We start from the raw sequence: 57,671 nt of genomic DNA, 5'->3' as shown, positions 1-57,671 counted from the left end.
TAAATTCTAGATTACAAGGTCACCCGTCCAGAAAGGATTTACCTGGTTTAGAAACCTCTTCAGGACCATTAGGCCAAGGTCTTTCAATTGCAAATGGTATGGCGCTTGCAAATCGATTAAAAAATAATGATGCAAAAGTTTATTGCTTTGTAGGTGACGGTGAAATTCAAGAAGGTCAGATATGGGAAGCTGCAATGACATCTGCACATTATCGATTGGACCAGCTTGCACTTATTATTAGCTGGAATGATATTCAAATTGAAGGACATGTCAAAGATGTGATGAACATCGAGCCGATAACTGATAAATTTAAATCATTTGGTTGGAAGACGATTGAAATTGATGGACACAATATTGAGGAAATTAAGTCAGCCTTTGATGCTTTTGAACAACATAAAGGTGCACCAACAGCAATAATTGCGAGAACAATCATTGGCAAAGGTGTATCCTACATGGAAAACGAACCAATCTGGCATGGCAAAGCCCCGTCCAAAGAAGAAGCTAGGCAAGCACTTGATGAAATTGGTGATAGCAGCTTTGGAAATGATTTAGTGTTTTATTAAAAATCGTAAATAAAGAGGAGGAATTAAAATGTCAAAGGAAATAAGCGGACGTGATGGTTTTGGTAAAGCATTACTTGAATTGGGGCACGAAAATCCAAAAGTTATAGCACTTGGAGCAGATTTAGCTGAGTCGGTGCGTGCTAATTTTTTTGCTGATAAGTTTCCAGAGCGATATTTTGAAATTGGTATAGCGGAGCAAGATATGATTGGAACTGCAGCAGGCTTAGCTTTAGCTGGTTATGTACCGTTTGCTACAACCTATGCGGTATTTGCTGCCCAACGTGCAAATGAGCAAATCCGTCTTGCTGCTTGCTATAACAACGCAAATGTCAAAATCGCCGTTAGTCATGCAGGTTTAACCTGTGGCGAAGACGGTGCTACTCACCAGGCTCTTGAAGATATTGCATCCATGCGAGTCATGCCCGGTATGACTGTCATTGTGCCTGCTGATGCAAATGAAGCCTATGAAGCAACAAAGGCAAGCGCTGAAATAGAAGGCCCCGTTTATTTACGTTTAGGAAGAACACCTGTACCAATTGTAACAGATGGAACTGGAGACTTTTCAATAGGGAAAGCTCGTAAATTACGTGATGGCAAAGACGTTACCATTATAGCTTGTGGAATAATGGTTGAGATGGCACTTATTGCAAGTGAACGGTTAGCCAAAGAGGGAATTAATGCCGCGGTGATTAATATGCATACAATCAAACCGATAGATAAGCAAATCATACTTGAGCATGCAGAACAAACCGGATGCATTGTTACAGCAGAGGAACATTCAATTATAGGAGGGCTTGGTAGTGCTGTTGCAGAGGTTTTAGCTGAACATTGCCCTGTTCCATTAGTAAGAATTGGTACTAATGATACATTTGGTGAGTCTGGTCCTCCACAACAATTACTAGAGAAATATGGACTTACATCACATAATATTGTAGAATCCGCAAAAAAATCTATATTGAGAAAAAAAGTAAACGTATAATAGATCGTTTTGTCGAATGAACAAGTTTATCAAAGAATTATTTGAATCTATAAAATTGAGTACTAGCATAATGACTATTATATCTACTTCATAATCGTACCTACTATATCATTCTACTACAAATTTTAAGCTCTTCTATATTTACTCATTTTCGTTATGAAACTAAACATCGACCAACCATTTCACTTAGCGGTACTTCCTCTAATAAGAAGATAGGGAATCATCTATATAGCGCTGGAACGAAAGGTCTAAAAGGGGGAATTTTAGTTTATGAAAAAATTGTATACATCCTTTCTGATTTTATTTCTATGCACAGGATTACTCGGGTGCAGCTTACTATCATCAAATAGTGGAGAAAGTAGCGGGGAGCAAGGCCAGGAGCAAGGCACAAACGATGGAGAAGGGACTACAATAAAATATTGGTATTGGGCTGACAATAGTGAGTATTCCAATGTTATGCAGGAAATTATTAAAGAATTTAATAAAACAAATGGAAAAGGGATTACCGTTGTTGGTGAAGAGTACCCATGGGATGGGGGAGCATATAGTGAAACATTATTTACAGCTGCCATGGGTGGTGGTGGGCCAGATGTAGCATCATTTAAGCTTACTTCAACTCCACTTTTTACGGCGAATGAGTTACTCGCTAATTTAGATGAATTTATAAATAATTGGGAAGATAAAGCTGACATCGACGAAAATATTTATAACATCATGAAAGAAGCTAGTAATACAGAAAGTATTTATGTGATGCCATGGAATACGCAAATTTTATATGTGTACTACAGACCTTCTATTTTTGAAAAAGCAGGAATTGATGTACCACAAACATATGAGGAATTTTTAACAGCCATTGAAAAAACAACGATGGATACGAATGGTGATGGGAAAACCGATGTATATGGCTTTGGCATGAGAGGGGCAAAAGGTGGGCAAGAGCCATGGGGAAGCTTTATTTACGGTCGTGGCGGAAGCTTCGAAAAGCTTGATAGTGAAGCATCGATAAAAGGGATGGAGGATTTCATCAATTTATATGAAAAGGGCTATGTTCCACCGACTGCAACAACTGATGGGTTTAATGAAATTATTTCTAATTTCAAATCAGGAAGAACAGCGATGACTATTCATCATACCGGTTCTTCATCTGGAATGATTGAAGCATTAGGGGAAGACGTATCTGCCTTTCCATTTCCAGCAGGTGAAGGACAATGGACGTCAATGGGAGATACAGAAAATGTTATCTTCGAATCTAGTAAAAATAAGGAAGCAGCATTTGAGTGGGTTTCCTATTTAGCAACCGGAAAGGGACAGGAAATGTGGACAAAAGCGACAGGAAATGTACCTGTCAGTAAGACAGTCCAATCGATGGATTATTTTCAAGAAAATAAGTTCATGAAAGCTTCAATTGATAGTCAGTCCTATGCTGGAATTCTACCAATATTAGATTCAACAACTGAATGGATAAACTCTACATGGCCTAATACGATTGCTTCGGCGTTAATGGGAGAAAAATCAGCTGAGGAAACGATGAAACTATTAAATGATGAATTATATAAATAGCAGATAGTAGTTATGAATATAAATGACAACGTTTACAATCATTAAGGCTCATGACAGCTTGTTGGGGTAATATATGGCTGTCATGAGGTTCTTGAAAGGGGTGTTTAGTATTAAACTGCAATCAAATACAAATCAGATAACGGAAATAAAAGGTAACCGAAGAAAATTGAATTTCTTGCCTTATATACTCGTTGCTCCAGCACTATCGATTATAACCTTTGTTGTCTTTATCCCGATTCTAGAGGCTCTTGTTATGAGTTTGCGCAGCCATGATCTAAGAAGACCTAATGAGATTGAGTTTATAGGATTAGGTAATTTTATAAAGGCATTTCACGATCCACAATTTTGGCAGGCTTTTCAAAATACACTAATTTGGGTTATAGCAGGAGTTGGTTTACAGTTTTTCTTTGGATTCGTTTTAGCACTATTGTTAAACAAACAGTTTAAAGGTCGTGGAGTTGTTCGTGCTGTAAGCTTAATTCCATGGGCAACTCCTGGTGTGTTAATTGGACTCATGTGGAAGTGGATTTATGATGGAAACTACGGAGTATTAAATGACGTATTAATGAAGCTTAATCTTATTGAGCAAAACATTCCATTTCTCTCACAAACATCGTCAGCATTTGCATCAGTCATTGTTACGATTATTTGGCAGGGGATCCCTTTTTTTGCAATTATGATTTTAGCGGGACTACAAGGTGTTTCCCAAGAAATGTATGAAGCAGCGGATATTGATGGTGCGAGTAAACTTCAAAAGCTTTTCTGGATTACCATCCCTTCGTTAAAAAATGTCATCATGGTTACGATTTTATTAAGAATTATTTGGGTTTCCAACTCAGTAGATATTATTTACAGTATGACAGGTGGAGGACCATCTTACTCTACCCAAACATTAAGTGTTTATATCTTTAATAAAGCAACAGTGTTAGACCTTGGTTATGCTTCTGCAATGGCATTAATTTTGATGCTATTATTAGCGATTGTTGCAATTCCATATTTGAAAAATACCTTTAAGGAGGGATAAGTGTTGATGAAAAAGAATACAACCTGGATGAAACTAATAACATTTTATATTCCAACCTTTACGATTCTACTATTTCTACTTTTCCCTTTTTATTGGACATTTGTAACATCACTTAAACCAGAGCTTGAATTGTACGGGACTACGGTGACATATTGGCCAAATGATTTAACGTTTTTATCCTATCAAAAGCTATTTAATGAATTTAACTTTTTAAAACCTATGTTTAATAGCTTTTCGTCGCAGCAGTAACAACATTTGTTACATTGTTTGTATCTACATTAGCAGCCTATTCGTTTACAAGATTCACTTTTAAAGGAAAGAAATTTTTAATGGTGTTATTTTTAACAAATAATATGTTTCCAACAGTGCTATTGTTAATTCCGTTATATTCAATTATGCGGAATGCAAATCTGTTATACAATCCATTATCACTCGTTATTGCTTATGCTACTTTTACAATTCCTTTTTCTGTATGGATGTTAACTGGATACTTAAAGGATTTGCCTTCATCGTTAGAGGAAGCTGCAATGATTGATGGTGCAAACAGGGCAACGGCATTTATTAAAATCATTCTCCCTGTTTTATCTCCTTCAATTATCGCTACAGGAATCTATATTTTCATCCAATCATGGAATGAATACACTTTTGCTGTTCTTTTTACAAATGAAGCAAGCCGGACCATTCCTGTGACATTAAAAAATTTAGTTGGACAATTAGGTGTTCAATGGGATTTGCTAACAGCAGGTGGAATTATCACAATTATTCCTGTATGCATTTTGTTCTTCTTTGCTCAAAAGAGACTTATTGAAGGGATGACTGCTGGCTCTGTAAAAGGCTAAAAAAACAAAATATTAAAAGTATAAAGGAGGAGTCAGGAAATGGATATCCAAGCATTTGAATACAGTGCAGAAGGAATGAATCGGGTTTACGAAAATGAAAAATGGCTTGTTGGGATAAAAAATTGGAAGCCAGCAAATGACATTACAAGTATCGATTGTTTAGAAAGACACAATGAAACGGACGAACTTTTTGTTTTAATAGCAGGTAAATGTGAATTAGTTTATGCTAATGAAACATCAAATGAATTGCATTTTGAAGTAGTTAAGATGGAGCCGTTTAAAGTTTATAACATACCTGCTACACTTTGGCATAATACAATAACAGAAAAGGATACTAAACTAGTTTTAATAGAAGATTCATCAACAAGTTTGAAAAATACGGATTTCTTCAAACTATCTAACCAGCAAATTGAACAAATAAGAAAGTGTGTAAATATTGAATATTGATATTAGAAGAACAAGTGATCATGAAATCTACTTAACAAATGGTTCATTGATTTCAGCACTTGTTCTTTTATATCCATTTTTTACTCTTCAACTTCCTTCAATTCAGAAGCATCTCCTAATGTTTTTAAAGAATTTTTAAACGTCCGCGCTCTTGATACGAGATCATGATCCAACTGAACCTCACTAGTACGTGTATCCCATATGCTATACTCTAAAGAATTTTGCTGGTTTTCATCTTTATTAGTCATTAGCGCATCACTCCAATTAATAATTATATGTTTTAGCTTCCTACGAGTATAAAAACTTATACATATAACTAAGAAAATAGCCGCGAAATGGTAAGGAATTTGCAAATATATGTCTGTTTTTGCGCTTGCCCAGGAAATGAAATAAATAATGGGTAATATTGTTATTATTAACTGAATTTTTTGTCTTTTCGTTTTTCCTGCCAACTTTGCATACAGTTATCGATCAGTTTTTTGTTAAAATGTAAAAAAAGCAATAAATGATGTCAAAAAAATATTATTAAACAGCATCAGGAGTGTGAAATAATGTAAGCGTTACCAATTTGAGAGGGAAGGAGGACTTTCTGAAAAAATACGTGTAAGTGAGTTTGTCCTATTCGATTTTACAAAAGGGAAGGGATGATCGATGTTGGTGAGTAAAAGGGTGAGAATAAAAAAGATTGTCGGGTTATTTTGTGTTACAAGCATGATCATTAGTTCAGCCGTCTTTATTGATAGTAATAAAAATACTACGAAGGCGGAGGCTGTGACAAAGGAGCTTACGATTGACGGTAACAATGTTGACAAATATGACAGATTTAAAGGCTTTGGAACAGTGACTGCTAATAATACGTCTCGTTTATTACTAGATTACAAAGAAGAGCATCCTGATAAATATTGGGAAATAATGAATCAATTATTTAACAAAGAGACTGGTGCAGGGCTTGCCCATGTCAAGGTTGAGCTTGGTGCAGATGTAAATTCATCCTCTGGTACTGAGCCTGCGACAATGAGGTATGCAGATGAACCGGCAAATGTGCTAAGAGGTGCAGGGTTCCAATTTGCCGCAGATGCAAAATCAATTAATCCTGAGATTACGACGGAAATTTTGCGTTGGGGAGAACCTCGCTGGTCATGGAGTAGTGCAGCAAACACCGATTATGAAAATCGTTATCAATGGTACAAGCAGACAATCGATGCTGTTTATAAAGAGTATGGCTTTATGCTTGACTATATTGGAATTTCACAAAATGAACGGGCACAAAACAATAATGGTCGAATCGAAGTGGAATGGCTTAAATATTTTACATCTAAAATCAAGCAAGAGCCTAATTATGAATCAGACTATAAGAAAATCAAACTAGTTGCAGCAGATGGCTATCGTGATACTGCATCCATTAGCCGAATACTTCTTAATCATCCCGATTTGATCGATGAAATTGATGTAATTAGCTCACATTATGGAATTACTGGTTCAAACGAATTAACGCAATTGCAAAACAAATTGATAGCAGAAGGAAAAAAGCCGAAAGAAGTGTGGGTTTCAGAAGGGATTTCACCTATGATCAATGCACGTTACCGAGAAAATATGGAGCCGAATTACAAAGGTCTTGGCGGGAAAGCAGGGATCATCGATGTGACATCACGGATAATTTCTGTTTATACGTGGACAGGTGCTGGTAGTAATCCACTTAAAGCTGTTTCATTCGATTTTCAGCCGTCGGTTGCTGCGTTCTATGAGGGCTCTTCCTATAATCCGAAGCATTTAATTAGTGCATATGATCCTTGGTCAGGCTTTTATGAAGCTGACGGTGGCTTGCAAGGGGTTCGTCATGTCATGAACTTTGTTGGATATGATGATCCTTCAACACCTGCAAATGAGCGTTGGATGTATGTGAAGGACGCTACCTACAGTGATGGAAGCTTCTTCGATGGTGGTGTCGATGTTGATACAAGTACTCATAATTATTTAACATTAAAGGACCCAAAAACCGATGATTATACTACTATTTATGCCAATAATACGAAGGAGACTCGTAAATACAAAATAAAGGCGAAAAATTTGCGTGGGAAAGAAAATTCTCCGGTCTTTGTTTGGGAAACACGCGGTCCTGATGAAGGGGAAAATTACGATGCGAATTGGTTTAAACAAATTAAAAAAATAAATCCAAAAGCTGGCGAATATGAGGTAGAAGTGAAACCATATTCAATCGTCACAGTTTCAACATTGGATAAGAAAGCTGAAATAGAAGGCTTTGAATATGAATCAAAACCAGTTGATGTTTCGAAAGACACAATCCTTCCTTTACCATATACGGATGATTTTGAATACAAAAGCTATCCTGTTGATGAAAAAGGACGAGATTACATTGAACGTCGTGGGGGAACACCACGGTATACAACGGATCAAAACGCGGCCTTTGAGGTTGTCGAAAAGGCAACAAAGCCGAAAAAGAGTGGTAGTGCAGAACGGATTGATTTAAAAATTCCTGATGCGAAAAAGCATGGAAATATGCTTCAACAAAAAATAACGCCGGATATCATTGGTGCGGATTGGGCAGTATGGGGTGGAGTAGATGGCTCTGAATCTAACAGTAATCCGAATACGACTATTGGAGATCATCGTTGGGTCAATTATAAAGCATCATATGACTTTTTACTCGATACACATACACCTGAAGTGAAGGACAGAAGCAACTATGCCTTAATCGGGGTTAGACAAGTGAAAGCGGGTGGAGCGGATTCTTATGCGCCGTACAATGGACGAGTCTATTCCGACGGAAGATACGAAATACTTAAGCTTGGCAATGTTGTCAAAAGTGGAATGGTAAAGGGTTTTGATAATAAAAAATGGCATAATCTAGCATTTGAAGCAAAGGAAAATATCTTTACACTTTATCTAGACGGAAAGAAAATTGATTCGTATACAGATGAATCTTCCACAGTGATGGCTGGAAGAGTAGCTATAGGCTCAGGTTACTATGAAACCCTTTTTGATAACTTCCGAGTTGACCCAATAAAAGGGTATACGTATCAATCAGAAAAAATAGATAGTGCTCAAGGAAAAGTATATGAGTCTGAGAATGAAGCTCAAAGCAATAACGATGATTTAAACCCTATAAGCTATGTTGGAAAATGGGACTATACACAAGCAGGCTATGCACACTTTAACCGAACTCAAATGACGGCAAAAACCGATATTCCTGTTTGGAATGGAGTGACCGTTGGCTTTCAAGATACTACAACGAAGCAAGGAACATTAAATAAAGTGTTCTATACAGGCAATTGGTCGTCAAATAGTTCGAATACATGGGGAACAAATGGAGCCTCATTTGAAATTGCCTTTAAAGGAACAGAAATTCGTTTGTATGGAATAACAAATCCATCAAACGGAAAAGCAGATGTGTACTTAGATGGAAAGCTAGTAGGTGAGGCGAATTACCTTAACAACAGTGAGATTCATCAGCAAGTTTGGTCTGCTGAAAATCTTGAAGATAAGGAACACACCCTTAAAGTTGTCGCAAAAGACAAATATACGAGCTTTACGAAGGCTGAAATCGAGACAAATGACCCTATATTAGCCGTTACAAAGCTTGGACCTACTAATATTGTCAAAATATCTGACGAATCTCTAATCGATAATAAAGAAAATACAGTTTATGCTTTTAGGAAAAATACAGCATGGGGTTCAAATACGACGAATGCATGGGCGAATTTTGATGATGATCCGTATATTTTCATTAACTTTACAGGATCAGGAATTGATTACCTTGCAGGAACTGGTGAAAAATCACTTTATAATTTTGAGCTTGATGGAGTGGATATCGGAAACTTTGCCGTTGATCCAAACACTGGTATTCGATATTCTATACGTGGGCTTGAAGAAAAGCCACATACACTAAAGGTGTCTTTGAAGGAAAATGAACGAAAAGATACGTATATGGATTATCGTGGTATCAATATATACAGCACACCGAAACAAAAGGAAACGAATAGCAGTATGATTTTCAACTTTACAGGCTCAGGATTCAATTTATTTGGCGCAACACCTGATGCACTAATCGACGTCTACATTGATGAACAGCTTGTTGAAGAGAACGTAAGGATTTTTGCAAAAAGTGACAGACAAACATCATACAACATCCGTGGTTTAAAAGACTCTGAACATACAGCAAAAATCGTCATAAAAGGTGGCACTTATGTTTTAGACGGAATTGATATAATTAAAGGGAAAAATAAAGTCGAAGTACCAAAAGAAAACCTGCAGAAGCTATATGATGAACATAAAAACAAGAATCATAAAAACTACACGAAGGAAAGCTGGAAACCGTTCCATTCTGCCCTGCAAAATGCAAAATCTGTATTGAAAAATTCGCAATCAACTTTGGAAAAGGTCGTTGCAGCAGAGAAAGCTTTGATAGAGGCTGTGAAGGGGTTAGAGGAAAAGTAAATTAGAGTGGAGTTTTAACTTGTAGAATCTGTATTTGTGGGATTCTACAAGTTTTTTAATGTTTTATTAGAAAAGATTTAACATTACTAACTTAGATAGAATAGGGAGGACGATTATTCTAATGATGAAAATAAAAATGTTTAAATGGAAAACGAATTTTCAATTAGTAATGATTATTTCAGGATAATGAGCCTATTTACAAAATATTACCATCTTAATACGATTAAACATGTTAACTGAAATTTAATGGAGGAAATAATGATGAAAATAAGAATGAATCCACCAAAGTATAAGCTTCAACCACTAAGAATACCTTCTGGTTGGGAGGTTAGTTATAACACTTTAATAGAATTAGATCCATCGACATTAAGTATAGAGGATGAAGATAAATGGGGGAAATTCACAGAGGATTTGCTGCAAATAACGCATAGTCGGTATCATCTATTGCTAGATGTTGGTTGGTATCCTGAAGGTGATCCAGAAGGTTGTTATGGTCTTGAATTAATTAAAGATTTCGATTGGGGGAACCCGTTAGTAGATTTTGAAACGAAGCAAAAAGATGAATTAGTTAAGAAGATAGAATTGTTATTATGGCAAGCAGGTTCAGGTGAATTTAATTAAATCATTGAGGTATACAATTTATTCTCCTCAAAGTTTGATGTTTCGTAAAAGGAGTAAATGTATTGAGGCATCTTTAAATATCATATTGATGGATTATGGATAAATACGAGTTTGCCCTACGAAAACATGGAGAAAAACGAATTTTTTTTATTAATCCTTGATGCTCAAAATGATTTTAAATATAAAAATGAAATGTTAGACGATAGCAATATGTTTATTTTAGATGATGAAAACAGAAAAAGGAATATATACCTTAAAAAGACGAATTTTAAGTAAAGAAAAGGACACTTCAAATTATAAGTGCCCGTTCTAATGAAACTACTATATAAATTATTTCTCTAAAAAGCTAAGTCAACCCATTATTCTGTAATAATTACCGGTCCTTCCTTTGTTACGATAACGGTATGCTCGATTTGCGCCACATAGCTTCTCTCTTCAGTTTTAAATGTCCAGCCGTCGCTTTCCTGGTAAATTTCTTCTGCTCCTGTTGAAATAAATGGTTCAAAGGCAAGAACCATTCCTTCTTTTAAAAGGATCGGATCCATCGGGTCATAATAATTTAAAATATGGTCTGGTTCCTCATGTAAAGCGTGTCCGACGCCATGTCCTGTAAGGTTTTTAATAACGGTAAAGCCATTGGAACGTGCAGTTTGATAAACGACTTTTCCGATTCTATTTAATCGTGAACCTGGCTTCATTTTTGTTAGTCCTGCATCAAATGCCTTTTTGGCAACCTCACATATTTGATACAATACAGGCTCTCCTTCTCCGACGACAAATGACAATCCTGTATCAGCAAAATATCCATTTTTCGAACCAGATACATCGATATTTACTAGGTCACCTTCTTGGATGACACGTTTTCCAGGAATTCCATGTGCGACCTCATCGTTTACACTAATACACGTAAATCCAGGGAAATCATATTCTTCCTTTGGACCAGATACAGCTCCATATTTTTCAAAAAGCTCACCAGCAAAATCATCGAGCTCCTTCGTTGTAACACCAGGTTTAGTCATTTTAATCATTTCGTCCCGAATCGTTGCACAGATTTTCCCTATTTCCTTTAATGCTTCAAGTTCTTCATTTGTTTTGACAATCATTGTATTCCTCTTTCTAGAGGGAATGTATTCCCTCATTTTTAAAAATTTATTTCTATCCTATTATTTTAACAAATTCTTAAAGATTCGTTAAATTTATATATGACGATTATAACTTTATCAAATTTACCTAGCTCTAGCCACTTTTTAATCAATACGGATTTCGTTATCATATAAGTATTAGTATCCGAAAAAAGGAGCAATCATTATGCCTTTAGAAATTGTTCGAAACGATATAACAAAAATGGATGTTGATGCGATTGTCAATGCTGCGAATCCGGAGTTGAAAATGGGTGGGGGAGTATGTGGTGCTATATTTCAAGCTGCAGGCGCAATTGATCTACAGAAGGCTTGTGAGAAAATTGGTAGCTGTGCGGTTGGACAAGCGGTTATGACAGAAGGATTTGATTTACCTGCAAGCTTTATCATTCATACACCAGGGCCAATCTGGCAAAGTGGCTCAAATGAGGAAGCAGAATTATTAAAGGCATCTTACCTAAACTCTTTGAAGCTAGCAAAAAACCATGGTGTCGAATCAATTGCATTTCCATTGATTTCAACGGGGATATTTGGATATCCAAAGGAAGAAGCATTACAAATCGCTGTTTCAACGATTAGTTCATTTTTATTTGAGCATGATATGCACGTATACATTGTTGTCTTTGATAAAAATTCATTTCGTTTAAGTAAAAAGCTATTTTCTTCAATAAATGAGTATATTGATGAGCATTATGTAGATGAAGTCGAAACGATGTTTAGCCGTTCGAGAAGAGCTGTTCAGTATGCAATGAAGCCACCCGCAGAACAAAGTATTTTTAAAGAAGAAGAAATAGAAGGGGAATATGTTCATAAAGAAAATAGCTTAGTAGACTTAGTTAATACTCTTGACGAATCATTTTCCGAAAGGCTGCTTCGTTTTATAGACGAAAGAGGAATGACTGATGTTGAAACATATACTCGAGCGAACTTGAATCGACGGTTATTTTCAAAAATTCGTACGAATCCCGATTATCATCCAAAAAAGAAAACCGCGATAGCCTTTGCGATAGCTTTAAAGCTAAATATTGCTGAAACGAATGAATTATTGGCGGCAGCCGGTTATATGCTATCTCATAGCAATAAGTTTGATGTGATCGTTGAATATTTCATCCATGAAGGAAACTACAATATTCATGAATTGAATGAAGCTTTGTTTGCTTTTGACCAGCCATTGGTAGGTGGATAAAATGTCGCTTTAAAAGCGACCCATTGGTTCCACCATCTTGTTATCCTTAACGTAACATGAAATGGAGGATGACAAAAATGAAAAACAAAAAATTAGAATTAGTGTTTATTCTTGATAAAAGCGGTTCAATGGCAGGACTTGAAGCAGATACAATAGGTGGCTACAATTCAATGCTTAAAAAACAACAAAAGGAAGAAGGAGAAGCCTTTGTCACAACGGTATTATTCAACCATGACTATGAATTGCTTCATGACAGAATCAATGTCAAAGGGATTTCTCCCATTACGGAAGATGATTATCAAGTAGGGGGAACAACAGCACTTCTTGATGCGATTGGCTCGACTATCCAGAAAATTAGCAATGTCCAAAAAAGAACAAACGAGGAAAATCGTGCCGATAAAGTCCTTTTCGTCATTACTACCGATGGGATGGAAAATGCGAGTAGGGAGTATACAGCAAACAAAATCAAACAAATGGTGACACGGCAAAAGGAGCAATTTGGTTGGGAATTCATGTTTTTAGGTGCAAATATTGACTCGATTTCAACAGCAGAAAAATATGGGATTGATGAGGAATTCGCCGTTAATTACCATGCGGATAACAAGGGAACTCAATTAAATTATCAAGCGGTGAATGAGGCTGTGACGATGATGCGAAGTGGAAAGGAAATCGACAGAAGCTGGAAGGAGAAAATTGAACGGGATTTTAGCCAACGAAATAAGCGTTAATGATAATGATAAGTGACGGTTATATAGCCTTATGCTAAAAAAGAGAAAAGCTCATTGTAAACTGAGCTTTTCTCAATTTGTATCCGATTTTTACCCCCAAATTTCTTTAGAGATATCAACAATATATTTTAACTTCGCCCATTGCTCGTTCTCAGTTAAAATGTTTCCGTGGTGAGTTGAAGCAAATCCGCATTGCGGGCTGATGCATAGTTGCTCTAAAGGAACATATTTTGTTGCTTCTTCAACACGGGCTTTAATTGTTTCCTTGTCCTCTAGTTTACCGTGCTTTGAAGTGAAGAGACCGAGTACTACTTGTGGCCCACCGTTTGGAATATGTTGCAATGGCTCGAAATCACCAGAGCGATCATCATCATATTCAAGGAAAAATCCAGTTACTTGCTCTTTAGCAAATAACGTTGGGGCGATTTTCGCATAGCTTCCTTCAAATGCCCATGTTGAACGGTAGTTCCCACGGCAAAGGTGAGTCGTTACTACTAAATCTTCAGGTTTATCCTCTAAAACGCCATTTACAACACGTAACGCTAAGTCGATTAATTCCTCACGAGAATATCCACTATCATTAAATGGAATTTCTGGTGCATTAAGACCAGCTATGTACACATCATCTAGCTGTAAGTAACGGCAGCCTGCATCATAAAATGCTTTGATCGCATCACGGTACGTTTGAATAATATCCTTTGTATATTCTTCAATATCTGGATAAATGTCTGGATTGCGGATACCAGCATTAAATAATTGGTTTGGACTAGGAATTGTTTGTTTTGCAACAGCACGGTCGCCAACGATTTCTTTAAATTCTATAAATTCCTTTACATGTGGATGGTCTTGGTTAAATGAAATTTTTCCAATAACACGAACATCATATCTTTCCGTTTCCTTCCCATTGAATTTAAATCCATGGCTTGGAACATACCCTTCAACTCCATTTAAATGCTCAAGGAAATCGGTATGCCAAAATCTACGGCGGAATTCTCCATCTGTCACTGCTTTTAAACCAACTTCGATTTGCTTAACAACAATTTTTTTAATTTCTTCTGTTTCAATTTCGTGTAGGGCTTGTGCAGTAATTACTCCTTCTTGAAAATCCTTTCTCGCCTGATGGATTCTTTCTGGTCGTAACAAACTTCCAACATGATCTGCTCTAAATGGTGCTTTTACTAATGTTTTTGTCATTAATATCCTCTCCTTAACGAATCTTTGTTTTTTGTTTTTCTATCCGATAAAATCAAAAACCCCTCTTTTAAAAATAAAAGAGGGGTAGATAGAAAGTTTCATCTTCTCCTCTTATCTTCTAGCAAATTGCTACTGGAATTGGCACAGTTCTATAAATAGTCCGCTGCCGAGGTGTCAAAGGGCCAGTCCCTCTACCTCTCTTGATAAGAAAAAATATCAATATATTAAGTTATGACATTCAGAATATACTTAAAAACACTAATTGTCAATATTGAAAAAATATTCTGTACAAATAATTTTTTAATTCTATTTTCTAAATTTATTAAATAATGCTTGCTAAATATTATTGTAGCAGGGGATGAAGGGCATGCAAAAAATGAGTACATGGAGGTGAAATTAGCAATTAAATTTTTTAGTTTTCCATCAAAAAATAGTAGTAAAACAAATGAGTAAATAGTAAAATCAATTCACAGGAATTAGATATTTTTCACTTCAACACACTTGATTTTAGGAGGGGAAGAAACAACAATAAAACATCATCTTGTGATTAAACGTTTACATGCTTTCGTTATAAGAAACATTTTTTGTGAAAAATTCATTATTGAAGGTCGAGGAAGATTACGATGGAAACGAAAGAATTAGCTTTGAAAGAACAAACGATTTTTAATCACTTTGGTAATAAAATCCATATTATTGCTAGATTTGATGAACCATTAATTGTTATCTTAGGCAATTTTTTAAGTGATGATGAATGTGATGTACTAATTCAATTATCAAAGGATAGGCTGCAGCGCTCAAGAATAGGCGATTCTCGCGAAGTACATGAACTGAGAACAAGCAGCAGTATGTTCATTGAAGACGGACAACACGAAGTAATTACAAAAATTGAAAAAAGAATTTCCCAAATCATGAATATCCCAGTTGAACATGGCGAAGGAATTCAAGTGCTAAATTATAAGGTAGGTCAGGAGTTTAAAGCACATCTAGATTATTTTTCAGCAGCGGAAAACCCAAGAATAAGCACACTTGTCATGTATTTAAGTGATGTAGAGCAGGGAGGAGAAACATACTTTCCTAAGCTAAACCTATCTGTAAGTCCGCAAAAAGGGATGGCTGTTTACTTCGAATATTTTTATAATAACCAAATGCTTAATGAATCAACATTCCACGGAGGAGCACCTGTTATTGTTGGTGACAAATGGGCTGCTACACAATGGATGAGAAGGAAAGCGGTTAAATAAGAAGTGCATGTGATAATGTTAAGCTTTTTAACTCGAAAGTGACCGTTTTATTAAGTTAATTGTAAAATAGTATATTTAATGTTTAATGAAATTATTTGTCCTCATGAATGTTGAAAAAACAACGTTTGTGGGGATGTTTTTGTTTATAGGGAAATTAGTATATATCAATAAAATAAAAGTTTCGCGTTCGCAATACAAATTGACAAAAGAGATTAAAGACCTAATAATAGTTCAATAGACATTTATTAACAGTTATTAAAGGTGGAAAAAATGAGAAAAACGTTAAAATACATATCTATTTTTGTATGGGCAGTCCTCTTTTTATATTATTTTAATATGTTTATCCCTAAAAACATTTGGTATTTTGTCATAGGGATCCCAGCTCTTAGTATTAGTTGTTATATGTTAAATATAACCTTCGATAAAATACTCTATAAAAAAAACTAATACATAATTTTTGATGACAGATAGAATTGCTTTTTTATTATAAGATTATGTTAAAGAGTATTGTTCATTGGAACGGATACATGAGACCCCTATGTGCCAGACCCCATAGACGTCTGCTCTTAAAGCAAATCAGAGCAGTCGGCGTAAAGTGAAGATCGTAGCAACAAAGTTTAACAGATCTATGATAAAAGCAACTTCCCAATCTTTTAAATGTAAGGGGATTATTTAGACTCTGGAGGGATAGCGATGAATAGAATCGAGCTTATTCGAAATGAGGAAAAGAAATACCATGATGCTTGCTATGAAAACTATAAACTATTTCAGGAGGGCTCCTGGTTACATAAGCCTGTTAAAACGGTTTTAGATGTATTACCACAATTTGATTATAATGAGAATATGAAGGTTCTAGATTTAGGGTGTGGTGTCGGGAGAAATAGTATTCCGATAGCAGAAGCAATTAAACATAGAAACGGAAAAGTTATTTGTATAGATTTGCTTGATTCAGCATTAACGAAGCTAAAGGAATATAGTGTCAAATACAATGTTGATGACGTCATTGATATGGAAAAGGCTGATATTGGAAGCTATGAAATTAAGCAAGATGAATATGACATTATTGTTGCGGTTTCAACACTGGAGCATGTCGGTTCTGAAGAAATATTTGAAAATGTAATCAAACAGATGGCAGCAGGTACGAAGCATAACGGGGTTAACTGTTTAATTGTTAATTCAGAAGTAGAAGAAATAGATTTAGAGACAAATGAAAGACTGGATGCGCTAATGGAGGTTAATCTATTAACTGACATCATGATGTCTAAATTAACGAGCGTTTATAAAGGCTGGAAAGAAGTAAAAAGGGTGATAAAGCCACTAGAATTTACGATTACACGGAATGAAAAACCAATTTTGTTGAAAACAAACGCGATTACTTACGTTGTTAGGAAATGCTAAGAATTCGATGACTAGAAAAGGTAAGGGTATTAGAAGCCCAGAAATTCTTTCGTCCCATTCACTTATTTAAATACCCTTAATCGTTTTATTTATTATTCATATGAGTCCCATAGTACGCATTGCGAAATTCTGTTGGTGTCATGTTTTCGTATTTTTTAAAAAGCCTCATAAAATACTTCTCATCCTCTATGCCCACATGATTTGTAATGACTTTTATCGGCAGGGAAGTGCTAGATAGTAGCTCCTTCGCTTTGCTAATTTTCATGAGATTGATATATTCAACGATATTTATCCCTGTTTTCCGTTTGAAAAACCGAGAAAGATAGTCTTTATTATAATTGAATTTCTCTGCAAGCATTGTTACTGTTATTGTTTTGCTACTATTTATGCGGATCCATTCCTTCATTTTTTCGAGCTTAATATCAGCTTCTGTTTTATGCTGTTGCGTTTTCATCAGTGAACTCATTTGTTCAGTAAGCTCAATTAATAATGACGTAAGCTGAAAATGAACGGCTTGGTTTGTGTAATAAGCTGATTTGGCGATATGAAGCAGTTGTTGGCACTGGATTTGAATTCGCTCTATGCTAATTGGTGTTGAAAAAACCGGAACATATACATTTGTGTTGTTACGTTGTGAAATTGGTTGATTCCAAGCAAGAGTAATGTCACGGACGAGGTCATTTTTGCTAATAAGCTCGCTACTACCTGAACAATGAAAATGAAACCAATAGAAGGATAGATTTCCTGGGCTGATTTTGTAGCCTTGGTGTAGATGATTTGGAAGCAAGAGCAAGACATCTCCAGGGTTCACCTTATATTGGGTTTCATCTTGTTGGATATATAAAGTTTGATCAATACCAATGATAAGTTCATAGCTGTTGATTACCCGTTTTGAGTGTATCCAAGGTTCATCAGAGTGGAATAGTCCCCCAGATATGTATTCTAATGGTTGATGTATATCTGCTTTTAATATATCCATCTACCAAACTCCTTATCGTTAATAACCTAAGTGTAAAATGAGAAGGTCAATTTTGTCCACCTTTTGTTTACTTAGCGCTACCGACTAACTCTTTCTTGCATGTTATTCTAATCATTAGATATGTAAATCAATGCCTTTAAAAATCGTTTGGAGGAGATCCATATGAAAAAAACTATTGCTCAAAACAAGGTGAAGATAACAGACAGCTTTTGGAGTCATTATTTAGAGGTTGTTAGGGAGCAAGTGATTCCATATCAATGGGAGGCATTAAATGATAGGATACCAGGTGCCGCACCAAGTCATGCTATCGAAAATTTTCGCATTGCAGCAGGTGAAACAGAAGGTGAATATTATGGGATGGTGTTCCAGGATAGTGATGTTGCGAAGTGGTTGGAAGCGGTTGCATATAGTTTGGAAAATCATCCAGACGAAGAACTTGAACAAACAGCCGATCAAGTCATTGCATTACTAGGTAGAGCACAACAGGAAGATGGATATCTGAATACTTATTATACGGTAAAGGAACCTACGAAGCGCTGGTCAAATTTACGTGACAATCATGAATTATATTGTGCAGGTCACTTAATTGAGGCCGCTGTAGCGTATTATCGGACAACAGGTAAGCGAGAGTTTCTCGATATTATGTCACGTTATGCTGACTATATTGATACTGTTTTGGGTAAGGAAGAGGGGAAATTAAAAGGATATCCAGGACACCAGGAAATTGAGCTAGCTCTTGTCAAATTATATGAAGTAACCAATAATGACAAGTATTTGAATCTAAGCAAATATTTTATCGATGAACGAGGCAACTCTCCTCATTATTTTGATATTGAGAAAGCAAAACGAGAGGATGCCAACCCGTTTTGGTTCAATAATCAATATACGTATCATCAAGCACATCTACCTGTACGTGAACAAAAGGTTGCTGTTGGTCATTCAGTTCGTGCTACATATATGTATACAGCAATGGCAGATCTTGCAGTGAAAACAGGTGATGAATCATTAAAGTCTGCATGTGAAGCACTTTGGGAAAATGTCACTGAAAAGCAAATGTATATTACAGGTGGTATTGGTTCGATGGAATTTGGTGAAGCATTTTCATATGATTACGATTTACCGAATGACCTCTCCTATACAGAAACTTGTGCATCCATTGCATTAGTATTTTGGGCAAAATCAATGCTAAATTTAGAAGTAAATCGGCATTATGCAGATGTGATGGAGACGGCTTTATATAATGGGACAATAAGTGGTATGGATTTAGATGGGCAAAAGTTCTTTTATGTTAATCCACTTGAAGTAGTACCTAAAGCATGTGAAATCCGTCGCGACAAAAAGCATATAAAACCTGTAAGACAGCCTTGGTTTGCTTGTGCTTGTTGTCCTCCGAAGTTAGCGAGATTAGTTTCTTCAATCGGGCATTATATTTATGGACAGAACGATTCACATGTCTACGTTCATTTATATATGGGAAATGAAACAAATTTGGAGGTTGCTGGCAAACAAGTTACAATCTCACAAAAAACAAATTATCCTTGGGATGGAAATGTTGTAATTAAAATCAATCCAGAAGAAGAACATACTTTTACTCTAGCAGTAAGGATGCCTGGCTGGGCAAAAAAAGGAACCGTCATGGTGAATGGAGAATTGATTGATTATGTTCCTTTGATGGATAAGGGATATGTCTATATAAGTAGAGTCTGGAAACGAGGAGATAAGATAGAGCTTTCCTTTCCAATGGATATAACGCGAATTCAAGCGAGTCCATTTGTCCGACAAAATGTTGGAAAGGTTGCGATACAGCGTGGCCCTATCGTTTATTGTTTAGAGCAAGTCGATAATGGTGACAACCTTCATAGTATTCTATTGCCAAGGGATACAGAATTAAGGGCAGAGTTTGCAGCAAATTTACTAAATGGAGTTGTTGTGATAACAGGTGAGGCAGAGAAAATTGTAGAATCTGCTTGGGGCAACAAATTGTATCGTCCGGTATCAGAGGATACAACACGGGTTCAAATTAAAGCAATCCCTTATTATGCTTGGTGTAACCGAGAACCAGGTGAAATGATTGTTTGGATTAATGAGAAGAGATAATGAAATAAATTGGAAGAATAGAGACGAAAGAGGATGACTCAAAAAGGGACCCTCCAACAAACACAGGTATATAGTAACTAACCTCATGATTAGTCTATATATTATGTTTGAGGGGCTGAACCTTTGCTTTGAGCCACCCTCTTTTTGAGCCTTGAAAAATGTATTTCCATACATCTATTTTTCAGGACTAGAGATCGTTTACCTTGAACTTATTGGTTTAATACTAGTTAGACATATACATGAATTATTGAAATATTCTAGGAGGTAATTGCTTGACAATTCGCTTTGAAATACAAAAAAACTTTAACGTATCACAGCAAACAACCTATTCTAGTTTGCTTGATCTGGATGCTGCTAAGCACTGGATGCAAGGTTTTGTTGGTATCGAGCGCTTGGATGGTGGACCAATAAAGGTGGGAAGCCAGTGGAGGGAAACTAGGAAAATGTTCGGGAAGGAAGCAACTGAACATTTCGAGGTTATCGAACTTGAGGAACCAAATAAAATTGTCCTTTGCTGTGATGGTGCGAAAGGAACGACAGGCAAAGGTCTGTTTGTGTTTACCTATATCATTACTTCGTCAGGGAACGAATCAAACGTAGTATTACACGGTGAGATAAAAGGACTTAGCGGTTTAACGAAATTATTTGGAAAAGTGATCGCTGGATCCTTTAAAAAGGCGTGTGAAAAAGATTTGGATGCACTAAAAGCTTATTTGGAAAATGAGTGAAGCCTCCGAATGATTATGTATCGTATATGATTAATAAGAGAAGCTTCAAATTCTAAGTCACCATTACTGGTGGCTATTTTATTTGAATGGAACTGTACGTTTATCAATATTTAAGTTCCCTATTAAACTTTACATGTGCGTACATGGGCTAGGTAATTGGTATCAATAATATTAATGGAATAAGATTGAGTAATGGTAAGCAGTAACATAGATTTATCAAGGTATTTTGGCAGGGTTAGAAAAACAGAGGAATTCTGTTGGAAAAATAATAGATAACGATTATAATAGTTGTAAGTACATGTTTCTGTTTGCGGATCTTAAAATCCGCAAACAAGTTAAATGTTTTTATGATTAAAGTTGTACTTACCTCTATCATTCTAGCAAAGGAGAGCATCTATGAAACGAAACGAGAGTAATATTTCATATAACGACCGTATCATTGCTCATTATTATTTTGATGATCCTGAAAATATCGGAAAAGACAGCTCAGGGAGTGGAAATGATGCCATAACAGAGGGAGTAACAAGCCCTATCGTTGAAACAGTAGGCGGCAGAACAGCTGTTACGCTTGCCGGTGGAAAAAATGGCACTTCTTATTTAAAGCTTCCTTCTGGTTTACTCAAGGATATTAACGACAATACGGGGATTACGGTTAGTACATGGGTTTACTTGAAAAAGGGTACGAATGTTTGGGAAAGAATTTTTGATTTTGGTAAAGGGTCAGCAGGCCCATACCTTTTTCTAACAAGAAATTTACGGGGCACATGTTTTGCTGGAGCTGATCTTGTTGCAGATACTGGGAGAACGTATTCCTCAGGTGAATGGATTCATGTTGCCATGTCTGTTACTGGTACAGAAGGTGGGACGTTAAGCAGTGCAGGTCCTGTTATTTATGTGAACGGTGAAGTAGCTGCAGACGGTTCGATTAGTCAAACTTCAAGCGGAACGTATGCAAAGCTTCGCAGTTGGTTTGAAACATTCGAGGATCCATCTAATTACAGTTATAATTACATAGGAAGATCACAGCATGAAGCAGATGCGGATTTTAACGGTTCCATATCTGACTTCCGGATTTATAAAGCAGGGTTTACGCAGGACGAGATTATTGAGGTGATGTGTGAATCATTAACAGATGCTGAAATTGTTCAGCTTGCGAAGGATAAATATTTATCTTTTCCGATTACGATCGTCTCAAATGATCTGTCATTGCCATCCTCGCTTATGGGAGGAAAGGTCGAGCTATCTTGGAAGTCGAGTGATCCCGTATCGTTATCGAATGATGGAATAGTAGGTGAAATCAGCAACCCTAAAGGTGTTACACTAACAGCTATTTTAAGCAAGGGAGACTATACTACAGAAAAGGAATTTACAGTATCTGTCCTTCCTAAAGAGCTTCCATCTCATCTGTTAACAATTGACGGAAGCAACGAAGTGTTAGATATTAGCGAGACGTTATACGGACTATTTTATGAAGACATTAACAATGCAGCGGACGGTGGAATATATGCAGAGCTTGTGCAAAACCGTTCCTTCGAATCATTCGTCTTTGATACGTATTCCCACGCTTCTGGGGAATGTGGCTGTTCAACAGGAAGAAACCATGAACCGTTACACGCATGGTTTGGTGATATTGATAAAGTAACCGTTAACAATACTGGTGGATTGAATGAATTTTTTGGTATCTCAGATCAAGACGTTAATTCTCATTATATAACTGCACCTGACAGAAGCACGATAATCAATAAAGGGTTTACCGATTCGAATCATCATTGTGCCATGTTTATTAAACAAGGTGACCGCTACGATTTTACGATCTGGGCAAAGGCAGAATCCGCAGGCAAAATCACATTACAATTACAAAATCAAGATGGTGAGCCAATAAGCGATACACAGACCGTACAAGTTGAAGGTGGAAACAGCTGGAAAAAATACGGTGTTGATTCAAAGATTGTCTTAACTGGAACGAAAACGTCACTTGGTCAGCTTATTTTAACCTTTAACGGTGAAATCTCAATCGATATGGTTTCATTAATGCCACAGGATGTCTGGGGTGTAAATGAGGAAGAAAGATCAGAAACAGCCCATGCAAATTATAAAGGAAATCCAAACTATCGTTTAAGAAAGGATTTAGTTCATGCGCTTGTAGACCTGCATCCAACTTTCCTTCGTTTCCCTGGTGGCTGTATTTCAGAAGGCTCCTATATTTGGGATAATGTCTACGAATGGAAGGATTCTGTAGGGGATATCGAAATTCGTAAAGAAAACTTTAATGTATGGGGTTACATGATGACGATGGGATTAGGCTATATGGAATATTTCCAATTAGCTGAAGACCTAAATGCAACACCTCTTCCTGTTATGGCTTGTGGTGTACTCTGTCAGGCGCGTTCAGATTATGTCAATCCGGCAGGTGGAGAGCTAAGAGAGCACTTTGTTAAAAGCTTTACTGATTTAATTGATTTTGCGATAAGCACTGACTTTGAACATAATGAGTGGGCTGCTTTGCGTAAAAAGATGGGCCATGAAGCACCGTTCGACCTACACTATTTAGGTGTCGGTAATGAAAACTGGGGTACTGAGTTTTTTGCAAACTTTGAATACTTTAAAGCTGCGATTGACGAATATATGGACAAGCATTATCCGGGCTATGTGCTTCATATCATTTCAACAGTTGGTGCACAAGCGGATGATGACGCATATCAGGAAGGCTGGAAGTTCTTAAGTGGAAACCTAGCAGAGCCTGCTACTGTAAGCTTTACTGACGGTAAGACAGTGACAGAAGAGGTCGTTACTTGGTATGAAAAGCAAGCGAACTACATGGATACGATTGCTGATGAGCACTACTACCGTTCAAATGAATATTTGTTAAACAATGCTGATAGATATAACTATTATTACAGAGCATATCAGCCTGACGGAAGCTTAGATGAAAAAGAAACTTCCAAGGTGTTCGTTGGCGAATTTGCTTCAACAGATAAGAATACATTAGCTGGTGCGATTGCTGAAGCAGCGATTATGACAGGCTTTGAACGAAATTCTGATGTCGTTAGATTAGCAGCTTATGCACCGTTATTTAACAAGGTCTTAACTGATGGAACGTACCGCTGGACACCAGATTTAATTTGGTTCGACGATGAAACGGTTTGGTACACACCAAATTATTATGTACAGCATCTTTTTGCAAAATATCTTGGTAAGAAATTGTTAGGGACGTCATTTTCCATTTACAGAAATGGTCATCTTACAGAGCTTACTCCGCGAGGCGGAATCGAAATTGCGGCAGGTAATGCAGAAATTCATGTTAAGCAAGTGAAGGTAATTGAAAATATAACGGGTACAGTGCTTTTCGAACAGGACTTCACAAAGGAACTGAGCTCAGAATGGAAGGTTATCCCAGGATCTGTGGGATATACAATAGATCCGGAAAAGGGGCTTGTCTTACAGGCGCAAAACGGTGGTTTAAACGGATTATATATAATGAATGATAGCTGGATGAACTATAAAGTTGAAGTTACAGCGACAAAAGTATCAGGTAATGACGGCTTTTATGTTGGTGTAGGTTTGACAAATATTTCACCAGAGAAAAAGGAAGTTCTCGAATATGCAATAGGATATAACGGAAATGCGACTGGTGTAAAGGTATATAAAGAAGGTGTTCAAGGCTACATGCTAGGTGATTACTCATCAAGTACAGCTGCAGGCAATTTGCGTACAAGCTGCTATGAGGTACTAGCTGACAATACACCATATACGATCTCAGTCAATTTTGGTGGAGAATCTGGAAATCGTCTTATCTGTTCTTATACAGATGGTGCTTTTACAAGCAAAGTATTGGATTATAAGCTTGAAGCGTATAACCGGGACATTTTTAACTCTGTAACAAAGGATGAAAAACACGTCTATGTAAAGCTTGTTAATGCAGATCCATTCGAAAAAACAACGAAAGTTTCGTTAAAAGATTTAAATGTAGCTACTAAAGCGAAACTGATTACGGTAACCGGTGATGAATCACTCGTCCATACATCAAATGTCAATAAAAAGAACGCTGAGCTAATTGTTCCATCAGAAAAAGAAATTAAGCTTGATGACAATTGTGCAATTATTCCTTTATCGGCTAATTCAGTGAATATTATTGTTTTGGATTTAAAATAAGGATTTTACGGGACATGTTTGTGAAAGCAAGCATGTCCTTGTTATCTATCAAGGTGTGAAGCGATATGTTAGATTTGTAGATAATGGTGATTTAATAAATCAATGGAAATAAACACAAGAGAAAGGAAGAGTAGGATGCAAGCGTATTTATTTGTCCATTTTCGAGAAAAGTCGACTCCAGATGGTGAGCAGGTATATTTTGGGCTAAGCAAGGATGGCTACCATTGGGAAGAAGTAAATGATGGCCGGCCAATCCTATGGGCTTATTATGGAGACAAAGGTGTAAGAGATTTTACAATTATCCGCGCCAACAAAGATAAAAAGTTTTATATTTTTGCAACAGACTTAAGTCTTGCTTACGGTATGCGCAATCAATACAACAACTCCTGGGAAGAAATCGCAAAAAAGGGAAGCAAGTGTTTTTCTGTATGGGAATCTGATAACTTGGTAGATTGGTCAGAGCAACGGCTTGTGAAAATAGGCAACGAGGATTTCGGCTGTATGTGGGCCCCGGATATTATTTATGACCAAGAGCAGGATGACTATGTACTTCATTGGTCATCACCTCATAAGCATAATGATTTTGGCTGGAAGGGAATTTACTATAGCCGAACTAAGGATTTTGTTCAGTTTACCGAGCCTAAAGCATTGTATCAGAAGGAAGATAGTGGTGTGATTGATTCTGCTATTTATGAGGAAAATGGCAGTTATTATATGTTTGTAAAAAGTGAAGACAAGCCGGCAAAAATCGTGCTTATGAAGGCTGAGAAAGTAACCGGACCTTACACTCGTGTTGAAAACTTTGATAAAAGTATGGAGTCATTGGAGGCGGGACTTTATGAAGCGCCAACAGCAGTCCGGCTTGTGGATGGAAAATGGTGCTTGTTCCTTGACTTTTACGGTGTGCCTGGCGCGGGGCAGGGGTATGTTCCATTTATTGCAGATAGTCTTTCGGAAGGGAATTTTGTTCGCTCTGATCAGGCATTTGAGTTTCCATATGGATTTAAGCATGGAACGATTTTGACGATTACGATGGAAGAATACGAACGGATAAAAAATCATAAGTGGGAAGAGTAATGGTTAGCAATTGAATTGACAAGAACAAATAAGAATATCGTTTTTTTATGGCTCTGTTAAACCTAGTAAACAAGTGTACTCTTAGTCTCGTTTAACAGAGCCAATTTTTTAAAAATTACATTTGAAATGGTAAAGCTAGTAAAATAAGTAGGAAGCCATTTTTTATTGTTTCATTCTAAAATGGATTTGTTCTATTTTGTTCGTTATTATACAGTATCGATATTGAATTTTATTTGTTAAATCAACCAAGCTTAAGTATTGATGAAAGCCTGCCCCTGTATCAATTCCTAATTTGCGTTCATGATGCCATAGCTCCCCAAGGTTTTTTCCGAATTTAAATGTTGGGGTATGACCAAAAACAACCGTTTGAGGTAAGAGATGCTGTTCTGAAAAAAATGGCTCGCGTATTGTTAGTAAATCATCCTGACATTGCTCTGTTATACCTCTATGTGGATGTATACCTGCGTGTACGAATAAAAATTGATCCGTCATAATATATAAAGGCAATTGTTTAATAAATGTATCAATTTCCGTGCTGAAAATTTTCCTTTTCTCTTGTAGATAATTATGCTCATGGTTACCTAATATCGCCTTAGCACCGTTTTTTACTAGCTCCATGACTAGCTCAAGGACTAATGTGCTATCGGGCCCTTTGTCAATATAATCCCCACATAAATAAAGCTTATCTTGAAAGCAATCATATTTTGCCGCTTGTAATAATGAGGATAAAGCTTGTACATGACCATGTATATCTGATATCGCCAAAATTCTCAATGTATAATGCCTCATTCCTTAACTTTCTTTATAAATCCAAGCTTTTTCTGCATGGATTTCCACCCATACTTTGTCACCTTTTTCGTAAATCTTGTCTGTCAGAGAGGTGACAGACCCCTCATTGGTTTCGATGATTAATCGCCATTTTTCTCCTTCATAAACGATATGACTGATAACACCAGCAAACGAATTATCAACATGTTGACGATGAATGGTTGTCGTTTCGGTACCTGTGACTAGAACACATCGTTCGTCCTTTTCAAGTTGTCCTTTAGCGCGGACAATGTAATCGCCAATTTTAATGGAATTGCTGCTGTGGGCAATCCCGTTTACACGATTTGTCATCCCTAGCAAGCCCGCAACCCAAAGTGAGGCAGGATTGCCGCGAACCTCATGGGGAGTGCCAAATTGTTCAATATGACCGTTTCGTAAAATTAAGATTTTATCTGCTAAAGCATATGCTTCGAGTGGGTCATGTGTAACGTGTAAAGCAGTCGTTTTAAATTCCTTCAATAATTTTGAAAGCTCATTACGCATTTCAAACTTTAGCTGCATATCTAAATTTGATAGAGGCTCATCAAGTAAGAGTAATTTCGGCTCAGTAGCTAAAGCCCGGGCAATCGCAACACGCTGCTGCTGTCCGCCGGAAAGCTCGCTCGGATAACGGCCTTCAAGCCCTTGTAATTGCAATAAATCAAGTAAAAATTGTACCTTTGCATTACGTTTTTCTTTTGGCTTTTTCTGCATTTTTAGCCCGTATCCAATATTTTTTTCAACCGTTAAATGGGGCCATAAAGCATAATCTTGAAATACCATATTAATTCCTCTCGTTTCAGGTGAGGCGGAATATTTTTTTGATGAGATTACTTGATCGTTTAAACGAATTTCTCCATCATTTAAATCCTGTAATCCAGCAACGATTTGCAAAAGGGTCGATTTACCACAGCCAGACGGTCCTAATATCGAAAGAACTTCTCCTTCCTTCATCGTAAATGAGATATTTTCTAAAACTTTTTGCTGATTATACTTCTTTGATACGTTCTGTACGATTAATGACATGTTTTCTCTCCTTTTTTCCTAGCGCGGCTAACCATGTGAAGCCTTTCTCGATAAACCATTTAAATGCCATCATAATGACGATAACAAGCGATCCACTAATGATTGTTGCAGCTGTTGCATAGCCGTAATTTAAATCCTCGAATGCTTTATTAATTGCAACCGGTAATGTTATATAGTTTGGAGGGTAGAGAATCGATGTTATCGCTAAATCAAAAATACTTGTCCCAAATGCAGTTAGGCCTGCTGTTAATAGCGAGGAACGCAGTAATGGAATTAAAATCGACTGCATTCTTTTGAAAAAACCAGCACCTTGCAAGGCAGCGGCGTTTAACTGTGATGGGGGAATTTTCGTCACAGCCCCAATCATCAGACGTGCAGCAATCGGGATCGCTCCAGCAACACTTGCTAGCACTAAAATCGCAGGTGTGCCGTATAGCTTTAAATGAATTGCTTCCAAAAATTGCTGATTCCAAATAAAAATATAGCCGATCCCTAGGACAACACCAGGGACAGCTAATGAGATGACAGAAATGGAGTCAATCCATTTTCGGTATTTAAAGTCAGTAAAAACTAAGACATAGCCAATTAACATGCCAATGATTAAGCCTAAAATTCCTGCTAATAAAGCAATTGATATTGAGTTGAAAAATCCTTCAAGAGTTGCAGACTCAACACTGAAAAATTGTTGATAATGACGAAACGTAAAGTTATTTAATGAAATGCCATTCCCTAACGTATCCATGAATGAAACAACGATACTGCTTCCAATAGGAATTCCAAGCATGATAATTAAACAACATACGACAAAGCCATCGAATAACCAGCCAAATCGTACCTTCATTGCATTTTTACGAATGCTTTGGCCTGAAATATATGAATAGGAACCTTTTCGCAAAGCCCATAATTGAATGGCCATAACAATAAAAATAATCAAGACTAAGTAAAACGATAAAACGCCAGCCATATCAAATCGAATCGGTGCTGTATAAAGCGCTGAATAAATCGAATACGATAATGTCGGGAAACTATATACAGCAGCTAATGAAGCAGGTAAGCCGAAATCACCAATCGCATCCATAAAAATTAAAGCAGCACCCGAAAGTAAGCTAGGCATTAATAATGGAATTTGGACGGTAGTAATTGAATTCCAGCTGTTTGCACCGTTTAAACGTGCTGCAGCTATTAAGTTATTCATATTCCACTCTAACGCAGCAGTAACCGCTAAATAAGCATATGGAAATTTACATAACGTCATAATAAAGATGAGACCAATTGGGTGGAAAATAAAGGATGGCACCCATTCAAGTCCAAAAAACGTGACGGCAATACCTTTTCCACTGGCAAATAAAACCCAGCCCTGTGCAATAATAAAAGAAGGCATAATAAGCAATGCCCATGCAGTAAAATCTAAGATGATCCGACTTTTTAAATGATAGGTCGAGCGTAATATGGCAAGCATTGTGCCAAGAAGGGTACCGAACACTGTTGTTCCAGCGGCAAGCAACAATGAATTTGTTAATGATTTACTCCACAATTTTCTTTCGAAGATGTCAAACACTAAGCCAAAGCCTGCGAAATTTAATTCACCAAAAAAAATACCTGGTAAAAAAATTTGTATCAGTACAGCTAGAAGTGGTAAGACAATTAATAAAACTAGCAATAATAAAACGCCCCACCCTAAAAGAGTAGGGGCAGTTCGTTTATTTAGAAGCATGCGCGGCATTGCTTTACCTCCTAATTATTGAACAGATTGATCTGAAAACCATGTTTTAATTTCCGCTTCATTTTCAGCAGCTTTAGCGGGGTCTGCAATTAATAAAGGTGCTTCTTTATCACGGTCATCCGGGCTTTCAACATCTTTAACAGAAGAAGTAAAATAACCTTCAGTACCACCATTGATCATTTCTTTTTGTGTTTCATATTCTAATAGGAAATTAATAAATGCTCGAGCAGCTTCTTCATTGTCTGTTTCACTGCTAATCGCTGCGTAACGAACAGATGCTGGAGCACCTTCCTCTGGCCAGATAATTTCCACTGGCTCTCCATCCTGAACCATTTTATATGCGTTAGATTCTTGGAGGGCAGCTACTTTGATTTCTCCACTTAATAATGCTTCTACTACATTTGGGTTTTTAGGATATACTTTCGTGCCATTTTCAAATAGCTTCGTAAAATATTCCTTTCCAGCGTCCATACCTTGTTCCTCAAAAAACCATGCGACAAATGGATAAGCAGGTGCTGCAACAGCCGGATCTGCCATACCGACAGAATCCTTAAAACGCTCGTCCGTTAAATCTTCCCAAGTCTTTGGTGCTTCTTCAGCTGTAATTTCGTTCGTATTATAGACAATTACTCCCGCAGCATGAGCGCCAGTAGGATAATAGGCATCGGTTTTCGGCAATAATTCCTTTCCAAAGTCATTTAAATTTGCTTTATTTTCTAAATCAAGGTTCTGCTTAAACATCCCTTCATCATCCCATCTTGAAAAGGATGCTTGACCATCCATCCAAACTACATCCCAGTTTGGATTTGATTTTTCTGATTCGATTCGCGATTGAATTTCTGCACCGTTGCCGACAACGATTTCCACATCATAGTCTGTAGCTTCTTCAAACAATGGCTCAATCATTTCATCAAAGTCATTAACATAAACAGTTAATACGTCATTTTCCTTCGTCGTCTTGGAACTTGTGCTACCTGCTGTCTTTTCCGTTTCATTTCCTGAACATGCTGATAATGCTAATGTTGCTGCAAATAATAACGCGATTTTTTTCATGAACTAACGACTCCCTTTAACCATGTATTGTTTACATCATCAAGAATAACCAATGAATATGAAGAAATTTGTAGGAGATTGTAAAGATAGTGTTAAATAAAATCTTAATATATTGATAATTAGAAAGATTTTATCTATATTTTAGTGGAGGGAGGTGGCGGAAATGAATATTCAACAATTAAAAATATTTATTGCCATCGTTGAGCATCGTAAATTAAGTTTAGCAGCAGAAAAATTACAGCTAACACAGCCGACATTAACATTTCATTTAAAGGCTTTACAGCAAACGCTTGGAACATCATTATTTGAAGAGCATTTACCACATCGGTGGATTTTAAATAAGGCAGGGAAAATTTTATATCCTTATGCAAAGCAAATGATTCAATTGCAAACGAATGCTGTTCAAGAAATCACACACTTAAATGAATTTCAGCGCACACTGTTAAAAATCGGTGCAAGTGAAACGACAGCTACATATATTTTGCCCTCATATTTAGCTACGTTCCAAAAACATCATGAGGATTATAAAATATCGTTAACTGTTCAAAAAGCTCCAACAATATTAGAAAAAATTAAGAAATATGAATTGCAAATAGCGATTATTGCACATGGACCGATAGAGGACGATGAATTATATGTCCTCCCGTTAGCTGAAGATCCATTAGTCATTGCTGTGGAGCCAAATCATCCTTTAGCTGCAATTAAACAACTGAAAGTAGAAGATCTGTTACCTTATCCATTTTTATTACATGAACAGCAATCAACAAGCTACCGTTTAGCAAAGGAGTGGATGGATTCACACAGCATTCCGTTAAATATCACAATGGAGATAGGTTCGATTCAAGCACTAAAGGAAGCGGCGGAAGCAGGTATTGGGGCAGCAATCTTACCAAAGCTTAGTCTTGAAAAGGAGCTTATCCAAAATCGTTTAGTTGCACTGCCGTTACCACAATATACGAACAAGAGGTTCATCTATAGTGTTCAACATAAAGAACATCTGTTTGAAAACACTATTTATAATACGTTTATCCAATTTATTCATCAAAAACTAGCGAATTAGTAGAGGGATGTCCTGTAGAAAATTTATTTTTTAGTACATAGTAGAGTGACAATCAATTTTTTTGTACATTTAATTTGTATGGTAGGTAACAAGCAGATCTATATAATTTCTAAGTCTTGTTCAGCTTAGGTTTTGATAGATAAATAGGGGGAATTACTGTGATTGATTGGCGATGGCCGGAAGTTGATGCATTAGAAGAACAACAACGATGGAATGAAGCAAAATCGCTCCTAATTAAGAATTGGCGGGAAAATCCCAATGACCTAAAAGCGAGTATTCGACTAGGTTTCCTTTGCTGGTATATCTTAGTCGAAGAAGGACCACTCGCGATTAAAGATGTCGATTTTGATGAGGTACAAACGGTTTTAAATGAGGTTACCCATTTCGGATTGGCTCATTTTATAACAAATGAGGATTTTCTTTGGTGTTTTGGATATATGATTTCGCTGTTCCCGCATTACTTCGGTGACGACGAATTTTGGGAAGAAAAAGGTATTGTGATGTTAAAGCATGCTTATGAACGATGTCCAGATGAACCAGTTTATAGATATTCGTACCTAGGGTCATTTTCTAAGCCAGACGAAAAACTGGAAGAAGAGTTTTATCAGGTGCAAGCTGTTCTTGAAGAAAGATTTCAAGGAGAAGGTGTTTTATCCGGATATTTTAAAAGTGTGTGGCATAGTTAGAACGCAAAATGATTTTAAAAGTGGTAGCAAATTGAGGAAAAGAAGAACCTTTAGAAAATCAACATCAATTTATTATGAAGACTGAAGGAAAACATATAGATTTGCTTGCCTTCAGTCTGATGTCCTCTGTATAAGGCTAAGAAGCTGAGTATTTCGATTTCTTATTATCGTTTATAAAGGGCATTACTCAAGCGGATTTTTCGCATCTTTAAACGTTTCATAAATCAACCGGGGTTCTTCGTTATCAAATCTCATTAAGCCCATCGTTGAAATGCCATTAATTTGTTTGTTATATCCAAGTCTTGTTTTATAATCCTTTAACACCCAGAACGTATATCCAGCCATATAGGATAGCCGGCTTGGGTCTGTTACTTGATTCCAGTGATTGAGAAACTTTGCTGATTGCCATTCTTCCGTACCTGATTGTGTTGAGTCTCCATGCTTAAGTTCGTCTTCAATATGTGCCCAAGTTCCATTTTCCGTTATTAAAATCGGTTTATTTGGATGGTTTCGATGAACCGCATCTAATGTTGTCCCTAGGTCTTTATCCTCCTGATAAAAGTATCCGAAATATTCATTTAAACCGATGACATCTGCTAAATCATAGGCTGGATCCCAGCTGCTTCCAGATGCCCATGTGACTGGGCGGTTTTGAATATCAATACTTTTGACAGCTGACTTCATATCTGCAAGCCAGTCACGATAAACTTGTTCATCATCCCAAATTTGTGACTCATTTTGTAAGGACCACATAATAACCGAAGGATGATTAATTTGGTTCCATGCCATACTTAATACTAATGACCTAGATAGTCCGTAAGAGCTTGTTTGCAACGCTTCTTGTTTCGTATCAAGCCACATATTATCAACATCATCAAGAACCATTATTCCATTTTTGTCTGAAAAATCATATACATATGGATGACGATTGTAGTGGCTATTTCGAATAAAGTTGGCATTAACATTGAGAACATGATTCAGCTCTGTGTCGTACTCCTCGATCGTCATCGATTTCCCATTTTCAGCTGTTTCCTCATGCCAATTAAGACCTTTTAAAAAGAGCTGATCTCCATTTAACGTTAGCTTGCTGCCTTCAACAGCAATCGTTCTCATTCCATAATTCGTTGAAAGGCTGTCATCAACAGAGTCTTTTCCGTTCTGCTTGCCTTGCCCTTTCCCTTTTCCTTTAAAGAGTGAAGCAGTTACTTTATAAAGGGTAGGAGATTCAGGTGACCAATAGTCTGCATTTGGAATGGTAAAATCGAATGAAACAACCTTCACTTCACCTGGCTTTAAAGTAATTTCTCGTGACTGTTGTTTCCCACCAGTTTGATTACCGGGATTAACGACTAATTGTCGATGTGCTTGTTTATCACCGTGATTATAAACAACAACTTTTGTTGTCAACGTATGATCGCCAGTTGACGTGAGAATTTTGCTAACTGTTACTTGTGAAGTTGCCTCCAAATAGACGCTGCGGGTAATCCCAGCATACCGCCAATAGTCAACAGGCTTGTACGGCAGCTCTGTATCATTTGTTACAGGCTTTGCGTCAGGACTTGTATAAGAATCAAAGTCTGCTCTTCGATTAACACGAACTGCAATCACATTATCTTTTCCAGGCTGTACATATTTACTGACATTTAGTGAAAATGGAGTATTTCCACCTTCATGCTCACCTACAAAATGGCCATTTACGTATACCCATGCGCGATAGTTAACACCGAGAAAATGAAGCTTAACAAATTGATTTTTCCAGTTGGCATCAAGTGAAAAATGGGTCCGGAACCATGCGTCACCATCATAAAAAGCACTGCCAACACCGAAGTTAGAGCCATCATATGTTCCAAAATCAGGGGTATCATATAAATCCCAGCTGCCAGGTACCTTTTCAGACTGCCAATTTGCATCATTGAATTCTTTTGCATACCATTTTTCGTTCATTCCTTGCTTATCAGGATCCATTGAAAATTTCCATTTCCCATCAAGTGATAAATAGCTTCTGCTAGGTTCTTCTTGTGTCCATGTATCAAACGAAGGGACCGGTTCACCATATTGATACAAAACATTTGTCCCATCAATTGAATGAACTTCCGTGTTCATTGGCTCTCGTTCTGCGGAATTCGTCGTTACTGTAGTACTGTTATTAGCAACAGCTCCTCCGGCAAATAGGGTAGAAAATAGAAGAAGAAAAACGATCCCACAATAAATGGATTTTCGAAACATATTGAAACCTCCCGACGGATTGTTATTGAGATTAATAAACTTTTAAGTAGAAGAGATGATCTAAGGATGAATTGCTCAAAAAATGAAACCCGTTTCATAAAAATGAAAAATGACAGAAAGCGCATACAATTTATTCTAAGTAGCCTGCTTTAGCTTCACCTCCTTTAAGAATTAACAAGTACATTATACAAACTTTTCAGACATAACTTTAACTATTGGGTTTGAAATGAAAAGGGTTTCAAAATTTAAATTTTAAAAAAAAGTTACTCGCCAAGAGATACATTTCTGAACCTAATAAAGCTTGTTATTATCATTCCGAAATGATGAGATGAATCAAAATTTACATCAAAATAGAGGGAAAAATCAATGAGGATTTCTCAAATAATACCAAGCAAGCTTTTGCCTGGTCAATATCTTTTTATAAAAATAGGGAAATGGGTTTATGAAGTGGGGACTGTCCCCATTTTATAATTTAAGCCTAATAGACGAATAGGGATTGATGTACTAAACTTAGGTTAGTAATTTATATATTACTAGAAGATTTAATGACAAGGTGGGGATGAATCATGGAACTTAAAAGGAATCAGAAGCTGTTATTTATTGGTGATTCAATAACAGATTGCGAGAGAGCAAAACCTGAAGGGGAAGGATTATTCGGTGCATTAGGAAAGGGCTACGTCTCATTTGTAAACGCATTCTTAACCTCTACATATCCGGAATTAGGAATTCGTGTAGTTAATAAAGGAATTTCCGGAAACACAGTACGTGACTTAAAAGAAAGATGGCAAGAGGATGTTATGAATCAAAAACCAGATTGGCTATCGATCATGATCGGAATAAATGATGTATGGAGACAATACGATTTACCTTTCATGAAGGATAAGCATGTGTACATGAACGAATATGAGGAAACCCTTCGCAATCTTGTCGAAAAAACAAAGCCGCAAGTAGAGGGATTAGTGTTAATGACTCCTTACTATTTGGAGGCCAATCCAGAAGACGAGATGCGGAAGGCGATGGATGAATATGGCGCTGTCGTTCAAAAAATTGCAGAAGAAACAAATTGTTATTTTATTGATACACAAGCAGCTTTTAATAAACTATTAGATAAAATTTACCCAGCAGCATTAGCTTGGGACAGAGTTCACCCAAATGAAGCAGGGCATATTTTACTAGCACGTGCTTTTCTCAATAAGGTTGGCTTTGATTGGAGTAAATAATAAATTATGGGCTTTGAAGTTTCAATTGGATAGAGCAGAGTCGTCAAAATTGGGACTCTGCTTACCCCCGCACTACTTATTATAGACATTAGAGTGCTCGAGTTTCCTACAACTTCACTATAAATTGATAATGATGAATATCCCATAATGGATGATAACCGACGAATGAGATAATTCAAAATACCTAAACAATATAAAAACCAAATTATTGAATGAAAAAATATGATAAAAGTAGTGAAGAATGTAAAATGGTGTGATATAATGTAGAAAATAGGAATGTAGGGATAGTAGTTTAGGCTTAGAAACTGTGCATGGATTAATTGGTTCGACTGCAGATAGAGCTAAGATTCTTGTACATTGAATACATACGTAAAAAAGCGCTAAACCTTTTTTGGCCTAACGCTCCGCTATTAGAATCAATTCCACTGTTATTTTGTTCTTTATACTTTCACTTGTTGAGGTTTTGGCTGTGGTTTTGGTCTTTTACTTCCTTTACTTTCAGTGAATTTAGTGAAAATAAAAAGTCCTAATATGACAGCACAAATACCTAGATGATAACTAGGGTCTGCCTCGAAAAAGGATAATTTATATAATAAAACAGGTATCGAAATAATCATAACTACAGCTGCTGCAATATAGCAAAGGATAAAGAAAAGTGCTTCTAAAATAGTATTTGCCCATACTGGCAATTCCAAGTTAGAGAGAAACTCCTTTGATTTGTTAAAAAAGGTCCAACCATCCATCGGATAATCAATGATCGACTTCCCAAGTATAGCAACACTATTATTTAAGCCATCAAAAAAATTTAATTGATCCTTCATTACAAATTCGCTCTTATCCTCAACGGAATACTCCTTCCAAATTACCTTAAAGCTATCGTCAGTTTGGGTAGTGACTTTATAGTCTGCAAGTGACATTCCGTAAATGATTGATAAAACGACGAGCAATAAAATCATTCTTCTCATAAACTTCATTTAATCTCACCTTCTAAATCTTAGAATATATTTTTTTATAAAAAATGCCATTACAAATTATACCATAAGAAAGCAGTTATTTGTCTTTTTATCTTGATATTTTTGCGAAAATTTGTTGTTTTATGAATATTTTTGTAATGTAGATGATGAAATTTGTATATTATTGGCGTAGCTAATTGAAAGGGGAGAAGGCGAATATCCCATTGAAATGGAAGAAAACGAGGTGTATGTAAGAGTGAATTCCAAAGTGAAAATCATTTTTTAGAAGATATCTAAAAGATAAGTTTACCGTATAAATATTATGTTAACTAAAAAGTACAATCTATTCTCCTTGTACTATTGTTAAGTTTAAACAATCATTTAAAAGAAAAACGTCAAAAAACAAAAGTTTTTAATGTTAGACTTAATCAGTGAAAAAAACAAAAACAGCTTTCGTACTTAGTACAAAAGCTGCTATCTTATCATTTATCGTAATTACATATAATCGTAAACTGAATCTTCAAAATAGAGCCAGTGATAGTATTCAATCTGTGGATCCGTCATTTGCGCAATTTCTTTCTCATTGAATTTTTGTTTATTTAATAAATCTCTCACTTTGGATTCTCTCGCTGATTGGCTCATCTTAAATCCTCCTCATGTAAAACCGTGATAAAGTTATTGTTTTAGGAAACGTTTTCTTCAATTTCTTAATTTTATTATATATCTCAATTTGAGATGAAACAAATATCAGTTTGAGATGAATTGTTGAAAACTCATATAGATACGTTATTTATTAGTGCTTTTACCTACATAAGATGTCAAAAGGGGTTTGTTTCGTTAAGATTTGAAATAGTTATAGACTTGTATATACAAAAACAGTGTCGTTTATTATTCTTCAATCATTCGAAATATGGTAATATCATATATAATTAAGAATATTCTTACATTGCAAACTAAGACAAGAAAATAATAAGCTTCGTTATAATGATAATGTCTATTTTCACCTAAAATGTAAGTAATCTTATAGATATAAAATAATGTTGAAGTTTGAAAGGGGATTCACCATTTTGAACACAAAATTCTTAGATTTACTTGCTCAAAAGTATGATTCTGAAGAAAAAGTTGTCACTGAAATTATTAATCTAGAAGCAATTCTTAATTTACCAAAGGGAACAGAGCATTTTGTAAGTGATTTACACGGAGAATATCAAGCCTTCCAGCATGTGCTACGAAACGGTTCTGGAAAGGTAAGAGAAAAAATTGAGGACATTTATAAAAAAGTTCTTACGGAAAAGGAAATAAAAGAATTTGCAACATTAGTTTATTATCCAGAAGAAAAAATTAAGCTAATAAAAAATGAATTTGATAATGAAGAAGAATTACATCAATGGTACACAGTCATCATTGAGCGAATGATTAAGCTGATTTCTTATGCTTCATCAAAGTATACACGTTCAAAATTGCGGAAAGCATTGCCTTCTCAATTTGTTTATATTATTGAGGAGCTTTTATATAAAACAGATGAATTCACAAATTTTAAAGAGCCTTATTATTCAAAAATTGTTCAACAAATTATTTCACTTGGACAAGCAGATAAGCTCATTATTGGTCTTGCCTATACGACACAGAGATTAGTTGTTGACCATCTTCATGTCGTCGGGGATATTTATGATCGTGGACCTGAGCCTGATAAAATAATGGAAGCTCTCATTAATTATCATTCAGTTGATATTCAATGGGGGAATCATGATGTCTTATGGATTGGTGCTTTTGCTGGTTCAAAGGTTTGTCTTGCTAATATCATTCGCATCTGTGCGAGATACAATAACCTAGACATTATAGAAGATGTGTATGGCATCAATCTAAGACCATTGCTTAATTTGGCAGAGAAATATTATAAAGACAATCCTTCCTTTAGACCAAAGATTCAGCTAGATGAAACAATATCTGATGAAGAAAAATTACAAATAACGAAAATCCATCAAGCAATTGCGATGATTCAATTTAAGCTTGAAAGTCCGATCATTAAGAGACGTCCAAACTTCAATATGTCAGAAAGACTATTGCTTGAAAAAATCGATTACGAGAAAAACGAAATTACGATACAAGGCAAAACATACGAAATCGAAAACCCTTGCTTTGCAACGATTAATCCAGAAAAGCCTGACCAACTGTTACCGGAAGAAGAAGAAGTCATGGACAAGCTGTTATTTTCTGTACAACATTCCGAAAAGCTTGCGAGACATATGAACTTCCTTATGAAGAAAGGCAGTCTTTATTTGAAGTATAACGGAAATTTATTACTGCATGGCTGTATTCCATTAGATGAAGATGGGAATATGGAAAAAATGGTCATTGAGGATAAACCTTATGCAGGTCGTGAATTGCTTGACGTCTTTGAACAGTATTTACGATACTCATTTGCACATCCTGAAAAAACAGATGACCTTGCAACAGATATGGTCTGGTATTTATGGACAGGGGAATATTCCTCACTGTTCGGAAAAAGAGCAATGACTACGTTTGAGAGATATTTTATTAAAGATAAGGCAACACATAAGGAAATAAAAAACCCATACTACTATTTACGTGAAAAAGAGGAAACATGCCGTCAAATCCTTGAAGAATTTGATCTAGATCCTGATCAAGGCCATATTATTAATGGTCATACACCTGTTAAAGAAATCAATGGAGAAAATCCAATTAAAGCAAATGGAAAGCTAATCGTTATTGATGGAGGCTTTTCTAAAGCATATCAATCAACAACTGGTATTGCTGGATACACGCTATTATACAACTCCTTCGGGATGCAGCTTGTCGCACATAAACATTTTAATTCAAAAGAAGATGTTCTCCAAAATGGAACAGATGTCTTATCAGTTAAAAGATTAGTAGACAAGGAACTAGAACGGAAAAAGGTACTTGAAACGAATGTTGGCGAGGAACTATTAAAGGAAATCTCGATTTTGAATAGCTTGATGGAATATCGGTATATGAAGTGAGGCATCTCCTAGGCTGATTGCCTTGAAGAAAGCCTGACTGTTGAAAAGCCGTTTAGTGTTGGGGCACTGAACGGTTTTTTTCGTTTCTACTTGTAGAATTGGAATGCTAATACGTTAGATAAATAATTGCAGGACTAAGTTTTGTTCCTTGCCTAGCAGTAAATAATAATTAGTGCAGTGAAAATTAGTAAGATTGGGAAAAAGGTATTATTAAATTTTGATTTACAGTTCTTTTCAAATATAAAAAGCGAATGGGCATTGCTACTTCAGTATTATTGGAAATACATTTTGTTGACTAGAAAGATAAAGGAAAGGTGAAGAGAAATGAAATACAATATATTAAATACAATACAAAATCAACATTGGGATATGTTAAAACAATTAATGGGTAAAAAATTGAAGACAATAAATGGAGAAGAACCAGGCGAATTTTCCTTTACTATTACTTTAGAAACGTCTGACTTGTATCTAACTTTAAAAAATGAACCTTCACTGAAGGATGATGATGATGGATATCCACAAATAGTCTTGGAAATTGATCAAACTAACATTGACAATAATATAAGTAAAAGAACTGTTGAAAAAGAAATAAAGGATATTGTAATAGTAAGGAATAAAGTGGCATGGAAAAGTTCAAGCGATGAATGGGAAGTTGTAAGTGATATTGGTATAAAGCTGATATTAGAGGAAGAAGAATTTTTGTTTTTAATGATAGATTCACTTGCAGGTTTTATAAAGGTTATTCATTCTAAGGGGAAAATAAGATTAACACAATGTGACATAGTAGAATATTGGGAGTTTAAGACTGAGGTTATTGAAAGTTTTGAACTTGAAGAAATTACAAGCATTTGAAAGAGTATCTTTTTCTCTAATGAGTCCATTTGTTCCCAGTTCTCTCTAACATTATTTAAAACTTCAAGTAAATGTAATAATATAATAATCTAGAAAAATAGTATACAAGAGGTGCCTTTATTGTGTTTATTAGAAAGATAGTTATTTTATCATTTATATTTTTTCTGTTTTTTTCACTTAATGTAAATAAAATTAATGCTAAGGATAATTTCATATTAAGGAAAGTATTAACAGGAATAAGTTGGACTAAAGTAGATGAAGGTACTAGAATAAATCTAGATTATATAGAAATAAAGAAGGTTGGTGATCAAGAAACAACATTTGGTCCCAATACATATTTTATTGATGCAACTGACCTAGAATATAAAAATTTAGATGAAGAGAAAATTGAAAAATATCTTAAAGAATCAAGTAACAACAGTTTTGTTTATAGTGAAGATAGTGTATATGGTAATTATCTAGATATTTTTGCTGATGTACATAATGAAAATTTAACTAAACAAGAGTTAGATAAAATTGTAGATGACGCTGTGAAAGAAGTTGAAAATTATTATAAGCAAAAGGATCAAATTATTTCTGGAGAGGTAACAATGCCACAAAAAGAGCAGAAAATGGAGAGCGAAGGACAAAATCCTATCTATTTATGGATACTTTCAGCTATACTTGCACTCTTTGGGATTAATATTTTAATGAAAATATTAAACAGAAAAAAGAAATAATAGTTAAACAGTTTCATTAGGAAATACGCTTACTATAAAACAGTAAGCGTATTTCCTTTTTTATAAAATTATCATGGAGTTTGACTTAACTATTATAAGATGGCTTCCTACAAAAATTTTAAATGAAATATTTACAGTTTTTCAATCCATCCATTCAAGAACGTAAAAATCCCCCTTGAATTTCATTTAAAAACATATTAGCAGCAGAGGAAAAAACCTGATGCTTCTTCCATACAAGATTTAAGCCAGATTCAAGTTTTGGATCTAGAGGTCTAAAGCAAAGGTTTCGATCACTTGACGTATTTACGATTTTATCTAGCACAATGGCATAACCAATGCCTTCTTCAACCATAATGCCAGCATTATATGCAAGATTATAGGTAGAGACGACGTTTAATTTATCAAAATCCTCACCAAACCAATCGGCAAATTCATTTTTAGAAAATGTCTGTTTCATAACTTGACGTGAACAAATAAGGGGAACATTTAATAAATCTGTTGCTTGAATCGTATTTTTGCGAGCAAGTGGACTGTCTTTCCTCATCACAACGCCCCAAACATCTTTTGCGGGGATATTGATATAATTGTATTTTGATATATCAGCTGGTTGAATTAATATCCCAAAGTCAAGCAACCCCTTGTCAAGTCGCTCCGTTACATCGTCTTCATTTCCGCTGTAAAGGTGATATCGGATATTTGGATAGTTTAACTGTAGCTTTTTTACTACTCGTGCGATCTGTTTCATGGCGTCTGTTTCCCCACCACCAATGTAAACATCACCACTTATTGTCTCTTCCATGGAATGAAATTCTGTTTCCAGTTTATCAACCATTTCAATGATTTCTTCAGCTCTTTTTCTCAGGTGCATTCCTTCTTCTGTGAGAACAATGCTATGACTTCTTCGTATAAAAAGTTTTTTCCCTAACTCTTGTTCAAGATCTTTTAGTTGCCTTGACAAGGTAGGCTGTGTGACATGCAAAAAATCTGCCGCTCCAGTAATGCTTCCTTCTCTTGCAACAGTAAGGAAATATCGTAAAACTCTTAATTCCATCGCTCACACCTCCTTGATTATGTTTTAGTATATATGTTTCAGAAATGCCTTTCAAGCATATCTAGATATAAGATATAAGTATTTGGAATGTAGGAAATGCACAGCTAGAATAATGAACATAAGGTGAAAGCAACAGGGGGTAGGAAGGATTAAATATGATTACTATTCAACATAAAGTTGTTGTCATGATGGGGGCCTCAAGTGGAATTGGTGTGGCGACAACGAAAAAACTGGCCGAAGAAGGTGCAAAATTAGTTATTGCGGCTCACGCGAAATGGTTGGATTAGATAGGAAACAATGAATCACCTACAAACACAACTATTATGAGTTAAGATTGCCTAATCACTTTTAGAGGCAATTTTTTAATTCTTTGTATTTATATAAAAGGATTTATTTGGAGGTAGATGTATTGGCAAAACAAAGCAAGTTACTTATATTTATTTTAACAATCGGTGTTTTCGGAATTATTAATACTGAAATGGGGGTTATTGGTATACTGCCTTCCCTCGCTGACCATTTTGAGGTCAGTGTTTCAAAGGCAGGATTGCTCGTCAGTCTTTTTGCCCTTGTTGTAGCAGTATCTGGTCCAACTATGCCTCTATTGTTTTCAAGGATAAATCGGAAGAAGGTGATGTTACTCGTACTTGGTACTTTCGTTCTAGCAAACATTATATCGATCTATACAACTAATTTTACCGTTGCATTAATAGCTCGTGTAATACCAGCCCTTTTTCATCCAATATATTGTTCTTTGGCTTTTTCAGTAGCTGCTGACTCAGTTAGTAAAGAAGAAGCACCAAAAGCTGTTTCAAAAGTGTTTATAGGCGTATCAGCTGGGATGGTTATTGGTGTCCCGATTGCAAGCTTTATAGCCAGTACAACGTCCTTACAAATGGCAATGGTATTCTTTGCTGTTGTAAATGCGATAGCATTCGTTGCGACATTACTCATTGTTCCGTCAATGCCTGTTAAGGAAAGACTATCATATGGTGTACAATTATCCGTATTAAAAAAAATCATTACATGGCAGTCCATTATAGCGGTTATTTTCCTTAACTCGGCAATATTCGGTGTTTATAGTTATTTTGCAGAGTATCTGAAAACTGTTACGACGATGTCTGCAAATGCAATTACAATTATGTTAATTGTATTCGGGGGAGCTAATATGATTGGAAACATTGTGGCAGGGAGGTTGCTTACGAAGAATGCAGTAAAGACAGTAGTCACTTTTCCTATTATTTTGGGAGCAATTTATGTCCTATTTTTCCTATTTGGTCCGTTTTCTGCACCGATGCTTTTCATTACTTTCATATGGGGAATCTTAGCTGGGGTAGGAGCAAATATCAATCAATATTGGATTATGTCTTCAGCTCCAAAAGCACCAGATTTTGCTAATGGATTATTTTTATCATCCTGCAATATAGGAACAACTATTGGTACAGCAATTGGCGGATTATTTATATCAGGAATAGGTACACAATATGTCGTATTTGTAGGATTTCTCTCATTGATCGTAAGTTTCATAACGATTTCACTAAGAAATTATATGTATAGTCCTTCAAAACAGCTTTCTATATAAGGATAAAACATACCAAAAATGGAGGGGTTACATTGTCATCAGATAATAAACAAATTGCACTTGTAACAGGCGGGAATCGAGGACTTGGGAATGAGCTTGCGAAACAATTGGCTTTGAAAGGTTTTAAGGTAATTTTGGCAAGCCGTAATCTAGAAATGGGGAAAAAAGCTGCGGAAAAACTAAAGGAATTAAATCTGGATGTTTCGTCTGTCGAGATGGATGTTACTAATCAAGAAAGCATCCATCAAGCCGCGGCAACAATAAATGTGCATTTTGGAAGATTGGACGTATTGATTAATAATGCAGGTGTTTATTTAGATAAGAAAGAAAAGCTTTTGGCTATGGACCCTATCATTCTTGAGAACACAATGGCAACTAATTTCTTTGGAGTTTACGATGTCATCCGTTCCTTTATTCCCCTAATGGAAAAACAAGGCTATGGGAGAATTATCAATATATCCTCAGAATATGGAGCGAATAGTGAATTGTCCTACCCTGGAGTAGGTGCCTATAAGCTATCTAAATTTGCTCTAAATGGATTAACACGATTAGTTGCTGCTGAAGTCAATGGTGATATTAAAATAAATGCAGTTGATCCAGGATGGGTAAGGACTGATATGGGAGGGCCATCTGCTCCAAAAACTCCAAGGGAAGCTGCTGAGTCCATCATATGGTTAGCGACAATTGGACGCGAAGGACCTTCAGGAGCGTTCTTTCGCGATGGTAAACAAATACCATGGTGAGGATAAGTGATAAATATTGTGTTCCTTCATATTCTTTTATAAGGTGTTAGTGCATATAAATTTTATGTATGTTGAAGAATTCGAAAAAGTCAAAAAATAGATTGACAGCATGAATGATAATCGATATATTATTTTATAAATTAATGACTAAAGGCAATGATTGGAAATAGTAGAAGGTAAATAAACTTGTCAGAGAGCCGATGGTTGGTGAGAATCGGTAGTTGTTTCCTTTGAACTCATCCAAGAGCTAATCCCTGAATCTAACTAAGTAGGGGATATCGGTTTTCTACCGTTATAAGGATAGGTAGTGATAGCTGCCGAAAAAGAGTGGGTTAATCATGTGTTGATTAATCAATTAGAGTGGTACCGCGAGCAAAGCCTCGTCTCTAAATTAGTAGAGACGAGGCTTTTTTATATTTTATTTAACAAAGGAGTGGTTTAACAATGACAAGGAAAATTTGGGTGTTTGATACGACATTACGAGATGGTGAGCAAGTTCCAGGGGCAAAGCTTAATATGTATGAAAAATTAGAAGTAGCAAAGCAACTAAAGAAGCTACAAGTTGATGTTATCGAAGCGGGCTTTCCTTCGTCTTCAATTGGTGATTTTAATGCTGTAAAGGAGATTGCTTTGAAAGTAGGGAATACAGACGATGTTATGATTACGGCATTAGCGAGAGCAGTTAAATCTGATATTGAAGCAGTTTATAATAGTGTAAAATATGCTAAAAACCCATTAATCCATATTGTCCTAGGTACGTCGGACATCCATGTAGAGAAAAAATTCGGAAAAACGAAAAGCCAAATATTAGATATAGGTGTTGAGGCTGTTAAATTTGCTAAAACATTACTGCCAAATGTCCAATATTCAACAGAAGATGCATCACGGTCTGATTTTGAATATTTATGGTCAACAATTGAAGCTGTCGTTCATGCAGGTGCAACGATCATTAATGTGCCTGATACGGTAGGCTATGCGGAGCCAGAAGAGTTTGGTGAACTAATCCGAAAAATAAATGAGCGCTTGAAAAATTTAAATGAACATGTACTTTTAAGCGTCCATTGTCATAATGATTTAGGTATGGCAACTGCAAATACGTTAGCTGCCATTAAAAATGGGGCCGACAAAGTTGAATGTACAATTAATGGAATCGGTGAACGTGCAGGTAATGCCGCATTAGAAGAGGTTGTGATGGCAATAAATACACGTCCATCGATTTATGGGGCATATACAAATATTAATACAAAGGAAATTATGAATACGTCGAGGCTCGTTAGCAATTTTATGGGGCTTGATGTACAAGTGAATAAAGCAATCACAGGAGAAAATGCATTTGCTCATTCATCAGGAATTCATCAGGATGGCTTACTAAAATCAAGAAGTGCTTATGAAATTATCAACCCAACTGAAGTAGGTCTTGATGATATGGAACTTGTACTAACCGCTCGTTCAGGTCGTCATGCGGTGAAAAATGCACTCGAAAAATTAGGGTTCAACCAGTTCACCTCAGATCAGTTTGAAGGAATATTTGATAACTTCCTTGAATTAGCAGATGTAAAAAAAGAAATATATAATCATGATTTATATGTCATCGTTGAGAGTTATTATACAAAGAATAATATCCAAAATGAAGATATACCTTATTATAGTGATAACTTTTATGAACTTGTTGATTTACAAGTGATTAGTAATCCAATCTTTCCATCGGCGAGTGTGAAATTGAAAAAAGCAGACCAAATAGTAAAAAATAGTGCAGTAGGTTCCGGCCCAATTGATGCTTTGTATACGGCAATAACAGAGATAAGCGGGTTAGATATTAAATTGATCGAATACAATATCAGCAGCATATCAAGAGGGAAAGAGGCATTAGGAAAAGTGAAGATTCAAGTTGAATTTAAAGGAGAAAAATATATAGCAAAAGCAACAGACACGGATATTATGAAAGCTAGCGCATTGGCATATATCAATGCAATAAATAGTATTGTGGTGAACGAATTACTGCCAAGTAGGTAACTTAATACGAAAGACTTATCATAATTTGAATAAATGTTTTTACAAGTAGCCGCTTTTTTAGGGCTATTTTTTTATTTTTGTCATCATTTTAAAAAAAGAACCTGAATCATAGCTCTTTTAACACAAATAAACAATTTAATATTGTTTACTGGTAAACATTAATTGTAATAACATGTTATGAAAAGTTATTTCCTTTAAAAATGAATAATAGTCTTTTATAAAGATTCGATTCAAACCTATATTTGACATATTAGTATTAAATTGTGTAATATATTGTTTACTAGTAAACAATATATTACGTTTTTGAAAGGGAAGGGATTTACATGCCTCAGTTAACAAAACAGATGATTTACGAAAGTTATTTGCAATTAATACATCTTAATGAACAAAAAGCTGATTCAGTCTCCCAAACATTTCTTCATTATCTTGACGAGCAGGAACGAAATCAATTAGAACTATTACCTAGTAATATGAGCAGTCTCCATGTAATCGAGTGTATCGGCCATAATGAACCTATAAATAATATAGGGATTGCTTCGAAAATGAATTTATCAAAGGCTAATATCACTAAAATTACGCGGAAATTAACGAAAGATGAGCTAATCAATAGGTTTCAATTGGCAGATAATAAAAAAGAAATTTATTTTAAACTTACAGCTAAGGGGAAGAGAGTTTTTGCGCTCCATGAAAAGATACATAACAAAAAGAAAGAACAATTTTATGATTTGATAGGTACCTTTTCTAATGACAAACAAATAATTATATTAGAATTTCTTGAAAAAATGATTCATCAGCTAATAAAAGAATAACTGAAAAACTATTTTCCAAACGATATATTTATAAGGTAGGAGATTCAGATGGAATATACAAAATATAAAAATTCAAAATCAGTATTTGTTTTGTATATAGTTTGTATTAGTGCTTTTTTTGCCTCATTGAATCAAAACATTTACTCGCCTATTATTCCTTTAATAAAAGATTCATTTCATGTGACAACAACGATGGTGAATTTAACGGTTTCATTATTTATCTTTATCACTGCGATTATGCAAATCATTTTTGGGACAATCCTTGATATAAAAGGAAGTCGCATTATTCTTATCCCTAGTCTTATCCTTACAGTTATCGCTAGTGTTGGATGTGCCGTTACTACTAACTTCACTTTATTTTTTGTTTTTCGTTTATTACAAGCATTTGGGACAGCAGCTATTCCATTAATTGCTTCTGCGACGATTACAGACTTATTTGAAGGAAATACACGAGGAAGTGCCATGGGAACATATCAAACTCTCTTATCAATTGCTCCTGCAGTAGCACCAATAGTAGGAGGGATAATAGGTGATAAATATAATTATAATGGTATCTTCTGGGTATTAGTCAGTATCTCTGTGCTCTTACTAGTTATCAATACTTTATTTTTTCCTACCGATCAAAAGATACAAGAGAAAAAGAAGAGTAACGCCATTAAGTTCTATCATTTCATTGTTAAAGATGGAATGGGAAGTTTAGTACTGTCTTTAAGCTTTTTAAACTTTTTAGTATACTTCTCAATCTTGGTTTATCTCCCAATATTACTTACTGACCATTATCATTTACATATAAAAATTGTTGGTTGGCTTTACTTGCCTATCACTATAAGTCTTGTAGCAGGGAGTTTATTATTTAAGTTCGTTCAATGGAGAATTTCGCTTATAACATTATTTACCTTGACTAATATTATCATTACTGTAGGGATTATCGGGTTTGGAATTACACATACATACTCTTTATTACTTATGTCTCTAAGTTTATTAATCTACGGAATTGGGATCGGAATTTTATCACCTACCTATGCAACAATAATAACGAATAAATTTGAACAATATAGGGCAAGTGCTATGGGAGTGTTTAACTTTGTAAGATATACAGGTATGGCTGCTGGGCCTATCTTAATAAGCTTATTATTAGAATCCATAAGTAGTGAGTTAGTGTTTACTCTATTCGGTATTTTATTTGGGATCATAAGTTCTTTTTCATACTTTTTTGTCTATAAAACAAAAATTGATAAGCGCATGACATTATGAAATAAAGTACTTACTGTTGCTAAAATAGGGTGATAGCTATCTCGTATCAAGCGTATATCATCTTAAATAGGAGTTTAAGTTAGTATTCAATAATAGAAATTGTCTATCATATCAATAAAAAATACTGGTCAAAGGGATTTGCTTCTGGGGCAGCAAAAGGTTGTATGGGTTATAGCTTTTCCTTCGATTCGAGTAGCTGAGAAAATTGGTTTTACTAAAGAAAAAGAATCATTTATTTTTGCCAAAAACCATTTTATTTTTTCGGGGTACAAAAAAAGAAGTGTTTGTGACATTTTTTATTCATCATTTTCGAACGTATTTTACAACTCACCGAACCCATTATTATGAGTAAAGATAAACCTTGTCCTTTGTAGGGGAAAGTTTATTTCTTAATTATTTTTTCTATATAAATTCCTCGTTTTATAATCTATAGTGAATTTATTAATTCTTAGTGTTTTACTGTGAATTTTTATGAGACTTTCTAATAGTAAACAATTAAGTAATCAATCATAGTTATGGAGTGTGTTCAATGGTAGATTTGAGTAAAAAACCAAAGATTATAGGTGAGAAGGTTATCCTTAGACCATTTCATTCTGACGATCTTCCTTACATTGAAGAGTGTTTAAAAGATCCAGTTGTTTTAAAACTCACCGGTAGTACTTCTAATTTCGATAGAGAATCAGTTATCCATTGGTACAATACAAGAAATGAGCAACAAGATCGTTTGGACCTTGCAATTGTTGACAAATCCTTAAATTTATTCGTCGGTGAGGCAGTAGTAAATTTATATAATGAAGAAAAACATAGTATGAACTTTCGGATACTTATTGGGCCAAGGGGGAGAAATCGTGGGTTAGGAACCGAGGCTACTCAACTCATAATTGATTATGTATTTCATAATACGAATTTGAATCATCTTACTTTAAGTGTTTTTGATTTTAATCCTAGAGCAAAGAAAGTATATGAAAAGGTTGGATTTGTTTTAGAGAGCGTAGATAAAAATGACTTAGAATTTGAAGGAGAATGGATCGATTCTTTAAATATGATATTAACTAGAGAAAATTGGTTAAGTAGGAAAGGAAATGTTTAAATGAAATCAATCCTAAAAAGAAGTGCAATATAATTTTGTTATGTTAACTAGATAGGGAAGAATAGAAAAAAGAGGAACTGGAAGGAAAATAGTAAACTTTGAAGAAATTAAATAAATGATCTCTAAGGGAGGGATTCAATATGTTTATCGTGAATGTTGAAGGTGCGATAAGGAAAGATGATAAATGGCTAATCATTAGAAGAAGTAAAAAAGAGGAACATGCTGGTGGTTCACTTTCCCTTGTCGGAGGTAAGGTAGAAATAGAAGGAAACTCTTCAAATATATTAGAACGGACAATAAAACGTGAAATTCAAGAAGAAGTTGAAGTGAAGGTTAAAGACAAGCTACATTATGTACATAGCACATCCTTTGTCTCTGATACTGCTGAAAATGTAGTAGATATTGTCTTTCTATGTGAATATGAATCAGGTGAGGCATTTCCGAAAAGTCCTGATGAAGTAGAAGAGATTTTATGGCTAACTACGAACGAAATAATAGACCATCCAAATTCACCATTTTATTTAAAGGAAAGTATAAAACATGCAGAGGCTCTGGGGGATAAAGAGTAGTGAAATTATATGGTGAATATACTAAGGATGACTAGTTGACTGCATAGAGGTTTATTCTCAAGGTAAAAAGGACAAAGCTAGAAAATACTATATACCGTTTAATGGTAATGAAATTATATTTAAATCATGATTAAAACGTTTAAATAAATAGGAAGTGAAATATATTTATGACGTTAATTGAAGAATGTATAGAAGCTTTGGGAAGTAATATTGTAATTTTAAGTGATAAACAGACTCATGGTTATTTTGAAGAGTTAAGTGGAAAATTCCCTATTACTTCTTGGGCCAGAATTGATTGGGATAAATATGTAATAAAAAGATTATTAATGAGATTGATGATTTAAATAATTGGTTTAATGAGAATAAAATATCATCTTTAGACGTTCTTTGGAATAATGCAGGTATTCCGGGTGTGAAAACTAATTTACAAAATGCTCTTCAAGTATTAGATGATGTTTTAGCGGTTGCTCCGGACACTTTTATGTATAATATTGAAGAAGGTTACGTAATAGAATTTTATCATGATGGGAAAATTACTGTAGGATTAAATAATTTTTAATTATAACTATTAATGAAATACCCTTGTAACTAAATGGTGTATTTCTTTTTTATGAAATCATTTTTTATAAAAATAGAAATATTACCTATACAATATTATATTGTTCTATTATCAAAACTGAGCATATAGTACTCTCTACAATGCATACGGGAGATGTGAAAGTGGCAATTTATAGATTGCTTGATTTGATGTGGGTTAATCAGGAATTGAGCAGACTTTAAATGTAGTTTCTGTACTTTTTCAATTAAAACATTTTTAATTCTTTCTCTACTTACTATTAATCAATTTGAAGGAAGAAGAAGGAATACAGAAAAAGAATTACCTGTAGAATATGTTACGATTGAAATTAAAACAGCCTCATTGGTAGGCATTATCATGTGGTGGATCAGAAAAGGGCTTCATTATAGTTCAGATTATATTTCTGATCAAATTTATTTTATGTACAGAGGGCAATGATTCTTATTTTTAAATGTAAAGGTAGAAGATTGCAGATTGCTTTAAGTCATTGCCTAATACAAAACCTAGTACTTTTGTATTTTCTTTGTTAGATAAAGAAATTTTGGATTGCAAAGTATGAAGGTCATCATTTCTTTTACCGACGACTTATAATCTTAAAGAAAAACTTTTTAAGGAGTGTATCAGTGATTTATTATTCAAAAAAGAAGAAAATTAGAGGATGGAAACGTCATAAAAGGAAAATAGAAGTATGGAAGCAAAATGTCATGAATTTGGATATGGAACAGATAAGGGAGTACAAAAGAGATTATGCGAAGCTTTGGATCCATCCGTTTTATTCGTGGAATAGAATAAATCCTCCAACCTGGTATAATCGACTTCTTTTAGAAGCGATGATTGATGTGTACTTAAATTGGTATGAACAAATGCTAAGTGAAAATAAAAAATTCTATTTAAAAATATGGCTTTATGAAACTAATTTTATCAGTTCCCAAATCGTTGTTGCTTATAAGGACTGCCTTCATTTTTACGATAAAACGTTTGAAAAGCATGAGCAAGAAAAGAAATTTCCGATTGAAAAATATGCTGCATTAAAGGACAAGTTAGAATTATTTAACTGGGAACCTCATATAGAAGCTGATATATATGAGTTAGGGGATTTAAAAGAGGATATCCAATATGGGATTCGGACAGAAGAGGAAGTAACGGATATTATCAATCAATCGTACAAAACTGAAAAACTTGATATACCTAATTACGGAGAAGAAACTTTGTATAAAATGAATGTTGGTGATGTCTGGGTAGGTACTTTAAAGACAAACAATCTTCCCTAATATATTTGCTTTTTCAATATGTGGAATACCTTGAACTGATTATTAATTGGATAGAGGCATAAGCGTCCTTACTAGTAAAGGATACGTTTATTTGTCTATCTAAAATCATTCAAGGGATACATGGAGTGGACAATGAAATTCCCATTGCCAAGCAGATACCTTTGTATATCTGCTTTTAATTATGGGCAAAAATACATCTCTATTGACATCAACATGGCATCCCTACATTGGGGGAATTTTATATGGGAAAAAAATATGAAAAGGAAGAAATGCTAACAGGTGGGAATGTCTCAAACGTATATCGTTCGGGACACACTGTCCGACGGGAATTAAAGCCAGGCAGTACAAACATTCATAAGCTATTAAAGCATTTGGAGAAGAAAGGATTCGGTTTTGCACCAAAATTTTTAGGGATTGATGAAAAGGGAAGAGAGATTTTATCATTTATTGAAGGTGAAGCAGGTAATTACCCTTTAAAAAATTACATGTGGTCTAATGATGTCTTAATGGAAATCGCGAAAATGCTTCGTCTTTACCATGATGCTGTTAGTGACTTTCCGGTAACAAATGATTGGAAACCGATCGATCAGACGCCAAACAAAACCGAGGTTATATGCCACAATGATTTTGCCATCTACAACATAATTTTTCGAAACAAAAAACCAGTAGGCATTATTGATTTTGATGTTGCAGCGCCTGGTCCTAGACTTTGGGACATCGCCTATACTCTTTACACATGCGTTCCACTTAGCAGAGTTTATCATTCTGAAACTGGTGAAGCGGTACACTATCAGTCAATGCTCCATGCTGATCATCTAAAGCAAAGAGTTAAATTGTTTTTTGAATCATACGGTATGGGAATGGAAGAGGATTATTTGGAAATGGTTATTCTTCGATTAGAAGGTTTGTGTAAATATATGAAAAGAAAAGCCGACGAAGGCGATCTTGCTTTTCAAAAAATGGTAGATGAAGGACATTTTGAACATTATCAAAAGGATATAGCATTTATTCGTGAGCATGGAAAAGAGTGGATTTAAGGATGGATCGTTAATTTAGGAAGATGGTAAGCGGATTTGGGATAACACCTTTTGTGTAAAAATGATAATTCTTAAAGGAAAGTATTCATAGTTATAAAAAGAAATAATCCTGAGACCGAGGTGACCAGATGACAGTAGTAAAAAAGCTAATAGAGAAACGTAGATTTTGGGGGTATGGTGCTGCTATATCGGTATTGCCGTATCTATTAATTAAAATCGCCTGGACTTTTGGGCTTTTCCTGCCGAGCGAACAAATGGGAGATCCGAGTTGGCGTACTGCAAATGCAGTTACAATGGTTTTAGCCGCAGTTGGTATCCTGTTAGCATTGGCGTTTTGCATGAAATGGGGTGAACGAGTACCCGCCTGGTTGATTGTGTTACCTGTCTGGGTTGGCACGGGTTTGCTTATTCCAATGCTATTGCTGGCACCTATCCTTGGTCCTGCTGCTATGATGCGTGATCAACAGGTAGGAGCGGCAAATGTTTGGATATATGAACAATTTTTTGTCATGATTTCACTTGTTGGGGTCGGAATCTGCTTACCTTTCGCCTTAATTGGATACGTAAAAAGACGGTGGCCAGAGACATTTGAAAATCGAATCGACATTGATTTAATCTCAGGGAACAGCCAGAAACTGACAATTACTTTGGCGAGGCTTGTCTCAGCTGGATGTATATTGCTTGGAAGCATAAAGCTATTCTGGGGAGTTGGTGGAACGATTGGCATCAATCCAGATATGTTGGATAACCGTGATTTATGGTGGCATCTTTTATCGTTAAACACCAGTGTATGGGCCTTCGCAGGCGCATGGGGTTTGTTTATCCTAACCACTACTCGTCGTGGGTTAAAGAAGTTCTTCCCTCCCATGGGAGCCGCATGGATCTCGTCAGGAATGCTGTTCTCTTATAATCTCTTTAATCGTTTATCAAGCACTCGTCCTGATGCACAACCAGCTATTGAGCATCCGCTTGCAAATGTACTAACATCAGAGTTAAGTAGTATTTTGGGAGTGACGATGGGAATCATTATTATGATGGTTTTGCATGATCGAAGGAGAGGTATGTCTAATGGGGTTAATGTTATCAAAAATGATCTCAATTTAAGGACTTTTTATAAAGAAATTTGAAATGGAAAAATTCATTTAAAAAAGTATCCTTGTTAAACCAATGATAGCAATACTTTGATAGAGAAGTATTGCTTTTTCTTGTAAGCTAATATTGATAATATGAACATCTCTATTGTAAAAGTATTTAGCGGAGAGACTCTAACTATTTGATATAGATATAAAGTTACCTATTTTCTAATTAGAAAGATACAAAGCCGGAAATATGATGTTAAGGATATAAATAATCTAATGAATGGCCAGAATACTTTCAATATCTTCTCAGCCTACCAATATCTAGTTCATTTGAAAATGGTCTTTATTAAATCCACCAATAGCAACAAGTAAACCTACTTCATTAAACACACCAAATAAGCCATCTCAAATTGATTATTTGTCAGAAAGAGAATAGGAGAAGGAATAGGAAGCCTTTTAATTAAAAGAATAGTTAACGAGGCAAATAAATATTATAAAATTTTGGTACTACATACAAATACCGAACAAGCTGATAAGTTTTATTTTTGTATTTGATTTACAAAGAATAAACTATCCAAATTCAAGTTATTATATGAAATTAAAAGGATAAAGAGCAATATACTACTGATTGTAATAGTTGGAGAACGAGGATTGCTGTGGCAATTCTTTATTCTTGAGTTAGCGGTAGAAATAAGAAAGGATGAAAGATTAACAGTATTGTGCATTTCTTTATTACTCCATATTTAGTATATTTTATGTGTAAATAAAATATAAAGAGGTTTTAATCATGAAGCTATTTCGAAAATTCAAAGTTTCAATATTTACAGCATTTAGTTTCACTTTAGTTTTTTTTATATTAGGTCTTTTTAACGGACTTCACAATCTTGGTTTAGGTACTCTCGCAATTTTGATAACCGCATTTCTATTTAGCCTAATAGGTTGCTTTTTTTATGGTATTCCAGTTTCGTTACTCTCAGATTACATATCAGTAAAATTTATGAAATCACGTCTTATTTTATCCTCGATTATTCACACTGGCTTTGGTCTAGTTCCTTTAGCTTTTAAAAATATGGAATTTGGTATCCCAGTATTGTTATGTTCGATTATTTTTTTGATAATAGATGAAATACTTAGAAGCTTATAAGGATGATTCTAAATTTTACGTATCTTTCTAGAAAAATATTATTAGGAGGGTATTTTTGTTTAATACATATATTTTTTTTCGGTAGCAAAATACTGACTCACAAATAATCTACCAGGTGATATATTAGAAAAAGTAATGAAACAAATTAACGATGTTGTTGAAATTAATTTTTCTAATGTCACTAATTATTTCAGATTATGAGGCTAAAAGGGCGGGTAAAGGTTAATGTGGGTAGGTGCAGGTAGAGCATTGGTTTTTCTTACTAATGGAGAGACAGTAATGAGAGTAACTGAATCGAAAAAAGTGGTTACTAATATTAAGAGATATGGAAGGTATTGTAGAAGAGTTCTAAAAAAACCTTAAAACAGTTGAGCATGTTAGGAAGTTACAGGGAATCCAAAAAGCTGGTAAAAAATTTCTAACAGCTAAACTATATTGATCGTTTAATGTGTTTAAGAGGAGAAGATAGGGGATTTAATTGTGTTAGTTTTTTTACTTCATATTTTGATAAGTTTCACGGTGTTAGGAATAGCATTCTTTCCGATTCATACAGTAAACTTTAAGAGTAGTAGACTAAATAATATGGTTGGGATATATGGCATAGGAAGCATTGTAATAGTAGGTCTAGGTATGTACATTGGAGGTGGGGAGTCCCTACAAGCATATATCTATATAACAGTTATTGTACAATTGGTGATTCTAGGTCTATTCTTACTAATCTACCTTCTTATTAAGAAAGTAGGATTTTTACAAATTTTAAATATCTGTTCAATTTGCTTAGTCACAATCAGTTTATTATTTTATATTTTCTATATTTGTATGACTTTTATTTATTATTAACACCCATATACTATCAACTAAGCAAGTTGAAAGAATACACTCCAGGTGCAAGAGTTAAAGAACCAGCCGCCATAGGAAGTTTTTTGATTTATTGGAAGGGCTAGGTTTGCAAGTTAATCTAAATTGAGTAAGTGTGATTGTGAAACATTGTGCTAAACTAACTAGTAGCGATCCTTCAATAAAGAAGCATCGCTTTTTGTTATTAAACCAAATTCAAAGGATAGTTTAATAAATATTAACAACAGGACTTGGCATTTAAAGTGAAATATATGTATAAATTTTCCATAAAAGAGGGTTTGATAATTTTGTATTTCCAGATCTATTAACTGTACTAAATAGGAATTATATGTTTACTTGTAATTCCATCATTTTTATCATTTCAATGAATTTGGTTTGCACAGGTTCTTTTCTACATGCCCAAGCTGGATTACTTGATGGCAAAACGGTGACTACACATTGGTTTATCTATGAGAGGTTTGAGAATGAGTTTCCAAAATTATCGCTTTTTCTTTGCAAAAAAATAGAGTCCCAAAACCAAAAAATAAGAGCTGATGAGAAACTAAATTGATAATATCGTTCCATTTTTAGCAAATCTATTGAGGATACGTTAAATAACCCTGTAAATATGATAAATATTGCTACAAATGAACAAAGAATATAAAAGACAAGATAAACTAAATTAAATTTTTTAGGCTTTCTATTCAGAAAAATTTGTACAGGTATAGCAAAAATTGAGTAAGTAATTACACAATATAAAGGAATTGTATTTTGCAAGAAAAAAGTGCATAGTTGCGCAAGAAATTTTGCAGAGTTTTGCCACCCAATCGTTTTAATTTATCTTGCACGTGATAAAGCGTTTGATAATCTATAACTTCCGCCAT

Annotated in this window: 50 protein-coding genes, 2 pseudogenes, 1 riboswitch and 1 other annotated feature (1 of these 54 running past the window's edge); of the genes and pseudogenes, 39 read left to right on the top strand and 13 right to left on the bottom strand. The window is 35.2% G+C overall.

Translation table 11 applies throughout. From position 1 onward, the window contains the following. The 7 genes from ACTJJ9_RS17500 to ACTJJ9_RS17470 all read left to right on the top strand — a co-directional run. Positions 1–563, top strand: the 3' portion of a protein-coding gene (locus tag ACTJJ9_RS17500) for a transketolase (RefSeq protein WP_145582100.1). It extends 280 nt beyond the left edge of the window; the window shows 563 of its 843 coding nt (coding positions 281–843); its start codon lies beyond the left edge, outside the window; its stop codon occupies positions 561–563. 28 nt (positions 564–591) lie between these two features. Then, positions 592–1,542: a transketolase family protein gene (locus ACTJJ9_RS17495; protein WP_145582101.1), complete on the top strand. Its 951-nt coding sequence runs from the start codon at positions 592–594 to the stop codon at positions 1,540–1,542. Between the two features lie 270 nt (positions 1,543–1,812). Then, a complete protein-coding gene (locus ACTJJ9_RS17490; RefSeq protein WP_440768782.1) occupies positions 1,813–3,102 on the top strand; it encodes an ABC transporter substrate-binding protein in 1,290 nt (429 codons plus the stop codon). A gap of 73 nt (positions 3,103–3,175) precedes the next feature. Then, on the top strand, positions 3,176–4,126 hold the full coding sequence (locus ACTJJ9_RS17485) for a carbohydrate ABC transporter permease (protein ID WP_255451888.1): 951 nt from the start codon (positions 3,176–3,178) through the stop codon (positions 4,124–4,126). Positions 4,127–4,129: 3 nt separating this feature from the next. Beyond that, a complete protein-coding gene (locus tag ACTJJ9_RS17480) occupies positions 4,130–4,375 on the top strand; it encodes a hypothetical protein (protein ID WP_255451889.1) in 246 nt (81 codons plus the stop codon). 80 nt (positions 4,376–4,455) lie between these two features. Further along, positions 4,456–4,965, top strand: coding sequence for a carbohydrate ABC transporter permease (locus ACTJJ9_RS17475; RefSeq protein WP_255451890.1), 510 nt, complete (start codon positions 4,456–4,458; stop codon positions 4,963–4,965). A 39-nt stretch (positions 4,966–5,004) separates the two neighbouring features. Then, positions 5,005–5,412 carry a cupin gene (locus ACTJJ9_RS17470; protein ID WP_145582103.1) on the top strand — a complete coding sequence of 136 codons (408 nt, stop codon included), beginning with the start codon at positions 5,005–5,007 and terminating at the stop codon, positions 5,410–5,412. 80 nt (positions 5,413–5,492) lie between these two features. Here the strand turns inward: ACTJJ9_RS17470 and ACTJJ9_RS17465 are convergent, their stop codons facing one another. Next, the gene (locus tag ACTJJ9_RS17465; protein WP_186324196.1) at positions 5,493–5,660 is read right to left on the bottom strand and encodes a hypothetical protein; all 168 of its coding nucleotides are present in this window, start codon (positions 5,658–5,660) and stop codon (positions 5,493–5,495) included. 421 nt (positions 5,661–6,081) lie between these two features. Between ACTJJ9_RS17465 and ACTJJ9_RS17460 the strand changes: the two genes are divergently transcribed. Both ACTJJ9_RS17460 and ACTJJ9_RS17455 read left to right on the top strand, forming a co-directional pair. Beyond that, entirely contained in the window at positions 6,082–9,867 is a 3,786-nt protein-coding gene (locus tag ACTJJ9_RS17460; protein ID WP_255451891.1) for an S-layer protein, read from the top strand. A 258-nt stretch (positions 9,868–10,125) separates the two neighbouring features. Next, complete coding sequence (locus tag ACTJJ9_RS17455; RefSeq protein ID WP_440768781.1) at positions 10,126–10,488, top strand: hypothetical protein; 363 nt, start codon at positions 10,126–10,128, stop codon at positions 10,486–10,488. A gap of 359 nt (positions 10,489–10,847) precedes the next feature. Here the strand turns inward: ACTJJ9_RS17455 and map are convergent, their stop codons facing one another. Then, positions 10,848–11,591: a type I methionyl aminopeptidase gene (gene map / locus ACTJJ9_RS17450; RefSeq protein WP_145582106.1), complete on the bottom strand. Its 744-nt coding sequence runs from the start codon at positions 11,589–11,591 to the stop codon at positions 10,848–10,850. 205 nt (positions 11,592–11,796) lie between these two features. On the opposite strand from map, the gene ACTJJ9_RS17445 reads away from it, so the two are divergent. After that, positions 11,797–12,813, top strand: coding sequence for a macro domain-containing protein (locus tag ACTJJ9_RS17445; protein WP_145582107.1), 1,017 nt, complete (start codon positions 11,797–11,799; stop codon positions 12,811–12,813). 77 nt (positions 12,814–12,890) lie between these two features. After that, entirely contained in the window at positions 12,891–13,541 is a 651-nt protein-coding gene (locus ACTJJ9_RS17440; RefSeq protein WP_145582108.1) for a vWA domain-containing protein, read from the top strand. Between the two features lie 90 nt (positions 13,542–13,631). On the opposite strand, the gene ACTJJ9_RS17435 is transcribed toward ACTJJ9_RS17440, so the two are convergent. After that, on the bottom strand, positions 13,632–14,735 hold the full coding sequence (locus tag ACTJJ9_RS17435; protein ID WP_145582109.1) for a 5-methyltetrahydropteroyltriglutamate--homocysteine S-methyltransferase: 1,104 nt from the start codon (positions 14,733–14,735) through the stop codon (positions 13,632–13,634). Between the two features lie 108 nt (positions 14,736–14,843). Next, positions 14,844–14,945: riboswitch (SAM riboswitch) on the bottom strand. Positions 14,946–15,358: 413 nt separating this feature from the next. Here ACTJJ9_RS17435 and ACTJJ9_RS17430 point away from each other — a divergent pair. Then, positions 15,359–15,976: a 2OG-Fe(II) oxygenase gene (locus ACTJJ9_RS17430; protein ID WP_440768780.1), complete on the top strand. Its 618-nt coding sequence runs from the start codon at positions 15,359–15,361 to the stop codon at positions 15,974–15,976. 693 nt (positions 15,977–16,669) lie between these two features. Next, complete coding sequence (locus ACTJJ9_RS17425) at positions 16,670–17,374, top strand: class I SAM-dependent methyltransferase (protein ID WP_145582111.1); 705 nt, start codon at positions 16,670–16,672, stop codon at positions 17,372–17,374. An 85-nt stretch (positions 17,375–17,459) separates the two neighbouring features. Here the strand turns inward: ACTJJ9_RS17425 and ACTJJ9_RS17420 are convergent, their stop codons facing one another. Beyond that, the gene (locus tag ACTJJ9_RS17420) at positions 17,460–18,353 is read right to left on the bottom strand and encodes an AraC family transcriptional regulator (RefSeq protein ID WP_145582112.1); all 894 of its coding nucleotides are present in this window, start codon (positions 18,351–18,353) and stop codon (positions 17,460–17,462) included. Between the two features lie 162 nt (positions 18,354–18,515). Between ACTJJ9_RS17420 and ACTJJ9_RS17415 the strand changes: the two genes are divergently transcribed. From ACTJJ9_RS17415 to ACTJJ9_RS17400, 4 genes are all read left to right on the top strand, one after another. Further along, positions 18,516–20,450 (top strand): beta-L-arabinofuranosidase domain-containing protein, encoded by a 1,935-nt coding sequence (locus ACTJJ9_RS17415; RefSeq protein WP_145582113.1) that lies wholly within the window; start codon positions 18,516–18,518, stop codon positions 20,448–20,450. Positions 20,451–20,722: 272 nt separating this feature from the next. Then, complete coding sequence (locus ACTJJ9_RS17410; protein ID WP_145582114.1) at positions 20,723–21,178, top strand: SRPBCC family protein; 456 nt, start codon at positions 20,723–20,725, stop codon at positions 21,176–21,178. A gap of 396 nt (positions 21,179–21,574) precedes the next feature. Next, positions 21,575–25,330 carry an alpha-L-arabinofuranosidase C-terminal domain-containing protein gene (locus tag ACTJJ9_RS17405; protein ID WP_440768779.1) on the top strand — a complete coding sequence of 1,252 codons (3,756 nt, stop codon included), beginning with the start codon at positions 21,575–21,577 and terminating at the stop codon, positions 25,328–25,330. A gap of 135 nt (positions 25,331–25,465) precedes the next feature. Further along, positions 25,466–26,407 carry a glycoside hydrolase family 43 protein gene (locus ACTJJ9_RS17400; protein ID WP_095300200.1) on the top strand — a complete coding sequence of 314 codons (942 nt, stop codon included), beginning with the start codon at positions 25,466–25,468 and terminating at the stop codon, positions 26,405–26,407. A gap of 162 nt (positions 26,408–26,569) precedes the next feature. On the opposite strand, the gene ACTJJ9_RS17395 is transcribed toward ACTJJ9_RS17400, so the two are convergent. From ACTJJ9_RS17395 to ACTJJ9_RS17380, 4 genes are read right to left on the bottom strand one after another with little or no spacing between them, the layout of a single operon-like run. Beyond that, positions 26,570–27,196, bottom strand: coding sequence for a metallophosphoesterase (locus tag ACTJJ9_RS17395; RefSeq protein ID WP_145582116.1), 627 nt, complete (start codon positions 27,194–27,196; stop codon positions 26,570–26,572). A gap of 3 nt (positions 27,197–27,199) precedes the next feature. Further along, positions 27,200–28,240, bottom strand: coding sequence for an ABC transporter ATP-binding protein (locus ACTJJ9_RS17390; protein WP_145582117.1), 1,041 nt, complete (start codon positions 28,238–28,240; stop codon positions 27,200–27,202). Next, positions 28,203–29,963, bottom strand: a complete 1,761-nt coding sequence (locus tag ACTJJ9_RS17385) for an ABC transporter permease (protein ID WP_255451892.1) — start codon at positions 29,961–29,963, stop codon at positions 28,203–28,205. Before ACTJJ9_RS17385 ends, ACTJJ9_RS17390 begins: the two co-directional genes overlap by 38 nt. 15 nt (positions 29,964–29,978) lie before the next feature. Beyond that, on the bottom strand, positions 29,979–31,016 hold the full coding sequence (locus tag ACTJJ9_RS17380) for an extracellular solute-binding protein (RefSeq protein ID WP_145582118.1): 1,038 nt from the start codon (positions 31,014–31,016) through the stop codon (positions 29,979–29,981). A gap of 163 nt (positions 31,017–31,179) precedes the next feature. On the opposite strand from ACTJJ9_RS17380, the gene ACTJJ9_RS17375 reads away from it, so the two are divergent. Then, on the top strand, positions 31,180–32,076 hold the full coding sequence (locus ACTJJ9_RS17375; RefSeq protein ID WP_145582119.1) for a LysR family transcriptional regulator: 897 nt from the start codon (positions 31,180–31,182) through the stop codon (positions 32,074–32,076). Between the two features lie 158 nt (positions 32,077–32,234). Next, positions 32,235–32,762 carry a hypothetical protein gene (locus ACTJJ9_RS17370; RefSeq protein WP_145582120.1) on the top strand — a complete coding sequence of 176 codons (528 nt, stop codon included), beginning with the start codon at positions 32,235–32,237 and terminating at the stop codon, positions 32,760–32,762. Positions 32,763–32,945: 183 nt separating this feature from the next. On the opposite strand, the gene ACTJJ9_RS17365 is transcribed toward ACTJJ9_RS17370, so the two are convergent. After that, positions 32,946–34,988: a glycoside hydrolase family 2 TIM barrel-domain containing protein gene (locus tag ACTJJ9_RS17365; RefSeq protein ID WP_145582121.1), complete on the bottom strand. Its 2,043-nt coding sequence runs from the start codon at positions 34,986–34,988 to the stop codon at positions 32,946–32,948. Between the two features lie 566 nt (positions 34,989–35,554). On the opposite strand from ACTJJ9_RS17365, the gene ACTJJ9_RS17360 reads away from it, so the two are divergent. After that, positions 35,555–36,208: an SGNH/GDSL hydrolase family protein gene (locus ACTJJ9_RS17360; RefSeq protein WP_145582122.1), complete on the top strand. Its 654-nt coding sequence runs from the start codon at positions 35,555–35,557 to the stop codon at positions 36,206–36,208. Between the two features lie 440 nt (positions 36,209–36,648). Here the strand turns inward: ACTJJ9_RS17360 and ACTJJ9_RS17355 are convergent, their stop codons facing one another. Together ACTJJ9_RS17355 and ACTJJ9_RS17350 are read right to left on the bottom strand one after the other, a co-directional pair. Beyond that, entirely contained in the window at positions 36,649–37,182 is a 534-nt protein-coding gene (locus ACTJJ9_RS17355; protein WP_145582123.1) for a hypothetical protein, read from the bottom strand. A 474-nt stretch (positions 37,183–37,656) separates the two neighbouring features. After that, on the bottom strand, positions 37,657–37,803 hold the full coding sequence (locus tag ACTJJ9_RS17350) for a BH0509 family protein (RefSeq protein WP_141231512.1): 147 nt from the start codon (positions 37,801–37,803) through the stop codon (positions 37,657–37,659). Positions 37,804–38,228: 425 nt separating this feature from the next. Here ACTJJ9_RS17350 and fbp point away from each other — a divergent pair, with 425 nt between their 5' ends. The 3 genes from fbp (at position 38,229) to ACTJJ9_RS17335 (ending at position 41,734) form a co-directional block, all read left to right on the top strand. Then, complete coding sequence (gene fbp / locus ACTJJ9_RS17345; protein ID WP_145582124.1) at positions 38,229–40,163, top strand: fructose-1,6-bisphosphatase; 1,935 nt, start codon at positions 38,229–38,231, stop codon at positions 40,161–40,163. Positions 40,164–40,487: 324 nt separating this feature from the next. Then, a complete protein-coding gene (locus tag ACTJJ9_RS17340) occupies positions 40,488–41,015 on the top strand; it encodes a hypothetical protein (protein WP_145582125.1) in 528 nt (175 codons plus the stop codon). 122 nt (positions 41,016–41,137) lie between these two features. Next, the gene (locus tag ACTJJ9_RS17335; protein WP_145582126.1) at positions 41,138–41,734 is read left to right on the top strand and encodes a hypothetical protein; all 597 of its coding nucleotides are present in this window, start codon (positions 41,138–41,140) and stop codon (positions 41,732–41,734) included. Between the two features lie 154 nt (positions 41,735–41,888). Here the strand turns inward: ACTJJ9_RS17335 and ACTJJ9_RS17330 are convergent, their stop codons facing one another. Further along, the gene (locus ACTJJ9_RS17330; protein ID WP_145582127.1) at positions 41,889–42,785 is read right to left on the bottom strand and encodes a LysR family transcriptional regulator; all 897 of its coding nucleotides are present in this window, start codon (positions 42,783–42,785) and stop codon (positions 41,889–41,891) included. Between the two features lie 155 nt (positions 42,786–42,940). Between ACTJJ9_RS17330 and ACTJJ9_RS17325 the strand changes: the two genes are divergently transcribed. The 16 genes and pseudogenes from ACTJJ9_RS17325 to ACTJJ9_RS17250 all read left to right on the top strand — a co-directional run bounded on the left by ACTJJ9_RS17325 (position 42,941) and on the right by ACTJJ9_RS17250 (position 55,950). Continuing rightward, positions 42,941–43,072, top strand: coding sequence for an SDR family NAD(P)-dependent oxidoreductase (locus tag ACTJJ9_RS17325; RefSeq protein WP_145582128.1), 132 nt, complete (start codon positions 42,941–42,943; stop codon positions 43,070–43,072). A 122-nt stretch (positions 43,073–43,194) separates the two neighbouring features. Then, positions 43,195–44,364 (top strand): MFS transporter, encoded by a 1,170-nt coding sequence (locus ACTJJ9_RS17320; protein WP_145582129.1) that lies wholly within the window; start codon positions 43,195–43,197, stop codon positions 44,362–44,364. Between the two features lie 32 nt (positions 44,365–44,396). Further along, positions 44,397–45,107, top strand: coding sequence for an SDR family NAD(P)-dependent oxidoreductase (locus ACTJJ9_RS17315; protein WP_145582130.1), 711 nt, complete (start codon positions 44,397–44,399; stop codon positions 45,105–45,107). A gap of 147 nt (positions 45,108–45,254) precedes the next feature. Further along, positions 45,255–45,498, top strand: a binding site (T-box leader). Positions 45,499–45,551: 53 nt separating this feature from the next. Beyond that, a complete protein-coding gene (locus tag ACTJJ9_RS17310; RefSeq protein ID WP_440768778.1) occupies positions 45,552–47,120 on the top strand; it encodes a 2-isopropylmalate synthase in 1,569 nt (522 codons plus the stop codon). A gap of 323 nt (positions 47,121–47,443) precedes the next feature. Beyond that, positions 47,444–47,929, top strand: coding sequence for a MarR family transcriptional regulator (locus tag ACTJJ9_RS17305; protein WP_095300186.1), 486 nt, complete (start codon positions 47,444–47,446; stop codon positions 47,927–47,929). Between the two features lie 48 nt (positions 47,930–47,977). Next, positions 47,978–49,183, top strand: a complete 1,206-nt coding sequence (locus ACTJJ9_RS17300; protein ID WP_145582132.1) for an MFS transporter — start codon at positions 47,978–47,980, stop codon at positions 49,181–49,183. Between the two features lie 92 nt (positions 49,184–49,275). Further along, positions 49,276–49,531, top strand: a pseudogene (locus ACTJJ9_RS17295) (GNAT family N-acetyltransferase); the annotation flags it as partial. A gap of 181 nt (positions 49,532–49,712) precedes the next feature. Beyond that, positions 49,713–50,273: a GNAT family N-acetyltransferase gene (locus tag ACTJJ9_RS17290; protein WP_095300184.1), complete on the top strand. Its 561-nt coding sequence runs from the start codon at positions 49,713–49,715 to the stop codon at positions 50,271–50,273. Between the two features lie 140 nt (positions 50,274–50,413). After that, entirely contained in the window at positions 50,414–50,842 is a 429-nt protein-coding gene (locus tag ACTJJ9_RS17285) for an NUDIX domain-containing protein (RefSeq protein ID WP_145582133.1), read from the top strand. Positions 50,843–51,009: 167 nt separating this feature from the next. Beyond that, the gene (locus tag ACTJJ9_RS17280) at positions 51,010–51,186 is read left to right on the top strand and encodes a CDI toxin immunity protein (RefSeq protein WP_255451893.1); all 177 of its coding nucleotides are present in this window, start codon (positions 51,010–51,012) and stop codon (positions 51,184–51,186) included. Beyond that, positions 51,147–51,401 carry a CDI toxin immunity protein gene (locus ACTJJ9_RS17275; RefSeq protein WP_440768783.1) on the top strand — a complete coding sequence of 85 codons (255 nt, stop codon included), beginning with the start codon at positions 51,147–51,149 and terminating at the stop codon, positions 51,399–51,401. Before ACTJJ9_RS17280 ends, ACTJJ9_RS17275 begins: the two co-directional genes overlap by 40 nt. Positions 51,402–51,638: 237 nt before the next feature. Next, a pseudogene (locus tag ACTJJ9_RS17270) lies at positions 51,639–51,857 on the top strand (TetR/AcrR family transcriptional regulator); the annotation flags it as partial. Between the two features lie 185 nt (positions 51,858–52,042). Continuing rightward, complete coding sequence (locus tag ACTJJ9_RS17265; protein ID WP_255451894.1) at positions 52,043–52,690, top strand: hypothetical protein; 648 nt, start codon at positions 52,043–52,045, stop codon at positions 52,688–52,690. A gap of 242 nt (positions 52,691–52,932) precedes the next feature. Next, positions 52,933–53,727 (top strand): phosphotransferase, encoded by a 795-nt coding sequence (locus ACTJJ9_RS17260; protein WP_145582134.1) that lies wholly within the window; start codon positions 52,933–52,935, stop codon positions 53,725–53,727. A gap of 128 nt (positions 53,728–53,855) precedes the next feature. Next, positions 53,856–54,854, top strand: a complete 999-nt coding sequence (locus ACTJJ9_RS17255) for a hypothetical protein (protein ID WP_145582135.1) — start codon at positions 53,856–53,858, stop codon at positions 54,852–54,854. Positions 54,855–55,593: 739 nt separating this feature from the next. After that, the gene (locus tag ACTJJ9_RS17250) at positions 55,594–55,950 is read left to right on the top strand and encodes a hypothetical protein (RefSeq protein ID WP_145582136.1); all 357 of its coding nucleotides are present in this window, start codon (positions 55,594–55,596) and stop codon (positions 55,948–55,950) included. A gap of 1,305 nt (positions 55,951–57,255) precedes the next feature. Here the strand turns inward: ACTJJ9_RS17250 and ACTJJ9_RS17245 are convergent. After that, on the bottom strand, positions 57,256–57,564 hold the full coding sequence (locus tag ACTJJ9_RS17245) for a UPF0715 family protein (protein ID WP_440768777.1): 309 nt from the start codon (positions 57,562–57,564) through the stop codon (positions 57,256–57,258). Positions 57,565–57,671: the final 107 nt, after the last annotated feature.

It is taken from the genome of Metabacillus sp. 22489, from assembly GCF_052044855.1.
Taxonomy (GTDB): domain Bacteria; phylum Bacillota; class Bacilli; order Bacillales; family Bacillaceae; genus Metabacillus; species Metabacillus niabensis.
The sequence above is the reverse complement of the archived record's forward strand: the minus strand, read 5'-3'. Positions and strand labels throughout refer to the sequence as shown.

Excerpts from the sequence above, each read along its gene's own strand:
- ACTJJ9_RS17495 (WP_145582101.1), top strand. The coding sequence starts at position 592 with ATGTCAAAGGAAATAAGCGGACGTGATGGTTTTGGTAAAGCATTACTT.
- ACTJJ9_RS17490 (WP_440768782.1), top strand. The coding sequence starts at position 1,813 with ATGAAAAAATTGTATACATCCTTTCTGATTTTATTTCTATGCACAGGA.
- ACTJJ9_RS17485 (WP_255451888.1), top strand. The coding sequence starts at position 3,176 with ATGGCTGTCATGAGGTTCTTGAAAGGGGTGTTTAGTATTAAACTGCAA.
- ACTJJ9_RS17475 (WP_255451890.1), top strand. The coding sequence starts at position 4,456 with ATGGTGTTATTTTTAACAAATAATATGTTTCCAACAGTGCTATTGTTA.
- ACTJJ9_RS17470 (WP_145582103.1), top strand. The coding sequence starts at position 5,005 with ATGGATATCCAAGCATTTGAATACAGTGCAGAAGGAATGAATCGGGTT.
- ACTJJ9_RS17465 (WP_186324196.1), bottom strand. The coding sequence starts at position 5,660 with ATGACTAATAAAGATGAAAACCAGCAAAATTCTTTAGAGTATAGCATA.
- ACTJJ9_RS17455 (WP_440768781.1), top strand. The coding sequence starts at position 10,126 with ATGATGAAAATAAGAATGAATCCACCAAAGTATAAGCTTCAACCACTA.
- map (WP_145582106.1), bottom strand. The coding sequence starts at position 11,591 with ATGATTGTCAAAACAAATGAAGAACTTGAAGCATTAAAGGAAATAGGG.
- ACTJJ9_RS17445 (WP_145582107.1), top strand. The coding sequence starts at position 11,797 with ATGCCTTTAGAAATTGTTCGAAACGATATAACAAAAATGGATGTTGAT.
- ACTJJ9_RS17440 (WP_145582108.1), top strand. The coding sequence starts at position 12,891 with ATGAAAAACAAAAAATTAGAATTAGTGTTTATTCTTGATAAAAGCGGT.
- ACTJJ9_RS17435 (WP_145582109.1), bottom strand. The coding sequence starts at position 14,735 with ATGACAAAAACATTAGTAAAAGCACCATTTAGAGCAGATCATGTTGGA.
- ACTJJ9_RS17430 (WP_440768780.1), top strand. The coding sequence starts at position 15,359 with ATGGAAACGAAAGAATTAGCTTTGAAAGAACAAACGATTTTTAATCAC.
- ACTJJ9_RS17425 (WP_145582111.1), top strand. The coding sequence starts at position 16,670 with ATGAATAGAATCGAGCTTATTCGAAATGAGGAAAAGAAATACCATGAT.
- ACTJJ9_RS17420 (WP_145582112.1), bottom strand. The coding sequence starts at position 18,353 with ATGGATATATTAAAAGCAGATATACATCAACCATTAGAATACATATCT.
- ACTJJ9_RS17415 (WP_145582113.1), top strand. The coding sequence starts at position 18,516 with ATGAAAAAAACTATTGCTCAAAACAAGGTGAAGATAACAGACAGCTTT.
- ACTJJ9_RS17405 (WP_440768779.1), top strand. The coding sequence starts at position 21,575 with ATGAAACGAAACGAGAGTAATATTTCATATAACGACCGTATCATTGCT.
- ACTJJ9_RS17400 (WP_095300200.1), top strand. The coding sequence starts at position 25,466 with ATGCAAGCGTATTTATTTGTCCATTTTCGAGAAAAGTCGACTCCAGAT.
- ACTJJ9_RS17395 (WP_145582116.1), bottom strand. The coding sequence starts at position 27,196 with ATGAGGCATTATACATTGAGAATTTTGGCGATATCAGATATACATGGT.
- ACTJJ9_RS17390 (WP_145582117.1), bottom strand. The coding sequence starts at position 28,240 with ATGTCATTAATCGTACAGAACGTATCAAAGAAGTATAATCAGCAAAAA.
- ACTJJ9_RS17385 (WP_255451892.1), bottom strand. The coding sequence starts at position 29,963 with ATGCCGCGCATGCTTCTAAATAAACGAACTGCCCCTACTCTTTTAGGG.
- ACTJJ9_RS17380 (WP_145582118.1), bottom strand. The coding sequence starts at position 31,016 with ATGAAAAAAATCGCGTTATTATTTGCAGCAACATTAGCATTATCAGCA.
- ACTJJ9_RS17375 (WP_145582119.1), top strand. The coding sequence starts at position 31,180 with ATGAATATTCAACAATTAAAAATATTTATTGCCATCGTTGAGCATCGT.
- ACTJJ9_RS17365 (WP_145582121.1), bottom strand. The coding sequence starts at position 34,988 with ATGTTTCGAAAATCCATTTATTGTGGGATCGTTTTTCTTCTTCTATTT.
- ACTJJ9_RS17360 (WP_145582122.1), top strand. The coding sequence starts at position 35,555 with ATGGAACTTAAAAGGAATCAGAAGCTGTTATTTATTGGTGATTCAATA.
- ACTJJ9_RS17355 (WP_145582123.1), bottom strand. The coding sequence starts at position 37,182 with ATGAAGTTTATGAGAAGAATGATTTTATTGCTCGTCGTTTTATCAATC.
- ACTJJ9_RS17350 (WP_141231512.1), bottom strand. The coding sequence starts at position 37,803 with ATGAGCCAATCAGCGAGAGAATCCAAAGTGAGAGATTTATTAAATAAA.
- ACTJJ9_RS17340 (WP_145582125.1), top strand. The coding sequence starts at position 40,488 with ATGAAATACAATATATTAAATACAATACAAAATCAACATTGGGATATG.
- ACTJJ9_RS17330 (WP_145582127.1), bottom strand. The coding sequence starts at position 42,785 with ATGGAATTAAGAGTTTTACGATATTTCCTTACTGTTGCAAGAGAAGGA.
- ACTJJ9_RS17325 (WP_145582128.1), top strand. The coding sequence starts at position 42,941 with ATGATTACTATTCAACATAAAGTTGTTGTCATGATGGGGGCCTCAAGT.
- ACTJJ9_RS17310 (WP_440768778.1), top strand. The coding sequence starts at position 45,552 with ATGACAAGGAAAATTTGGGTGTTTGATACGACATTACGAGATGGTGAG.
- ACTJJ9_RS17305 (WP_095300186.1), top strand. The coding sequence starts at position 47,444 with ATGCCTCAGTTAACAAAACAGATGATTTACGAAAGTTATTTGCAATTA.
- ACTJJ9_RS17300 (WP_145582132.1), top strand. The coding sequence starts at position 47,978 with ATGGAATATACAAAATATAAAAATTCAAAATCAGTATTTGTTTTGTAT.
- ACTJJ9_RS17290 (WP_095300184.1), top strand. The coding sequence starts at position 49,713 with ATGGTAGATTTGAGTAAAAAACCAAAGATTATAGGTGAGAAGGTTATC.
- ACTJJ9_RS17285 (WP_145582133.1), top strand. The coding sequence starts at position 50,414 with ATGTTTATCGTGAATGTTGAAGGTGCGATAAGGAAAGATGATAAATGG.
- ACTJJ9_RS17280 (WP_255451893.1), top strand. The coding sequence starts at position 51,010 with ATGACGTTAATTGAAGAATGTATAGAAGCTTTGGGAAGTAATATTGTA.
- ACTJJ9_RS17260 (WP_145582134.1), top strand. The coding sequence starts at position 52,933 with ATGGGAAAAAAATATGAAAAGGAAGAAATGCTAACAGGTGGGAATGTC.
- ACTJJ9_RS17255 (WP_145582135.1), top strand. The coding sequence starts at position 53,856 with ATGACAGTAGTAAAAAAGCTAATAGAGAAACGTAGATTTTGGGGGTAT.
- ACTJJ9_RS17250 (WP_145582136.1), top strand. The coding sequence starts at position 55,594 with ATGAAGCTATTTCGAAAATTCAAAGTTTCAATATTTACAGCATTTAGT.